Origin of the sequence: Moorena sp. SIO3E8, from assembly GCF_010692445.1 — a bacterium.
GTDB classification, from domain to species: domain Bacteria; phylum Cyanobacteriota; class Cyanobacteriia; order Cyanobacteriales; family Coleofasciculaceae; genus Moorena; species Moorena bouillonii.
Map to the genome: position 1 here is coordinate 1 of NZ_JAAHHM010000045.1, position 52,514 is coordinate 52,514.

The 52,514-nt window shown below is 43.3% G+C and carries 47 protein-coding genes and 1 pseudogene; 27 read left to right on the forward strand and 21 right to left on the reverse strand.

Annotated elements, in window-relative coordinates:
• Window positions 1–440 precede the first annotated feature (440 nt).
• The 7 genes from F6K46_RS19530 to F6K46_RS19560 all read left to right on the forward strand — a co-directional run bounded on the left by F6K46_RS19530 (window position 441) and on the right by F6K46_RS19560 (window position 9,646).
• Window positions 441–1,313, forward strand: a complete 873-nt coding sequence (locus F6K46_RS19530; protein ID WP_293059170.1) for an S-methyl-5'-thioadenosine phosphorylase — start codon at window positions 441–443, stop codon at window positions 1,311–1,313.
• A gap of 276 nt (window positions 1,314–1,589) precedes the next feature.
• Window positions 1,590–1,724: a hypothetical protein gene (locus tag F6K46_RS19535; RefSeq protein WP_293059167.1), complete on the forward strand. Its 135-nt coding sequence runs from the start codon at window positions 1,590–1,592 to the stop codon at window positions 1,722–1,724.
• A gap of 31 nt (window positions 1,725–1,755) precedes the next feature.
• Window positions 1,756–2,307: a chorismate pyruvate-lyase family protein gene (locus tag F6K46_RS19540; RefSeq protein ID WP_293059164.1), complete on the forward strand. Its 552-nt coding sequence runs from the start codon at window positions 1,756–1,758 to the stop codon at window positions 2,305–2,307.
• Window positions 2,308–2,804: 497 nt separating this feature from the next.
• On the forward strand, window positions 2,805–3,893 hold the full coding sequence (locus F6K46_RS19545) for an effector-associated domain EAD1-containing protein (RefSeq protein WP_293059161.1): 1,089 nt from the start codon (window positions 2,805–2,807) through the stop codon (window positions 3,891–3,893).
• A 150-nt stretch (window positions 3,894–4,043) separates the two neighbouring features.
• On the forward strand, window positions 4,044–5,534 hold the full coding sequence (locus F6K46_RS19550) for an effector-associated domain EAD1-containing protein (protein WP_293059159.1): 1,491 nt from the start codon (window positions 4,044–4,046) through the stop codon (window positions 5,532–5,534).
• Window positions 5,531–6,526, forward strand: coding sequence for an ATP-binding protein (locus tag F6K46_RS19555; protein WP_293059156.1), 996 nt, complete (start codon window positions 5,531–5,533; stop codon window positions 6,524–6,526). Before F6K46_RS19550 ends, F6K46_RS19555 begins: the two co-directional genes overlap by 4 nt.
• A gap of 132 nt (window positions 6,527–6,658) precedes the next feature.
• On the forward strand, window positions 6,659–9,646 hold the full coding sequence (locus tag F6K46_RS19560; RefSeq protein ID WP_293059153.1) for an SAV_2336 N-terminal domain-related protein: 2,988 nt from the start codon (window positions 6,659–6,661) through the stop codon (window positions 9,644–9,646).
• A 327-nt stretch (window positions 9,647–9,973) separates the two neighbouring features.
• Here F6K46_RS19560 and F6K46_RS19565 read toward each other — a convergent pair whose 3' ends face one another.
• Window positions 9,974–10,102 (reverse strand): hypothetical protein, encoded by a 129-nt coding sequence (locus tag F6K46_RS19565; protein ID WP_293059150.1) that lies wholly within the window; start codon window positions 10,100–10,102, stop codon window positions 9,974–9,976.
• 18 nt (window positions 10,103–10,120) lie between these two features.
• A complete protein-coding gene (locus F6K46_RS19570) occupies window positions 10,121–10,354 on the reverse strand; it encodes a hypothetical protein (RefSeq protein ID WP_293059147.1) in 234 nt (77 codons plus the stop codon).
• A 401-nt stretch (window positions 10,355–10,755) separates the two neighbouring features.
• Here F6K46_RS19570 and F6K46_RS19575 point away from each other — a divergent pair, with 401 nt between their 5' ends.
• The gene (locus F6K46_RS19575; protein WP_293059144.1) at window positions 10,756–11,307 is read left to right on the forward strand and encodes a Uma2 family endonuclease; all 552 of its coding nucleotides are present in this window, start codon (window positions 10,756–10,758) and stop codon (window positions 11,305–11,307) included.
• Here the strand turns inward: F6K46_RS19575 and F6K46_RS19580 are convergent.
• Complete coding sequence (locus F6K46_RS19580; protein ID WP_293059141.1) at window positions 11,273–11,461, reverse strand: hypothetical protein; 189 nt, start codon at window positions 11,459–11,461, stop codon at window positions 11,273–11,275. The genes F6K46_RS19575 and F6K46_RS19580 overlap by 35 nt on opposite strands.
• Window positions 11,462–11,535: 74 nt before the next feature.
• Between F6K46_RS19580 and F6K46_RS19585 the strand changes: the two genes are divergently transcribed.
• Window positions 11,536–12,414 carry an Rpn family recombination-promoting nuclease/putative transposase gene (locus F6K46_RS19585; protein WP_293059138.1) on the forward strand — a complete coding sequence of 293 codons (879 nt, stop codon included), beginning with the start codon at window positions 11,536–11,538 and terminating at the stop codon, window positions 12,412–12,414.
• A 149-nt stretch (window positions 12,415–12,563) separates the two neighbouring features.
• Here F6K46_RS19585 and F6K46_RS19590 read toward each other — a convergent pair whose 3' ends face one another.
• Together F6K46_RS19590 and F6K46_RS19595 are read right to left on the reverse strand one after the other, a co-directional pair.
• On the reverse strand, window positions 12,564–12,926 hold the full coding sequence (locus F6K46_RS19590; protein WP_293059135.1) for a XisI protein: 363 nt from the start codon (window positions 12,924–12,926) through the stop codon (window positions 12,564–12,566).
• Window positions 12,905–13,330: an element excision factor XisH family protein gene (locus tag F6K46_RS19595; protein ID WP_293059132.1), complete on the reverse strand. Its 426-nt coding sequence runs from the start codon at window positions 13,328–13,330 to the stop codon at window positions 12,905–12,907. The genes F6K46_RS19590 and F6K46_RS19595 overlap by 22 nt, the downstream gene beginning before the upstream one ends.
• Before the next feature lie 219 nt (window positions 13,331–13,549).
• Between F6K46_RS19595 and F6K46_RS19600 the strand changes: the two genes are divergently transcribed.
• Window positions 13,550–14,428 carry an Rpn family recombination-promoting nuclease/putative transposase gene (locus F6K46_RS19600; RefSeq protein ID WP_293059129.1) on the forward strand — a complete coding sequence of 293 codons (879 nt, stop codon included), beginning with the start codon at window positions 13,550–13,552 and terminating at the stop codon, window positions 14,426–14,428.
• A 164-nt stretch (window positions 14,429–14,592) separates the two neighbouring features.
• On the opposite strand, the gene rsmB is transcribed toward F6K46_RS19600, so the two are convergent.
• The gene (gene rsmB / locus F6K46_RS19605) at window positions 14,593–16,047 is read right to left on the reverse strand and encodes a 16S rRNA (cytosine(967)-C(5))-methyltransferase RsmB (RefSeq protein WP_293059126.1); all 1,455 of its coding nucleotides are present in this window, start codon (window positions 16,045–16,047) and stop codon (window positions 14,593–14,595) included.
• The gene (locus tag F6K46_RS19610) at window positions 16,044–16,184 is read right to left on the reverse strand and encodes a hypothetical protein (RefSeq protein WP_158069451.1); all 141 of its coding nucleotides are present in this window, start codon (window positions 16,182–16,184) and stop codon (window positions 16,044–16,046) included. Before F6K46_RS19610 ends, rsmB begins: the two co-directional genes overlap by 4 nt.
• A 196-nt stretch (window positions 16,185–16,380) precedes the next feature.
• On the opposite strand from F6K46_RS19610, the gene F6K46_RS19615 reads away from it, so the two are divergent.
• Window positions 16,381–16,833 (forward strand): SufE family protein, encoded by a 453-nt coding sequence (locus tag F6K46_RS19615; RefSeq protein ID WP_293059122.1) that lies wholly within the window; start codon window positions 16,381–16,383, stop codon window positions 16,831–16,833.
• A gap of 872 nt (window positions 16,834–17,705) precedes the next feature.
• Here F6K46_RS19615 and F6K46_RS19620 read toward each other — a convergent pair.
• Window positions 17,706–17,843, reverse strand: coding sequence for a hypothetical protein (locus F6K46_RS19620; protein WP_293059120.1), 138 nt, complete (start codon window positions 17,841–17,843; stop codon window positions 17,706–17,708).
• Window positions 17,844–17,895: 52 nt separating this feature from the next.
• Here F6K46_RS19620 and F6K46_RS19625 point away from each other — a divergent pair, with 52 nt between their 5' ends.
• Both F6K46_RS19625 and F6K46_RS19630 read left to right on the forward strand, forming a co-directional pair.
• A complete protein-coding gene (locus tag F6K46_RS19625; RefSeq protein ID WP_293059118.1) occupies window positions 17,896–18,171 on the forward strand; it encodes a hypothetical protein in 276 nt (91 codons plus the stop codon).
• Between the two features lie 92 nt (window positions 18,172–18,263).
• Window positions 18,264–19,163: a glycosyltransferase family 39 protein gene (locus F6K46_RS19630; RefSeq protein ID WP_293059116.1), complete on the forward strand. Its 900-nt coding sequence runs from the start codon at window positions 18,264–18,266 to the stop codon at window positions 19,161–19,163.
• A gap of 171 nt (window positions 19,164–19,334) precedes the next feature.
• Here the strand turns inward: F6K46_RS19630 and F6K46_RS19635 are convergent, their stop codons facing one another.
• A complete protein-coding gene (locus F6K46_RS19635) occupies window positions 19,335–20,072 on the reverse strand; it encodes a cation diffusion facilitator family transporter (protein WP_293059114.1) in 738 nt (245 codons plus the stop codon).
• A gap of 983 nt (window positions 20,073–21,055) precedes the next feature.
• Here F6K46_RS19635 and F6K46_RS19640 point away from each other — a divergent pair.
• From F6K46_RS19640 to F6K46_RS19650, 3 genes are all read left to right on the forward strand, one after another.
• On the forward strand, window positions 21,056–21,217 hold the full coding sequence (locus F6K46_RS19640; protein WP_158069452.1) for a hypothetical protein: 162 nt from the start codon (window positions 21,056–21,058) through the stop codon (window positions 21,215–21,217).
• A 447-nt stretch (window positions 21,218–21,664) separates the two neighbouring features.
• Window positions 21,665–23,173, forward strand: a complete 1,509-nt coding sequence (locus tag F6K46_RS19645) for a glycoside hydrolase family 9 protein (protein WP_293059112.1) — start codon at window positions 21,665–21,667, stop codon at window positions 23,171–23,173.
• A gap of 163 nt (window positions 23,174–23,336) precedes the next feature.
• On the forward strand, window positions 23,337–24,503 hold the full coding sequence (locus F6K46_RS19650) for a calcium-binding protein (RefSeq protein WP_293059110.1): 1,167 nt from the start codon (window positions 23,337–23,339) through the stop codon (window positions 24,501–24,503).
• 52 nt (window positions 24,504–24,555) lie between these two features.
• Here the strand turns inward: F6K46_RS19650 and F6K46_RS19655 are convergent.
• The 3 genes and pseudogenes from F6K46_RS19655 to F6K46_RS19665 form a co-directional block, all read right to left on the reverse strand.
• Window positions 24,556–25,783, reverse strand: a pseudogene (locus F6K46_RS19655) (ISAzo13 family transposase).
• Between the two features lie 313 nt (window positions 25,784–26,096).
• Window positions 26,097–27,461 (reverse strand): NB-ARC domain-containing protein, encoded by a 1,365-nt coding sequence (locus F6K46_RS19660; protein WP_293059108.1) that lies wholly within the window; start codon window positions 27,459–27,461, stop codon window positions 26,097–26,099.
• Between the two features lie 351 nt (window positions 27,462–27,812).
• Window positions 27,813–28,004 (reverse strand): hypothetical protein, encoded by a 192-nt coding sequence (locus tag F6K46_RS19665; protein WP_293117263.1) that lies wholly within the window; start codon window positions 28,002–28,004, stop codon window positions 27,813–27,815.
• A 352-nt stretch (window positions 28,005–28,356) separates the two neighbouring features.
• Between F6K46_RS19665 and F6K46_RS19670 the strand changes: the two genes are divergently transcribed.
• Window positions 28,357–29,721 (forward strand): hypothetical protein, encoded by a 1,365-nt coding sequence (locus F6K46_RS19670; protein ID WP_293059106.1) that lies wholly within the window; start codon window positions 28,357–28,359, stop codon window positions 29,719–29,721.
• A gap of 33 nt (window positions 29,722–29,754) precedes the next feature.
• Here the strand turns inward: F6K46_RS19670 and F6K46_RS19675 are convergent, their stop codons facing one another.
• The gene (locus tag F6K46_RS19675; protein WP_293059104.1) at window positions 29,755–29,952 is read right to left on the reverse strand and encodes a hypothetical protein; all 198 of its coding nucleotides are present in this window, start codon (window positions 29,950–29,952) and stop codon (window positions 29,755–29,757) included.
• A gap of 507 nt (window positions 29,953–30,459) precedes the next feature.
• On the opposite strand from F6K46_RS19675, the gene F6K46_RS19680 reads away from it, so the two are divergent.
• Window positions 30,460–31,794, forward strand: a complete 1,335-nt coding sequence (locus tag F6K46_RS19680; protein ID WP_293059102.1) for a calcium-binding protein — start codon at window positions 30,460–30,462, stop codon at window positions 31,792–31,794.
• Here F6K46_RS19680 and F6K46_RS19685 read toward each other — a convergent pair.
• The gene (locus tag F6K46_RS19685; protein ID WP_293059100.1) at window positions 31,791–31,934 is read right to left on the reverse strand and encodes a hypothetical protein; all 144 of its coding nucleotides are present in this window, start codon (window positions 31,932–31,934) and stop codon (window positions 31,791–31,793) included. The two genes, F6K46_RS19680 and F6K46_RS19685, sit on opposite strands and share 4 nt — an antisense overlap.
• Window positions 31,935–32,318: 384 nt before the next feature.
• Between F6K46_RS19685 and F6K46_RS19690 the strand changes: the two genes are divergently transcribed.
• Together F6K46_RS19690 and F6K46_RS19695 are read left to right on the forward strand one after the other, a co-directional pair.
• A complete protein-coding gene (locus tag F6K46_RS19690; protein WP_293059098.1) occupies window positions 32,319–33,299 on the forward strand; it encodes a calcium-binding protein in 981 nt (326 codons plus the stop codon).
• Window positions 33,300–33,344: 45 nt separating this feature from the next.
• Window positions 33,345–33,533, forward strand: coding sequence for a hypothetical protein (locus F6K46_RS19695; RefSeq protein ID WP_293059096.1), 189 nt, complete (start codon window positions 33,345–33,347; stop codon window positions 33,531–33,533).
• 288 nt (window positions 33,534–33,821) lie between these two features.
• Here F6K46_RS19695 and F6K46_RS19700 read toward each other — a convergent pair whose 3' ends face one another.
• Both F6K46_RS19700 and F6K46_RS19705 read right to left on the reverse strand, forming a co-directional pair.
• Window positions 33,822–35,543, reverse strand: coding sequence for a hypothetical protein (locus F6K46_RS19700; RefSeq protein WP_293059094.1), 1,722 nt, complete (start codon window positions 35,541–35,543; stop codon window positions 33,822–33,824).
• Window positions 35,544–35,655: 112 nt separating this feature from the next.
• Window positions 35,656–36,021, reverse strand: coding sequence for a hypothetical protein (locus tag F6K46_RS19705; protein WP_075897291.1), 366 nt, complete (start codon window positions 36,019–36,021; stop codon window positions 35,656–35,658).
• Window positions 36,022–36,678: 657 nt separating this feature from the next.
• Between F6K46_RS19705 and F6K46_RS19710 the strand changes: the two genes are divergently transcribed.
• Window positions 36,679–36,891, forward strand: coding sequence for a helix-turn-helix transcriptional regulator (locus F6K46_RS19710; protein WP_075897293.1), 213 nt, complete (start codon window positions 36,679–36,681; stop codon window positions 36,889–36,891).
• A gap of 197 nt (window positions 36,892–37,088) precedes the next feature.
• On the opposite strand, the gene F6K46_RS19715 is transcribed toward F6K46_RS19710, so the two are convergent.
• A complete protein-coding gene (locus F6K46_RS19715) occupies window positions 37,089–37,226 on the reverse strand; it encodes a hypothetical protein (protein ID WP_293059091.1) in 138 nt (45 codons plus the stop codon).
• Window positions 37,227–37,554: 328 nt separating this feature from the next.
• Window positions 37,555–38,208, reverse strand: coding sequence for a helix-turn-helix transcriptional regulator (locus F6K46_RS19720; protein ID WP_293117266.1), 654 nt, complete (start codon window positions 38,206–38,208; stop codon window positions 37,555–37,557).
• Between the two features lie 441 nt (window positions 38,209–38,649).
• On the opposite strand from F6K46_RS19720, the gene F6K46_RS19725 reads away from it, so the two are divergent.
• From F6K46_RS19725 to F6K46_RS19740, 4 genes are all read left to right on the forward strand, one after another.
• Window positions 38,650–39,351, forward strand: coding sequence for a sigma-70 family RNA polymerase sigma factor (locus tag F6K46_RS19725; protein WP_293059087.1), 702 nt, complete (start codon window positions 38,650–38,652; stop codon window positions 39,349–39,351).
• Window positions 39,348–40,262: a DUF1822 family protein gene (locus F6K46_RS19730; RefSeq protein ID WP_293059086.1), complete on the forward strand. Its 915-nt coding sequence runs from the start codon at window positions 39,348–39,350 to the stop codon at window positions 40,260–40,262. The genes F6K46_RS19725 and F6K46_RS19730 overlap by 4 nt, the downstream gene beginning before the upstream one ends.
• Before the next feature lie 137 nt (window positions 40,263–40,399).
• A complete protein-coding gene (locus F6K46_RS19735; protein WP_293059084.1) occupies window positions 40,400–42,682 on the forward strand; it encodes a CHASE2 domain-containing protein in 2,283 nt (760 codons plus the stop codon).
• 472 nt (window positions 42,683–43,154) lie between these two features.
• Window positions 43,155–43,862 carry a hypothetical protein gene (locus F6K46_RS19740; RefSeq protein WP_293059082.1) on the forward strand — a complete coding sequence of 236 codons (708 nt, stop codon included), beginning with the start codon at window positions 43,155–43,157 and terminating at the stop codon, window positions 43,860–43,862.
• A gap of 109 nt (window positions 43,863–43,971) precedes the next feature.
• On the opposite strand, the gene F6K46_RS19745 is transcribed toward F6K46_RS19740, so the two are convergent.
• Entirely contained in the window at window positions 43,972–44,340 is a 369-nt protein-coding gene (locus F6K46_RS19745) for a DUF29 domain-containing protein (RefSeq protein ID WP_293059176.1), read from the reverse strand.
• An 817-nt stretch (window positions 44,341–45,157) separates the two neighbouring features.
• Here F6K46_RS19745 and F6K46_RS19750 point away from each other — a divergent pair.
• Window positions 45,158–45,355, forward strand: coding sequence for a helix-turn-helix transcriptional regulator (locus tag F6K46_RS19750; protein WP_070391622.1), 198 nt, complete (start codon window positions 45,158–45,160; stop codon window positions 45,353–45,355).
• Between the two features lie 456 nt (window positions 45,356–45,811).
• Here F6K46_RS19750 and recQ read toward each other — a convergent pair whose 3' ends face one another.
• Together recQ and F6K46_RS19760 are read right to left on the reverse strand one after the other, a co-directional pair.
• Complete coding sequence (recQ, locus tag F6K46_RS19755; RefSeq protein ID WP_293059080.1) at window positions 45,812–47,941, reverse strand: DNA helicase RecQ; 2,130 nt, start codon at window positions 47,939–47,941, stop codon at window positions 45,812–45,814.
• Window positions 47,942–48,155: 214 nt separating this feature from the next.
• On the reverse strand, window positions 48,156–51,278 hold the full coding sequence (locus tag F6K46_RS19760) for a HEAT repeat domain-containing protein (protein ID WP_293059078.1): 3,123 nt from the start codon (window positions 51,276–51,278) through the stop codon (window positions 48,156–48,158).
• An 819-nt stretch (window positions 51,279–52,097) separates the two neighbouring features.
• Here F6K46_RS19760 and F6K46_RS19765 point away from each other — a divergent pair.
• Complete coding sequence (locus tag F6K46_RS19765; RefSeq protein ID WP_293059076.1) at window positions 52,098–52,355, forward strand: hypothetical protein; 258 nt, start codon at window positions 52,098–52,100, stop codon at window positions 52,353–52,355.
• Window positions 52,356–52,514 lie beyond the last annotated feature (159 nt).

The following is a 52,514-nucleotide window of genomic DNA, read 5'->3' on the forward strand; positions in this document are numbered from 1 at the left end:
GGTGGTCGGGTGGCGGGAGTTGGGAGTCGGGAGTAGGGAGTTGGGAGTCGGGAGTCGGGAGTCGGGAGTCGGGAGTCGGGAGTCGGGAGTCGGGAGTCGTGACTTAACTCTATGCCAGGCTTTTGCATTGCTCAAGGCTAGTTTCGATTGCGAAAATGCGTTCGCGTAGCGGCTCTTTCAGAGCATCGCTCTTTTGGTTTTGCTCAGAAGTCTTGAATCGAGTAATAAATGATTACCAACATGGCTGATCAACAAAAATAGTCTTAAAATACCAACTTCATCGAAAACTACGTCTCCCCTCTCCCCTATCTCCTCACACTCCCCTATCTCCCCACACTCCCCTATCTCCCCACACTCTTCCCCTAAAATCCCTTAACAAAAATTAATACAATTGGTAAAATAACAAAGCGTTGGACTGAGGCACAGCAAGCACAAACACCATGGTAAAAGCACAAATTGGGATTATTGGCGGTAGCGGACTTTACAAAATGGCTGCTCTCAAGGATGTGCAGGAGGTACCCATTGAAACCCCCTTTGGTTCTCCGTCCGATGCCTTGATGGTGGGAACCTTAGAAGGAACTACTGTGGCTTTCTTATCTCGTCATGGTCGCAATCATCATTTGATGCCTTCGGAGTTACCCTTCCGAGCCAATATCTATGCCATGAAGCAGTTAGGCGTGGAGTATATCATCTCTGCCTCAGCAGTAGGTTCTCTCCAGGAAGAGGTCAAACCCTTAGATATGCTGGTACCGGATCAGTTTATTGACCGCACGAAGAATCGGGTTTCCACCTTTTTCGGGGACGGGATTGTGGCTCATATTGGGTTTGGACACCCGGTGTGCAACCAACTGGCGGGAATTTTAGTGGATGCGATCGCAAGTTTGGAGTTACCAGAGGTGACCGTACATAACGGTGGGACTTATCTGTGCATGGAAGGTCCAGCATTTTCCACGATGGCGGAATCTAATCTCTACCGGAGTTGGGGCGCAAAAGTAATTGGCATGACCAATTTGCCAGAGGCCAAGTTAGCACGGGAGGCGGAAATTGCCTATGCTACCCTCGCCCTAGTCACGGATTATGATTGCTGGCATGAGGATCATGACCATGTCACCGTGAATATGATACTTGATAATCTACAGCGCAATGCGATTAATGCTCAGAAGGTGATTCAAGAGACAGTGCGCCGGTTAGTTGATAATCCACCCGTTTCTAAAGCCCATTCCGCCTTGAAGCATGCTATTTTCACTCCCTTAGATCAGGCTCCAGAAGCAACTAAGGAGAAGTTGGAGTTGATATTGCGGAAGTATTTGTAAAATCGCAAATATCGAAAGGTGGCGCAGGATATATATAGCAATTTTCTTTCCCATGAGGTACAAAGGGATCCCCCTAAATCCCCCTTAAAAAGGGGGACTTTGAGGTTGATACTTGTACCTCATACATGCAATAAACGCTATATATAGCGTTTTTATCAAGGGAGCAGGGAGTAGGGACTTCGGAGCAGTAGGAAAGACCTTGGAAAATTTTTTGGTGTTATAGGTACAAGGGAATAGGGAACAGGGAATAGGGAACAGGGAAAAGTAGGAAAGAGCTTGGATAATTTTTTCCCACTCCCCACACTCCCCACACTCGCGACTCCCGACTCCCGATTCCCGACTCCCGATTCCCGATTCCCGATTCCCTACTCCCTACTCCCTGCTCCCTACTCCCTCAAACCAAAAAATTAATACCTCACCCCAATAATAATTGCTATTAAAAATGAGAAATGATCTACAGCAATCCCTAAATCGAAGTTATATAGACCCCTCGACTCTGAGTATTTTCCAAAGAATTCTCTTAACGACAGATGGCACAGTAACAGATATGTTGGAAGCCTATCTGTTTGAACAGATTCGTCTAGTTAAGTTGTCGGAAGAATTGGTGACAACAACTGATGATATAGACCCAATGCAATTAAATAAAGGAAGCTCAGTACTTGATAGAAAAATACTATTACAGGGGAAAATAAGTCGTAAAAATTATATCTATGCTGAGTCAATTATTGTTATTGATCGCCTAGATGATTACTTTCAAAAAGATTTACTTAAAACTAAAACCCCCATTGGCAAAATCTGGCGAGAGCAGAGATTCGAGACCTTTAAAGAAATTGTGGATACTGGAAAAAAGCCAGCTAAGGAATTAGCTGATTATTTCGATATTGAACCGGAAGCAAATTTGCTTTTTCGTACCTATTGCGTCTTTTCTAATCACCAATCGGTGATGATGATTAGTGAATATTTTCCTGAAAGCTATTTTTTGAATAGAGTATAGGGAGTAGGGAGTAGGGAGTAGGGAGTAGGGAGTAGGGAGTAGGGAGCATGTCAACTTTGTAATTAGGTACATAGATCCCCCCTAACCCCCCTTAAAAAAGGGGGGAATTAGATTGAAAAGTCCCCCTTATTAAGGGGGATAATGGGGGATCTGAATCAGGGATTAACAAAACTGACATGCACCCGTAGGGAGTCGGAACCCACCCCTAACCCCGACCAGGAGGGGAACGGGAGTCGGGAGTAGGGAGCATGTCAACTTTGTAATTAGGTACATAGATCCCCCCTAACCCCCCTTAAAAAAGGGGGGAATTAGATTGAAAAGTCCCCCTTATTAAGGGGGATAATGGGGGATCTGAATCAGGGATTAACAAAACTGACATGCACCCGTAGGGAGTCGGGAGTCGGGAGTCGGGAGTCGGGAGTCGGGAGTCGGGAGTCGGGATTAGGTATAATAAACACTATATTTATTTTTTTATTGATTAATAAATAAACTGAAATATGAAACTAACAGGACCGCAATATCAACAATTAAGAGATGCTTTAATTGCCGCATTTCCTAAACCGCAAAGATTGGCTGAAGTAGTAAGATTCCGGCTTGATAAAAACCTGAATGCAATAGCAATGGGTGATGATTTAAAAGCAATAGTGTTTAGGTTAATTGAAGCCGCAGAAGCAGAAGGATGGGTTGATAAATTAATTGCAGGTGCCCGTGAATCAAATCCAGGTAACCCAAAGTTAGTCGCCATTGCCCTGGAGTTGAATCTTGCTATTACTCTACCTCAACCCCTATCCGCAAGAGGTGGATATGAAAAACTTATTAAGAAAACCAATCCTTTTTTAGACGTAAATCGGTGGCGGGAAAGGTTAGGTGAAATTGAAGGGCAAGTCTGTCGTGTCGAAGTTACTAAGAAGGATAATATTCTGGAATTTGGTACAGGTTTTCTGATTGCGCCCAATGTAGTTATTACTAATTACCATGTGGTGGAATCGGTAATTTTAGAACAAGCAACGTCTAGTAATGTTATCCTGCGTTTTGACTACAAGCAGTTAGGGGATGGTAAAGTTATCAACCCAGGTACAGAGTATCGCTTAGTAGAGGATGACTGGCTAATTGATCAAAGTCGTTATACCAACAATCCGTTACCAACCCCTGACGAATTGGATTATGCCTTGCTGAGAGTAGATGGAGTTCCTGGGGAAGAACCGATTGGGAAAAATCCCGATCCCGATTCTCCCAAGCGCCAGTGGATTGAGTTACCACAAGAGCCTTATCAGTTTGTGCCCGATACTCCACTGTTTATAGTGCAGCATCCCAAGGGGGAACCCTTAAAATTGGCCTTTGACACCGAGGCTATTATTACTATTGAAGATAATGGTACCATGGTTAAGTATAAAACCAATACCGAACCCGGTTCCTCTGGTTCTCCATGTTTTGATATTAACTGGAATTTAGTAGCGCTGCATCATAGTGGTGACCCAAGCTGGAAACCTAGTTATAACGCTGGCAGTCCTTTCAGTGCTATTTGTGCGCGATTAGAGAAGCAAGGGTTATTGACAGATTTACGTAAGGGTGAAGCAATGTGGTAAATGGTTGTCTGAAGCGGTAAGCCACCACTAGGTTGCCAAATACCAGCAAATAAAGCAAAATTTACGGAACTCGGTATAATCAGAGTGTAGATACTTAATTAGAGTCAGAATATCAAGTTCTATTTTTCACAGATATTGAAGTAACCATCAATGAATGCTGGAAATACCCCTGGTTATCTCCTCAAAAAGATAAACAAAGCACTGTGTAGTGCTTTTCCTGGTAAAGATGACTTAAAAATGATGCTGCGGTATCAATTCAATATAAATCTTGAAGAGGTTGCTGGCGATAAAAACTTGAAGACAATTGTTCAGGAATTAGTTGACGATTTTGAACATAAAAATAAGTTACCAAAATTACTTAATAAAGCCCTGAAAGAAAATCCAGGTAATCCTGAATTAAAGGCAATTAAAGAAAAATTTGAAATTACAACTAGTTTATTAAACTTATTGCTTCCTTTAGAAAACAATTTGATGAAGCAAATGCAAAAAGCTTATCAAGCTTGTTGTACCGATGACTACTTGAATTATTTAGAAGAAGATGAAATGCCTGAAAGTTTATATGAAATTCTAGATATTTTGGAGGATATCCCTCAACAAAATGATGATGAAAAACTTATTGTCAAATTTGTCGCTCGTTTATTAGAAACTGAATCTATTACAAATCCACATGCTGAGAAACTAAAGCAATGGTTAACAAAAACTAATAATAACGTTCCTGATTTATCCAATAACGTTTCTGATTCTGATACTGATTTATTAGATGAGCTGATAAGTTACTCTCCAAATCATCAGCAACCAAATTTAGATTCACAACCTTATCTGCTTGTTAAGGTAGATTCGAGTAAGCAATACTACCAACAACGCCAACCTAATTACTTAGTCTCAGCTTGGTTCATTCCTGACATAAATAATTATGATTACGAACGAAATAATAAACGCTGTAAATTTTTAGAGACTCCACCAGCTGATGGAGAATCTGAACAAGATGTCTTTTCTCTTGAAGACTTGCCAAAGTTAATAGAGTTTTTTCTAGATCAGTTAATTCAATATTCTAGGGAATATTACCGTCAACCAATACTTGTATTTTTTTTGCCTTATAAACTTCTGAACCATGAACTTGAAAAAATTCAAATTCAAGATGATGATGATTTACAAATTCCACTTGGTAGCGAGTATTGCGTTATTTTTCGCTCTGTTAAACGTTTGAAAAAATATCGTCATCAAGGCAAATGGTTAAATAAATGGACACAAATCCAAGATAATTGTGAAACATGCTTAAGTAACTTTGCTTTTATTAATTTTGAGTATTGGGAGGAATTATATACTGATTTGGAAGAAAGAAAGGCGATAGCTGTAAAATTAAATCAACCCCCATGTGAGCAGATATTGAAAGTGATTGATCGGACGGCAATACCAGTTGCTTTATGGCTGAGAAAGAATAATTTTGAAACTATAAATTGTCAAAATGAACTCGAACAATTACTCAATTGTAAAATAACTGAACTTCTCGAAAAGGTAAAACAACAACGTTTACAAGCTTTTGGCAAAGGGAATAAACAAGAACATATCGGAAACCATCTTGCTCTTTTGTGGGAAGACCCCTATCTACTACCACCCCAGATTGAATATACAACCCTATGACTAATAATTCTTGGAAAATCTTTCGCGGAACTCCCGAACAACCCCACAATGGCATTGAACGCCTGCCTGAGCCTCCTAGCTGGCGGAATTTTGAGAAAAAAGAACCGGGTAAAACCTATCAGACCAGGCCAGAAGAAATAGAGTTAGTGAATGCAGCGTTGTATCTGCGTCGTCCTTTATTAGTAACGGGAAAACCAGGCAGAGGAAAAACATCGTTGGCCTATGCAGTCGCTCAAGAGTTACAATTAGGAGAAGTGTTACGTTGGAATATTACCACTCGCTCCCATCTACAGCAAGGACTTTATAGTTATGATGCTATTGGTAGATTACAAGATGCTCAAGGCAGCGGCAAGGATAATTTAATGGAAATTGGTAAGTATATTCAATTGGGTCCCTTGGGAACAGCGTTACTATCCTCAACTAAGCCCAGGGTATTATTAATTGATGAAATGGATAAAAGCGATATTGATTTACCCAATGATTTATTGACGATTTTTGAAGAAGGCGAATTTGAAATCCCGGAATTAACACGACTAGGTGAGCAGTTTCCAGACTCAGACTCAGACTCAGGCATTCTTGTCAAAACCTGGGATAATCAAAAGACAACCATCCATAGCGGAAAAGTGACCTGTAAAGCCTTTCCCTTTGTAATCCTTACTAGTAACGGAGAGAAGGCATTTCCTCCGGCTTTTTTACGGCGCTGTTTACGATTAGATTTACGGGAACCAAGTCCCAAGGAATTAGAAGCGATTGTAAAAGCTCATTTAGAGGTAGAGGATATTATTGAAAAAGCAGAACCAATTATTGAAACGTTTATCGAGCGACGGAAGAAAGGAGACTTAGCTACAGACCAATTGCTCAATGCCATTTATATGTTAACTAAAACAGTTAATACAGAGGATGCTCCCATGGGTAACTCTCAAGACGAAGACAAAGACCAGAAAAAAGCAAAGTTAATTGACCAATTGCTACGGTACCTCAGTAGTATATAGTGTTTATAATAGCTATGAGGTAAACAGGATTTTTTGACTCTTGTCTCTTGCCTGCTCCCTGCTCCCTGCTCCCTGCTCCCTAAAACCCAGAGATTTGTAGGTCATGATTAGAATAATTGCTATATAAGGGATATGCTTGAAGAAGCGATCGCTATTCTACAACAAGCAGGATTTGATTTAACTGCTCGGGAAATAGCAGAAATTTTCTGGTTGGCTGTTCATCTAGACGAGTCAATAGACGAGTCAGAACCATCAACTCTATCCAAAGACCAATCACAGCAACCCCCAAATAAAAATCCAGATATCCAACCAGATCCCAAAAAATCATCATCACCTGGAGTCAAAAAACCTGGTGCTGATGTTTCTCTACGCTCTTCCAAACCTAAAAAGACTAAAGAAAGTCGAGAAGCAATTCCGATTAAAGTGCCAGCAGCGGTAGCATTGAGAAATACTCTGGCGTTGGGACGGGCACTTCGTCCGTTAATGGGGAAAGTCCCATCTGCTACAGAAACGATATTGGATGTAGAAGCTACTGTTTACCAAATTGCCGAATCAAAGATTTGGCTTCCAGTTCTGAAACCTGCTTCTGAACGATGGTTAGAGTTAGCGTTGGTAGTTGAAAAAACTAGTTCAACTGCGGTTTGGAAACAGACAATTACTGAACTGCAACATTTAGTCAAGCATCATGGTGCATTTCGGGATGTACGCACGTGGGAATTAAGGATTACTGACACCAAGGTAAACTTATTTTCTCAAACTAGCACGGGTCGGTATGATTCCACTCCCTATCCTCCCGAGGTATTAATTGACCCGAAGAAACAACGTTTAATTTTATTGGTGAGTGATTGTATTTCTGTGGCTTGGCGCATACAATTAATTCATCGAGTGCTAGAGTTGTGGGGACGCAATGGTTTACTTACTATCCTTCAGCTACTTCCTGAACGGCTTTGGGAACGCACGGCTTTAGCTTCAGAAATACCAGTGCAACTGCATTCTTTTAGTCCTGGAGTTGTCAATTCTCAGTTTATTGTTAAACCTTGGGATGAAGATGACATTGGACTTCTTTCAGAAGTCGGGAACAGTACTCAGAATAAATCTTCCTCTGTTAGTGTTCCCGTTGTTACCTTAGAACCCTACCCGCTACTGGCGTGGTCACAGGTAATAGCTGGTCAGGGGAATGTTACTACAGTGGGGTTTAACTTTGATGTATCCCAAGACCCCCAACCACAGAAAAGAGCAGTAGATGGTGAAGCCAGTCAACCCCAACTCGAAGCACCAGCATTAGTTAGTCGATTTCGTGCTACGGCTTCTCCGATGGCGCGTCGGTTAGCTGGATTAATGGCAGCGTCTCCGGTTATTAGTTTACCTGTAGTGCAACTAATTCAGCAAACCCTGCTACCAAAATCCGCACAAATTCATGTAGCGGAGGTGTTTATGAGTGGACTGCTCCAGTCTATAACCCCTGTAGACCAAAATTCAAATCCGGATTATATTGAGTACGAATTTAAGCCAGGGGTAAGGGAGTTATTAGTAGATTCTGTACCGATTAGTAAAACCCTTTCAGTTAATGAAAAAGTATCTGAGTTTCTTGCTGATCAATTAGGGTTATCAGTAAAGGACTTTGAAGCCCGTTTACTGACACCGGCAACTGCAAGTAATGATGGGTTAGAAGAAAAAATTCGTCCCTTTGCACGCCTAAAAGCTCAAGTTTTAGGGCGATTAGGAGGGGAGTATGCTCGTTTGGCTGAACAACTCCTAATCTCAGAAACCCCTAGATCAGCTAATCCTTCATCTCAATTTATTAAACTAGCTGGACAGCAATATCAACAATTAACCGATGCTTTAGTTGATGCTTTCCCATCAAAATCAAGACTTGCTGAATTGGTTGAATATAAATTCAGTAAAAATCTAGATTCTATTGCGATGGGAGATGACTTAAAAGAAATTGTATTTAAGTTAATTAAAGCTGCCCAAGCAGAAGGATGGGTTGATAAATTAATTGCAGGTGCCCGTGAATCGAGTCCAGATAACTCAGCGTTATTGGCCTTTGCCCAGGAGTTGAATCTTGCTATTGCTATGCCGCAACCGGATTCGGGCGCTGAGACGGGCAGCAGTACACATATCCTCCACCTCTCGGACCTCCATATAATCACCCCTGAGCAAGCTACCCTTTGGTCAAACCAACTCGCCCAAGACCTCAGCTACGAACTTCAAATCCCTCACCTTGATGCTTTGATCCTATCGGGTGATATCGCTAATTATTCCACCGCAGAAGAATACCAGGCTGCACAACAGTTTCTCGACCACCTCCGCGAAGACTTCCCCCTAGACCCCAAGCAAATTGTTCTAGTTCCCGGTAACCATGACCTCAACTGGAAACTAGCAAAGCAGGCTTATCAGTTCTGGGATCTCGAAGACTACGATGGTGAACTCAAAGAGGGTCACTACATCAAAATCAATGATGAGGTGATTAAAGTCCGAGATGAAGCCAAATACCAACAACGCTTTGCCAACTTTAGCAAATTCTATCAAGCTATCAAAGCTCAACCCTATCCCCTAGAGTATGACCAGCAAGGGATTATCGACTATCTGCCAGAGCAAAACTTGCTGATCCTAGGACTAAACTCCGCTTGGGAACTGGATCATCACTTCAAAACCCGTGCTAGCATCCACTCAGGTGCTCTGACCAATGCCCTGACCCAGATTCGCCGTAACCCAGACTACGATAAGTGCATGAAAATAGCGGTTTGGCACCATCCCCTCAATAGTGACGGAAGCGATCGCATTACTGACAAAGGCTTCATCTATCAATTGGCCGTTGCTGGATTCCGCTTCTTCCTCCACGGACATATCCATAAAGCCGAAAGCCACCTTTTCCGTTACGACTTCAGCCCAGGTGGGCGCAAACTTGATGGAATTTGTGCTGGTACCTTTGGCGCACCGACTTTTGAACTACGATCCGCTTATCCCTGGCAATATAATCTACTGAAAATTAACGATAAACAGCTCACTGTCCACAGTCGCCGTCGCGAAGAAGAAAATGGTGCTTGGAAACCTGATTCACGGTGGAGTCAGGGTCCAGGACAAAGTGCTTTGGATTATTATTGTATTGAGTTGTAATCAGTTGCCACTTTTCCTGTCATGGCTATTTCAATCCTTCCAAGACGCCTTATACTGGGCAGCATTCTTTGGCAAAAAAAGGCAATAGGGTAAAGAGTGTAACAAGCTCCCTACTCCCTACCAAATTAGAACTCCTCTAACTATACCAATAAAAAAAATCGGTCAAGTTCTGGTTAACCCCAATCTTTGACCGAATTCTATTGTGTAAGCCACCACAAATACAGCGGAGCTCAAATCTAGATACTGTTGATCAACGAATAAATTCCTCAGTGGTCAGTAGTCAGTAGTCAGTGGTCAGCTTTGTGGCACAGGCTTCCAGCCTGTGACCTAACCCATAAGCTGATAGCTGATAGCTGATAGCTTCAAAATAACCTCCACAATTCCTAGTCGCCAGGGCGTCAAAACCCTGTCTTGATGCAGTCGCTCATGGGGGAAACCCCCAAGACCGCGCTGCATCGCTGGCAAAACCCTATCCTAGTCTACATAGAAATATCGAATCAAAAAGGTCATCACCTCACCAGGCTTTTCAGTAGGTTCTGGAGTGCTCCACTCGTCGGGATAGGCGTATTTCAGGGCATAGATGGCATTAATCGTATTCCGAACTTGTTCAGGAGAACCGATCAAAACGTACTTGACTTTCTTAGGTTTACGACCAGGGTTTTGAGGGTTTTGATTGTCATCGGAGTTAGGCGGAATGTTTTTTGTCATGATCAACAGTATCCTTAAATGGTGTACATTATTAATATATACATAAATTAATCAAATGTCAAGGGGTTTAGGAATTTTTTTTTATTACGAAATAAAGAGTTGCTATAATAGTAAATAGGGCATAAGTAAGAGGGGAGTGTGGGGAGTGTGGGGAGTGTGGGAAGTGTGGGAAGTGTGGGAAGTATAAGGAATAAAAAATAGTTTGTATTTGTCTACATTTTTGGTAAAATTAATCCTAGATAGTGTGGGCAGGTGGCGCGGAAAGTGTGGAAATTTTATTAGATTTTTTGCCTAATTAAAAAAGCGATAATCCCTGCTCCCTGCTCCCTGCTCCCGACTCCCTACTCCCGACTCCCTACTCCCTACTCCCTAAAATAAAACTGTAGATGGAGGATTTAATAATGCCTAGTTTAACGGTCAAAGATTTAGAAACGCTGCAAGCACAGCATCCTGATTATCGGATGGAATTAATAGAGGGAGAAATTATTTTTATGAGTCCTTCAGGGTTAGAATCCGATGAAGTAGCACTAGAAATCGCTGCTCAACTTCGTAACTGGGTAAGACCGCGCAAATTAGGAAGAGTTTCTGGTTCTAGTGGTGGTTTTCGCTTACCGAATAAAGATGGGGACGTTCGCGCCCCGGATGCGTCTTTTATCCTAGCTGAACGTCTACCTCGCACTACGGAAGATTACGCCGAATTAGTCCCTGATTTGACATTTGAGGTAAAATCTAAAAGCGATAGCCTACCAAAATTGCGCCAGAAGATACAGCAATTTCTGGAATTGGGAACTAAAGTTGGGGTGTTAGTGGATCCGAGAACTCGCACCATGGAAGTTTATCGCCTCAATCAGGATAAAGTTGTGCTGGGGGATGGGGATGTGCTGCAAGTACCAGAATTGCTTCCTGGTTGGGAATTACCTATTGTTGAGGTGTGGGCACCGGAGTTTGATTGAGTATATACAAGGGAACAGGGAATAGGGAATAGGGAAGAGGCAATAGGCAATAGGCAATAGGCAATAGGCAATAGGCAAGAGTGAGATTATAAAGTAGGGTGGGCAAAGTAATATAATCATTAATACTCAACAAAACCAAACTGTTTTTGCCCACCCTACAAGCTACCTGTTCTCTATTCCCTATTCCCTGCTCCCTGTTCCCTGCTCCCTATATAAAGCTGTAAAACCATGAGATTCATCAGCCCGAAAACTGACTTTGCTTTCAAGAAAATCTTTGGCTCAGATCAGAGTAAGGATATTCTGATTTCCTTCCTCAATGCCATGATATACTCTGGTAATTCCGTCATCCAGGATTTAGAAATTATTGATTCCTATAGTGACGATTATTTGGTAAATTTCAAAGATACTTATCTGGATGTTAAGGCAGTATTAGAGGATGAAACGACTGTCCTGATTGAAGTGCAAATCTGGAATGTAAAGGATTTCGAGAAGCGAGTGGTTTATAACTTGTGCAAAACCTATGGTAATCAACTTAAATCGGGACAGGGATATTTCGATCTAAATCCGGTCATTGCTTTAACAATCACGGATTTTAAGTTATTCCCCTCAACCGAAAAAGTCATTAGCTGTTTTTACTTTCAAGAGGAAGAAGACCACTTGCCTTATCAGGAGAACGAATTAAAGTTGGTGTTTGTGGAACTCCCCAAATTTACTAAGCAACTGGAAGAGTTGGAAAGTGTGATAGATAAGTGGATCTTTTTTCTCAAAGAAGCGCCCAACTTAGAAATTATTCCTGACAAACTCAGGGAAATCCCACAGCTAGAACAAGCCTTAACAATAGCGAATCAAGCGGGGTTGAGTGTCTCAGAAGTGGAAAAACTCCGCAAACAGGAGATGGCCTTGGAGGACGCGCGACGTGCATGGAGTTTCGCGAAAAGGGAAGGACGAGAAGAAGGACGAGAAGAAATAAGGCTAGAAGGACGAGAACAAGGTAGACTTGAAGGAAAATACCAGATTGCTAAACAGATGAAGGCCGCTGGGTTACCCCTGAGTGATATTGCTCAATATACGGGGTTGACTATCGATGAAATTAATCAGTTGTCCTAAGAGAGTAATAAAAAGTTAAAAAAAAATACCAATTAACGTAGGGTGGGCAAAATAGTATAATCATTAATAATCAAAAAAACCAAACTGTTTTTGCCCACCCTACTACAAGTTCTCCCCGCGCCCCCGCCCCGCGCCCCCGCCCCTTTTTTTTACAAAATAGCATAGCCAGTGTGTTGTCGGATATGGGGAGGATGAAAGGCTAAAACAATTTGTTCTTTGGGTATTCCCGCCGCCAGTAGCTCTTCTGTAATGCCGTGATCTAGACCATCATGGTGTAGCCAAATTTTATTGTTACGTATCTCAGCATCAAAAATGAGTGAATGAATTCGTTGTGTATCGTTCCAACCTTCCCTAATAACTAGATAGCGAGTTTTATCATCGCTAACAATAATTTTACTGATCACGGTATTATTGATAGAATTATTTTTGTGACGATTCAGGATATTACAATAGTTTTTCAGTATCTGAAGAAGAGCTGTAGCACAATTGGTTACTCCAGTGAAGGTTTCCATAGCGTAATTGTCTCCTGGTTTTCATCAAAGATTAGTAATTTAAGATGACGACTTTCTATAACAATTTGGACAAGCTCCTCTTTGAAAAAACTGTTGTATATGCTGTGACGCACTGCCAGATAAAGTTCCCGTTCTGGGTAAAGTTTTTCAATCAGGTCTTCGTAGAGGAAATACTGTCCTAATGCTTGCTCAAAATCCCTGACAGGTGAGGCACTGATAAAGCTTTTAACTTCTACGGCGATTTTTTGGTTTTTACGCTGGGCAATGAGTAGCTTTTCTGCACCAAGGTCTACAAAGAGATCACGACCACCAACCTCTAAAGTGAAGGGCTCGTCTGTAATACTCCAACCGTCTTTTATTAAGGCGGCTTTGACAATATCGTGGTAAAAATCCTTGGCAGGCATGTAGAACGTGGATTAGAGGGATATTGCTATTATAGTAAAGATTATAAAGTAGGGTGGGCAAAGTAATATAATCATTAATACTCAAAAAAAACAAACTGTTTTTGCCCACCCTACAAGCTCCCTACTTACAAGCTCTGTTCCCTACTCCCTACTCCCTACTCCCTATTCCCTATTCCCTACTCCCTACTCCCTATATAAACCTCATAAACCTGTAAAACCATGAGATTCATCAGCCCGAAAACTGACTTTGCTTTCAAGAAAATCTTTGGCTCATATCAGAGTAAAGATATTCTGATTTCCTTTCTAAATGCCATGATATACTCCGGTAATTCAGTCATCCAGGATTTAGAAATTATTGATCCCTATAGCGCAGGGGATGTAGTAGATTTAAAAGACACTTATCTAGATGTTAAGGCAGTATTAGAGGATGAAACGACTGTCCTGATTGAAGTGCAAATCTGGAATGTAAAGGATTTCGAGAAGCGAGTGGTTTATAACTTGTGCCAAACCTATGGAAATCAACTTAAATCGGGAAAGATATATTTCGATATCAATCCAGTCATTGCTTTAACCATCACGGATTTTAAGTTATTCCCCTCAACCGAAAAAGTCATTAGCTGTTTTTACTTTCAAGAAGAAGAAGACCACTTGCCTTATCAGGAAAATGAATTAAAGTTGGTGTTTGTGGAACTCCCTAAATTTACTAAGCAACTGGAAGACTTGGAAAGTGTGATCGATAAGTGGATCTTTTTTATCAAAGAAGCACCCAACTTAGAAATCATTCCTGACCAGCTCAAAGAAATCCCACAGCTAGAAAAAGCTTTAACTATAGCGAATCAAGCGGGGTTTAGTGAGTCAGAATTGGAAAAGATTTGGAAACAGGAAATGGCCTTGTGGGACTGGCGAGGTGCATTGAATTTTGCGAAAAGGGAAGGACGAGAAGAAGGACGAGAAGAAATAAGGCTAGAAGGACGAGAACAAGGTAGACTTGAAGGAAAATACCAGATTGCTAAACAGATGAAGGCCGCTGGGTTACCCCTGAATGATATTGCTCAATATACGGGGTTGACTATCGATGAAATTAATCAGTTGTCCTAAGAGAGAAAGAAAAAGTTCAAAAAAATACCAATTAACGTAGGGTGGGCAAAGTAATATAATCATTAATACTCAACAAAACCAAACTGTTTTTGCCCACCCTACTACTCTCCCCGATTCCCGATTCCCGATTCCCGATTCCCGATTCCCCTTCCTATATCCCTTAACTAATCCATTCGTTTCAACCGCACCATAAAGAAACCATCCATCTGGTCTCGATAGGGCACAACTTTCAGCCAACCTTCCGGTGTTGAAAACCCCTTAAGAAACGAAAGAGTAGGGGGTTCAATTTCCCACTGAGAATGACCTTCCAGAAACCATTGTATTACCGCCTCATTTTCTTGAGGATTTAAGGTACAGGTAGCATAGACTAACACACCTCCGGACTTGACCCAAGTTGCGGTATGCTCTAACAATTCTTTTTGCAAAACAGTAAGTTCTTGAACTTTTTCTGGAGTCATGCGCCAACGAATATCAGGACGTCGGTGAAGGGTACCATTACCGGAACAGGGAGCATCTAATAACACAGCATTAGCGATGTTAGTAAATTCAGGGCAATCGCGACTATCACCAGTACTGATCTGAATCGATTGTAATTGTAACCGTTCGGCATTCTGTTGGACTTTTTTGAGGCGGGAAGCCGAGCGATCGCATGCCCAAATCTTGCCCTGATCTGCCATTAATTCCGCAATATGAGTTGTCTTGCCCCCCGGTGCAGCACAGGCATCAATCACCACATCACCAGGTTGAGGGTCTAGCAGATAACTGACCAGCTGGGCACTACAATCTTGAACAGTCCACCAACCCTCCTTAAACCCCGGTAGCTCTTGAATCGCACCAACACCACCCACAACCCGCAGTGCTTGGGGGACCTGAGCTGCATTGCTGAAAATAGGGATAATCTCACCATTCCCCTCGTCCTCGTGAGACACCAAGGTCGGTAACCGCTGAATAGCCACTTCAGCAGATTGCATCCCTGCCTCCACCTCCTCCATGGACACCTTGAGGGGATTTACCCGTAAGTCAATAGTAGGAGATTGGTTAAACCATTGACACAGCTGTTCTGTTTCCTCTGCTCCCAGCTGTTCTAACCACAGCTCGATCATCCAATCGGGAAAACTGTGTAAAATGCCCAAACCCTCGATATCCCCTTCTGGCAACTGCAAAGGGTCAGGGGAATTGGCAGCTAAACGGGCATAGTTTCGTAGTAAACCATTAACCACCCCTGCCAGTCCTTTGAAGCCATTGTTCTTAGCTAGGTCAACGGTGGTATTGACCGCTGCTGAAGCAGGAATTCGGCCTTGATAGCGCAGCTGATATAGTCCAAGGTGAAGTATAGTGCGCAAATCTGGAGGTTGTTGATTCGCTTTCTTTTTGCCCAACTGGTCAAGTAGAGCATCCAAAGTGCGCTGTCGTCGGACACTACCATAAACTAATTCTGTCACTAAGCCCCGATCAGCACCAGTTAACTGAGCAGTGTGTAGCACTCGATTCAGGGCAATATCAGCAAAAGCACCCCGCCGATGAATATCCCGGAGAGCTAGGAATGCTAACTGGCGAGGATTTTGTTTATCAAAGGTTGACGGTTGACCCTTGACCGTTGACGATTTATATTGGCTCACAAACTCTGTACTCCTCTGGATGTCAACTGATCAGCTAATATGCAGTTATAACAGTTATTAATTCGGTTCGGAACAAAGTCCTGGGTTTTAGGGAGTAGGGAGTAGGGAGTAGGGAGTAGGGAGGAAAAGGAAGACAAGTCCAATCACCCCACACCCCACACCCCAAAGTTGATACTCACGTCTTTGTTAAAAACCTACCCTGATCAGCTCCTCCCTGTTCCCAGATCCGCTGTTCCCTATTCCCTGTTCCCGACTTCTGCAAGAAGTCTAGTTATCAATTCGGTATTGAGAACTGCTATAAATAAAATGGTTAATCCTTTTTAAACATTGGGTATGTCAGCCACCTCAAGCCCTTTACCAGAAGCTCTTGCTCGGATTGTAGAACGCTTTCAGCGCCGCAAAGACCCCAAGCAACGGTATCAGCAGTTGCTGTGGTACGCCAAGAAGCTTCAGACAATGCCAGAAACTGATAAAGTGCCAGAAAACAAGGTTCCTGGCTGCGTGTCCCAGGTTTATATCACTGCTAACTTGGATGATGGCAAAGTCTTGTATCAGGGAGACTCAGATGCCCAATTGGTTAAAGGATTAGTAGCGTTGTTGATTGAAGGCTTGAATGGACTGACGCCGACAGAGATTGTCAACCTATCTCCTGACTTTATTCAAGACATAGGATTGAACGCTAGTTTAACCCCTTCTCGCGCTAATGGATTTTACAACATTTTCCAGACCATGAAGAAAAAGGCCCTGGGATATCAGTTGGGAATGTCTTCGAAAGAATTGAATTGAGACTATCCCAGATAGAACTGATAGATTGGTTAAGACAAAATTAAACAAAAAAAAATCCCTAGCCGGTAGCTGAGGGATTAGTCAGGGTGCATCTACTATTTCTTAATCCTTCATTACTCTGTCTAAATCCGGAAGAAATTAGAAACCCTTAGGCCAAGGAGACAGCCAAGATGGCTATCCCAATAACTGATAGATAACTTGAGACAAAATTAAACAAAAAAAAATCCCCAGCCGGTAGCTGAGGGATTAGTCAGGGTGCATCTACTATTTCTTAATCCTTCATTACTCTGTCTCGATCCGGAAGAATTTAGAAACCCTTATGCCAAGGAGACAGCCAAGATGGCTATCCCAATAACTAATAGATAACTTGAGACAAAATTAAACAAAAAAAATCCCCAGCGGGTAGCTGAGGAATGAGTCAGGGTGCATCTACTATTTCTTAATCCTTCATGACTCTGTCTCGATCCGGAAGAATTTAGAAACCCTGTAAGCATTCAGCGGTCAGCGGTCAGCCGTGAGCTAAAAGCTCACGCTACGCGAACAGCTTTCCATAACTCAGCATTATTCGAATGCTTACTTGGTTTTATTCAAAAGTTCCGTAGCTTCCTAATAGCCCATAAGCACATCAAGTAGTACGATCTGTAGCGCTAATCGCTGACCGCTGATAGCTGATAGCTGAATGCTTACGAAACCCTTATGCCAAGGAGACAGCCAAGATGGCTATCCCAATAACTAATAGATAACTTGAGACAAAATTAAACAAAAAAAATCCCCAGCGGGTAGCTGAGGAATGAGTCAGGGTGCATCTACTATTTCTTAATCCTTCATGGCCCTGTCTCGATCCGGAAGAAATTAGAAATGGGTAGGCCAAATCAGAAGCCAAGTTGTGAAACCGTTTGACCCTGAGGTAAAAAACCTAGCCCTTTCAGCCACACTTCCCTTTCTATCCTCTCCCCCCACACATCCCAAACCTTCCACAAGACCCACACTTCCCGGACGAAGTACCTCACCCAATTGAGAACTGCTATAAACTTGGATAAGTTCTATAAACCAGAAAGCACAATGGAAAGTATTAAATTAATCTCCCATGTGGGGTCTGATGGCATTCTACATCTGGACGTTCCAGTAGGGATAACGAACAAAGAATTAGAAGTTATGGTAATTTTTAACCCATTAAAATCATCGTTAAAAGTAGAAACACCCCAAGGTTGGATGCCTGGTTTTTTTGAGGAAGTAATTGGGGGTTGGGCTGGAGAACCGTTAGAATTATATAGCAATTATCAGCGACGTTTGAGGTACAAATTACTCCCTAAACCCCCCGAAAAAGTACCTCACTGAATTGATAAATACTAGATAAATACTACTGGAGCAAGTTGATAAATATTGGTATTAGCGTGTATAATACCAACCCATAATTTATCTTAACCATTGTGTTGAAGCATCAAGCATTAGCCCGGATCAGCTCTGCTACTACTGGCTGGAGTGATGTGATGGTATTACTATTGGGGTTGCTGGTGTTAATCCATGGCTTGGGTGGATATGGATTGTATGAACCCCACGAGGGTCACTTCGGCGGCGTTGCCCGTGAAATGCTGTTGCGTGGGGATTGGATTACGCCTCATCTCAACGGTTCACCCTACCTGAATAAACCCCCATTACTCTATTGGCTGATAGCCACCAGTACAGCCCTATGGGGTGCCACAGAGTACGCAGCACGGCTCCCCCTAGCCATTATCGGTTGGCTTGGTGCGATAGTTGCCTGGAAATGGGCGCGAGAACTCTGGAATCCTAACGCTGGTCGTCTAGCGGCTTTAATGCTTTGCTCGACTACTGGCTGGTTTGTGTTTACCCACCAGATTCTGATCGATGTACTCTTGGCTACCTTGCTCTTAGCTACCTATTATTGCTTGTGGCGGTTACAGAGGGAACCTCACTGTTGGATGTACTGGTTATGTCTGTATAGTCTGTTAGGATTGTGTGTCTTAGGCAAAGGGCCAGTATTCCTAGGATTTCCCCTGATTGGTTGTTTAGCGATCGCATTTACACAACGGAGCTTACGACTATTCCAGCAATTGCGAATTCGGCTAGGAATAATCGTGACCTCTGTAGTAACCTTGCCATGGTTTATCGCAGTCGAACAGGCTAACCCAGGCTTTTTCCACTACTTTCTGTTCAACGAAAATCTCCAGCGGATAGCGGATACCCGATGGCCACCAGATTATGAAGTATCTAAAGTCAGTGCCATAGGCTATTTAGTTGTAACAGCAATCTGGTGCCTACCGTGGATAGTGGTACTACCCCAAGCACTCCCCATTGGATCAGGAATTTAGCAGGATTATCCAACTATCGGGACTTCGATGGCATAATTTATGCGATCGCACTCTGGTTTAGTAGTGGTTGTATCATTAGCTGACCGCTGACCGCTGACCGCTGACCACTAAATGGTTACCTAAAAATTACCGAAAACTATCATTTCAAAATCAATAGCTCTCCAGTAATTTTCAATCCTCTTTGAGTTTTATCAAAGACACTAAATCGGTCTTTCCTAACTCTAGCCAGCCTAACTCATGAGGGGGTTTTTCTATCGCCCTCGTCCTAGTTAGTTGCAGGGTTTGCCCCAGCAGCGGAAGATTACTTAAGCCAATTAAAATAGCTACACTAAAGCTGATGATCGCATCCGCCTGAGGCCAGTTGAAAATTCCAACCGCCAAAGCAGCTATTATAGTGCCGATTGAGCCAACTACGTCTGCCAGTACATGCAAAAATGCACCACGCAGATTGAGGTCTTGCTCAGTATTTTCCCCTAGCCAATAGAGGTTAATGCTGTTGATCACTACGCCAATTAACGCAGTGACTAGCATCGGCAAACTGAGGATTTCCTCAGGTGTCCCTTGCAGATGGGCGATCGCTTCTCGCCCAATCCATACAGACATAGCCACTAGACCGATACTATTGATCAGACCAGCCAAAACCTCAATCGGTTGATTGCTCATTTGCTTTCGAGACTTCGAGGAGCCTTGAGCCAGCCATGCAGCAAGCAAAGCAATACTCATTGCTACAATATCTGCCAGCATGTGAGCCGAATCAGCTTTGAGAGTTAAACTGTGGCTAACAAAGCCGACAACCATTTCGAGTAAAGCAAAGATTGTGATTAATACAATCACCCTCTTCAACCGCTGAACCTTACCCAGAGATACGCTGGTCTGGCACAAACAACCTAATCTGTTGCAATTGAGCATAGTTTAAATTACTTTGGTTAGTCAACTGGGAAAATAGTCTTGCCTCGGAAAATAGTTTCCTGCACCTTGATATCAATGATATCCATTGGCTCAACGTCCAGAGGATTGTCAGAAATACTCACAAAATATATTGTTTTTTAATAGAAATTTCCATGATTAAATTTTCTTTATATAGAGAAATTTTTTCCCTAATACAACATAAGTAAATCTGAGTAAAAACTTGTTATCACAAGTTTAATTAATGTCTATAACACTAATCTTATACTGTTGTCAAGCCAATGATAATTTTAAACAATATGAGCCTTAAATACCATATAGCCAAACCTATTTTATTGTCAAAATTTAGTTTTCTTGAAAAATTTAATTTTAAGGAATTATATTTGAGATAGTACCAAAGTCTATCAACGCTTCTTGATGCAGTCGCTCATGGGGGAAACCCCCGCATGAAGGCGCTGCATCGCTTTACTATGCTTAACGTACCGCCGTTTAAGTGACCTCAACAAGTTGATAAGATCACAACTTTATTGATTAAATTTTCACAACTTTATTGTATTACACACATATTACAAACTAGGCGACTCAGTAGGTAAGACACCGTCATATGAACAACTAAGGGACTTGCGTGTAAAAAAAAATACCAATTCAAGTAGGGTGGGCAAAGTAATATTATCTAGAAGACTCATTTGAACCAAACTGTGTCTTGATGCAAAGCGCGAGTGGGGGAAACCCCCGCATGAAGGCGCTGCATCGCTTTTTGCCCACCCTACAAACTCCCAAATTAGTTTTTTAAGTTTTTTAAGGTTTTCATCCTATTTATACTTTTTGTATTATTACAAAAGGAAGGAGCCAGAAGCCAGCGCGAAGATTCGACAACTGGCGCTGGCTTCTGGCTCCTTCCCTTAGACTTCCTTCTAGAGAATTTTGAGGAAATGCCGGAAAAACTCCAAAATTTCCTCTGTCCCCCAGATTAACCAGATGGGGAGATGGGGAGATGGGGAGATGGGGAGATACCGAAAAGTAGGGCAAGAGCCAAGAGGCAAGAGTTAATAAAGTATAGCGCTGCATCACTGCTCCCTGTTCCGGTGATCCGCTGTTCCCTGTTCCCTGTTCCCTGTTCCCTGTTCCCTGTTCCCTATTCTCTATAAAAATGTATCTCACCTAATTTAAAACCGTTTATTCTAAGATACTGTGTGTTAGGCATTTTAATTCTTTACTAAAAATTAACAATATCTTCTAATTTTCTTTAACACTAATATCTTGACAGTTGTAAACTAGTATTAGCTATCGTTACAAAAGAAAACTATTTCGGTGTCGCCATTGAGAGTAATACTACTCAAATTTAAAGTGCCTTTGTCAATCAAATAGGATGACCTATTATCTCCTTTATTAACGGAGACTTAGAGACTAGTTCGTTTTCCCTTTATTACACAGGGATGATTTACCCTGTTTCGTTATTTTTATAGTCATAAACAACAGAATAAACCACAAAAAATGGTAATGTGACCTGTTTTATTTTTCCAGTATTAAACAGGGGTGATTTGACTTGATTGGTTCTCAAAAATTACTAAAAATTTACTAAATTTTAATTACTAATGAATGCATCTACTCCTGTTCAAATCAACCCATCCAATGGAAATGGTGAGACTGTACCTAGTATCATCAGCAGCAATTTCTCAACCAATTTATCAACACAGTTTAACTATGGTGATGCTGTCGAAAAGTCCTTCTTATTTTATGAAGCTCAGCGCTCTGGTAAACTTCCAGAGGACAATCGCATCCCATGGCGCGGGGATTCTGGCCTCAACGATGGTGCTGATGTAGGAGTTGACCTCACTGGCGGTTATTACGATGCTGGGGACCACGTCAAGTTCGGCTTCCCCATGGCTGCTGCCATGACTATGCTAGCTTGGGGGGCAATCGAATATCAAGATGCCTACCAGCAAATGGGTCAATGGGATGAGGCGTTGGATGCCATTAAATGGGGTACCGATTACATACTCAAAGCCCACATCACAGACAGTAACGGTCAAACCCAAGAGTTCTGGGCACAGGTTGGATCCGGTGAAATCGACCACAGCGTCTGGGCACCGCCGGAAACCATGACCATGGCGCGACCAGCCTACAAAATTGATCCGTTAAATCCAGGTTCTGACCTAGCTGGTGAATCCGCTGCTGCCTTAGCTGCTGCCTCAATTGCCTTCCAATCCACAAACAACAGCTACGCTAATGAACTACTCACAAACGCCAAAGCCCTATTTGACTTTGCCGAGACCTATCAGGGTAACTACTCTGACTCTATCGCCGATGCTGCTATTTTCTACAATTCTTGGAGTGGCTACGAAGACGAACTAGCCTGGTCTGCAAGTTGGCTGTACAAAGCAACCGGTGACCAGACCTACTTGGATAAAGCCGAAAGTTACTATCTAGGTATTGATCCGACTCAGACTCAATCTTGGGATCAAAAAGTCTATGGTACTGGCATCCTCCTTGCTCAGGAAACTGACGAAGATAGGTACCGTATCGAAGTAGAACGCTGGCTGGACTACTGGAGTGACGACAGTGGTGAAGGGATCGAATATACTGAGGGTGGACTAGCTTGGTTCAATGACTGGGGTTCCCTACGATATGCTGCCAATACCGCTTTCCTTGCTGGTATTTATAGTGATACCGTTAATGATGCTAATGGTCGTTACTCCGATTTCGCAGCTGATCAAATTGACTACATTCTTGGGGATAATCCCAATAATTTCAGTTATGTTGTCGGTTTTGGCCACAATTCTCCCAAGAATCCCCACCATCGTGGAGCCCATGGTTCCACCACCAATGACATCGAATCACCAACGGACAACCTCAACATTCTCTATGGTGCATTGGTAGGTGGTCCCTCTGAACCAGACGATAATGCCTATGTCGATGATCGAACTAACTATGCCATTAATGAAGTCGCTCTTGACTACAACGCTGGCTTCACTGGTGCTCTGGCCCGTATGTACCGTGAACAGAATCAACTCAGTCTGGGTTCTAACCTTGAACCAATACTGTCTACAGTAGATCCAATCACTGACTCCATCATGGAACTGTCCCCCGCCGGGGAATTCTAAACCGTTTATTACCAGGTTTTTCGATTATTTTAGTACATATATACACAAAGTTAACTTCTAGGGAAAAAAAAATATTAGGCTTCTTGCATAATTATCCAAACAGAGGTGGATAGCTCTTATAGATACCTAATTACAATCTAGACAAAATTCAGGAGCAACTTTCATGAATACATTAATCGGCGGTTCAGGTAATGACATTCTAGTAGGAGACAACAATAACGATAACCTGATCGGGGGTGCTGGCAATGACCTCTTACTAGGTGTGGGTGGCAATGACCTTCTTGATGGGGGTGCTGGCAATGACACCCTGGCAGGGGCTGCTGGGGAAGATTTACTTGATGGCAGAGCTGGCAATGATTTATTAAGCGGTGGTGATGGTATTGATCTTCTAGATGGTGGTCAAGGCAATGATACCCTGATTGGCGATCGCGGTGATGACAATATCAATGGCGCAAATGGTAATGACCTACTGATTTGGAATAACGGTGATGGCAGCGATATCATGGAAGGGGGTGCTGGCTTTGATGTAGTACAAGTCAATGGTGCAGATGGTGCCGGAGATAACTTTGCCCTCAACCCCTTTGGCCCCAGGGTACGCTTTGAGCGGTTGAATCTCGGTCTGTTCAACCTGAATGTCAATGATGTAGAACAGTTTGAGATCAATGGTCTTGGGGGTGATGACACCTTAACTGTTAATGACTTGTCCGGTACTGATGTACAGCAGGTAGTCTTTAATGGCGGTGATGGTAATGACTTTCTCGACGGAACCAATGCTGTCTTACCTTTGGTTGGTATTGGTGGAAATGGCAATGACACCCTGATTGGCGGGGCTGGGAATGACACCCTCAGAGGTAATGCTGGCAATGATAGCTTAGTTGGCGGAGCTGGTGATGATAACCTGATTGGAGATGCCGGGAATGATACTCTGATTGGAGGTGATGGCGATGACAATCTGGTTGGTGGAGATGGTAATGATGTCCTAATCAGTGGTAACGGTATTACTAGCTTTACTTTTGGTGGAGTTTCCAATTTCAGCGATTTGGGTCTCGATAGCATTATTAACCTCGGAGGCCAAGACAAAATTCGTCTGGATCTAAGCATCTTCACTACGCTCAGTTCGAGTGGCGGCTTAGCTAGCAGTGAATGGGCGGTTGTATCCAGTAATAGCCAGGTCGCAAGTAGTAGTGCTTGGATTGTCTACAACAGCAACACCGGGGATCTATTCTACAACCAGAATGGCAGTGCAGCTGGTCTGGGAAGCGGAGCTCAGTTTGCTCAATTCGACCCCAACACCAATCTCGGTGTCGGAGACTTTGAGGTATTTATATAGTAGTTTTTTGTTGAAGGTTTTTTGTTTAAGGAACTGCGCAAAAATAACTTTCCTATTTAAGGTTAGGAATAATTTGGGAATTCCATTCTCCCTGAAAATCGGCTGGTTGTAGATTCACTTGAGACAGTTGAGAGTCACTAATACGTTGACCAATTTGATATTTGCCCTGATCAAGTTCCCCATGAATAGTCAATCCCGTTTGAGTGGTTGTATTGGCAATTAAATTTACCACTACTTCTCGACTAATTAAGGGTCTACCTCTCCAATTTTCGGTAATTTGACAAAACATACGATGTTCTATTTTGTTCCACTTGCTTGTTCCGGGAGGAAAGTGAACTACCTTAATCTTAAGTCCCGTTTCATCAGCTAATTTTTGCAACTCAGTTTTCCTTTGGCGTTGCCGATAACCATTGCTTCGGACAGCATCTGCTGTGATTAACAGTTCTTGAGCTCCTGGGTAGAGCTCTATGCCCATTTTTTGCCACCAAGTACGAATTGATTGAACCGCTTGCCTCAGCGGTATCATGGTCAATACCAACATTAACCCATCCTTGATTATTACTTACATCATAAATTCCCTAAGGGTACACTTTGCCTAAATTCGGGTCAGCAAAGTCATGCATCTTTACTTTGACTGGCTCTTTTTTCCTTTCCCATTCCTTCCCTTCATTTTTGTAGTTTCCAATTATTTCTTTTTTCTTTGTATCTACTGAAATAACGGGTTGCTCTCGACCTTGATACTCTTTGATTTCTTGATTAATATATTGAAATTGTTCGTCTCGATCTGGGTGACCTTTTCCCTCTGAACTTTTTCGATTACTCTGTAAACTATATCCTAGTTGATGCAGTAACTTCGCTACTGTTCTTGGACTAATTTGATGTCCGATTTTTCTTAATGCCTCAGCAATTTTTGATGTGCTTTTTGATGTCCATCGCAGTGGCGATTCCGGGTCTCCACGTGTGATTGGGTCAATCAACTCTTCTAAATCTTTGAGCAGTTTTGGCTTACTCTGCTCATAGCTCTTTCTGCCTCCTCCAGGTTTTCTGATCCTAGTTGATGGAGCAACAGTCGCTACACTACTCAACGGTTGCTGTAGCTCTTTGATACCTTCTGAGACTGTTTTGGCACCAATGCCTGTGGCAAAGACTACCAGCTCTATCCCATTTTCACCTAGTGCTACTGCTTCCGATGCTGCCCACAATCGTCTCAGCTTTTCATTCATGTAAGGCACTAATGCCTCAAACTTGATTCTGAGGGACTCGATGATTGACATATCCATGATTTGACCAAATGAGCGCACTAATACTATAGATGGTGCTTGAACTAAGTGATATCCCATCCCCCATCAGACACCCCAACTATTCTTAAATCTCTTCATAATCTAATTTACCACCAATGGAATTATTTATAACTTCTCTATTGGTAAGTTATTTTTGCGCGTGTCCTAAAGTCAACTTTCAACAAAAAACATTAAACCTTCAACATCAAACCTTCAACATCAAACCTTCAACATCAAACCTTTAACATCAAACCTTCAACATCAAACCTTCAACTTTCAACCTTAAACCTTCAACCTACCCTACACCGAACCCCTACAGCAAACAACCTTCATGCTCATTAATAACCGTCCTAATTATAGGAGTTATGGTAAACAATGTGCGATTACTGTGGGACACTTTTTCCATTAGTGAGCGCCTTTCCAAAGACTGTAAAACTGAAATAAGTTGTGAATTATAGTCTAAAGTAATACTATGGCGCAATTGTTTAATATAAATGGGGGTAGGATTCCTAGCTAGATAGGCAATCACCTTTTTCTCTGACTGATCTAACCGATTCAATTGCTCGATTAAAATTGTTTTCATTGGCTCAGGAACAATCACGTCATCCCAATTTAAAAATTCTGATACACTACCAAAAAAAAAGTCTTTAATTGTTTTTACAGCCAGCTTTAAGCCTAAGGGATTGCCTCGATAACGTTTAATGAGTTCTATGTCTTGCTCTTGTTCAGACAAACCATTAGCTACTAATAGTTTCCGAGCATCTTCTGTTGGTAAACCGTTTAGGGTTAATGAACGAGTGGAATAGTTTTTTTTCTCCAGTAACTCCATTTGTAGCGGTGGTTCCCAACTGATTAGGAGCAAACAACTTTGGTGTCTTTCTTGTCCTACTCGTCTAAAAAGTTTACCATAATCCTCATATCCCGCTTTATACTGTCCAACTAAAGTGCCACGGCTTAAAATCTGCTCAGCATCATCGAGTATTACCAGACAGCGATGCTCTCGTAAACACTCTAGAAAATCAGACATCAGCAGGTTAATATCTTCTGGTAACTCCGATGACTGCTGGTGAGACAGGAATGGTATCAGCTGTGTCAGCAGTTGCTTCAGGGGTTGGCCAGAGGATAGCGATCGCCAAATAATATAATCAAACTCCCCCTGAATCTCTCGTGCTAGCTTGGCAGCTAAGGATGTTTTGCCAACGCCTACTATCCCAAGTATTGCTACCAATTGGCTTCGTTTGAGACTAATCCATTGCTTAAGGGTGTTCAGTTCCCTAGTGCGTCCATAGAATGCAGAAATCTGTGGTGCTTCACCCCAATCTTGGCACTGCTGCGGAGTTTTGTATCCAGCGGCTTCCAGCCATATCGAGATATCTCTCCAACTTTTTAGGGTGTTCGATTTCCGATTAGTTAAGGTTTCTACATACCGATACAAACCTTTAGTTAGTTGAACGCTAAGTGAGCCACAACTCCAATGGAGAGCACCAGCAATTTTTTTGGGAGCATAGCCGCACAGCAAACCTCTTAAGCATGCTTTTTCCACTGGGGTCAATTTGATTTCCCTATTTGTAGCAATGGTTTTTTTCTGAGCCAGTTCTGTATACAACTTTTCTAAATTCCACAGTTTGGCTGCTTTGATAAACAGTTCATCTTCAAATCGATTGGTGTTATAGTTCATAGTAGGTAATTCTAATCAATAGCACCGACTAGCTACCTATAAACTAATCAATAAACTAGTAAATAATGTAGCTATTGGGAGCGTTTACTAGATAGATTTGCAAAACGTATATGTCCCCGATGATGATAACTATGCTGTTTTGATTTTTTTGAAAAAATCAGTTTTTTTGACATCTATACGTAAGCAAATTACCCGGATTAATGTCCCTAAATTGGTAAGAGTTTTAAAAAAAAAGCTAAGGAAATATTAGAATTTTAAATCGGAAATTATCAGGTAAATTCGGCTGAATTTAGGTTTAATTTAATTCCTAAACTAAACACCCCCGATAACCGATTGACTGACAAATCTAGTTTACTTTATTTGAGAAAATTTGACAGTACCCGTTATGGGTACCATAGCAGTTCTCAATTGGGTGAGGTACCTCGCCCTTGGGGTTTTAGGGAGTCGGGAGTCGGGAGTCGGGAGTCGGGAGTCGGGAGTCGGGAGTCGGGAGTCGGGAGTCGGGAGTCGGGAGTCGGGATAAGAAAATTGAATGTACTTCATAAGTAGGATTAACACTATATATCTTTTTTGGATCGAGCTGGTGCTGCCAAGTAACAAGTCACAATTAACAAATGTTAATTGTTTATTAATAATTAATTAATAACTATAGCGATTCTCATAGTAATTAGCTACACACACCTATTTTTTCCCTGTTACCAGATTCGCTCTTACCTATTCCCTATTCCCTATTCCCTATTCCCTGTTCCCTGTTCCCTATTCCCTGTTCCCTTTGCTAAGGCTATACTCCTTGACCTAATCCTAAAACCTAATCAACTGCTAATCACCATTAGGTATGTTATAGCTGCTGCGATCGCTAAGGTGGATTCATACCAAAAAAAAGAGAAAATTAACCATGGCTACGTTAGTAACTGAACTTGATAAGCTATCCAACCTAATTCCGGAATCAGAACTAAATTTAATCAAGTCACTGCCACAATCTATTCAGAACCAGGTAGTTCCTAGCCCCGATTTATCTAAGTCTGCTGGTACACCGATTCAGTTAAATTTGACCCAGATACAACAGTTAGTTCCCAATGATTCAGGCTTAAAAAGCTTATCATCGAAATCTATAATATCAGGGCCTTTTAACTTTATTATTGGTACTCCCAATCCTGACTTTTTAATAGGTAGTAACAAGAACGATTTAATTTTAGGACGTGGCGGAAATGACGTCATTGTAGCACTCGGTGGCAATGACCTTGTGTTTGGTGAAGAGGGAAATGACATTATTATCGCTGGCTCAGGTAATGATTTTGTATCTGGCGGCTCAGGTAATGACTTTGTGTTTGGCAGTTCTGGTAATGATATCTTGGATGGTGGCTCTGGTAATGACTCCCTATTTGGCGGAACTGGCACAAACAATTTTATTGGCAGTAGTGGTAATGATGTCCTGGATGGAGAGGAAGGTAAGGATACCGTCGATTACACTGGTCTCGGTCGAGCCATTACTCTTTTACCCACGGGAATCGTTAACAAAAGTGGTCTTGGTAAGGATGAGCTGATCCGAGTGGAGACGATTATTGGGGATGCAGGTCAAGCTAATACTATTGATGCCTCTTCTGCTGGTACTGGTGCCTCTGTGAACGTAAATCTGCAAAAGAACAGTTTACAGATTAATGTTGTTAATGGTCCAGTTCTGAATCGCACTGTCCAAAACTTTGTGAATGTCAAGGGTGCTGGTGGCAACGATACCATTATTGGTGATAACAACAGTAATCAACTTACTGGTGGTGCCGGAAGTGACGAGATTACTGGTGCCGGTGGTAATGATACCATTGTAGGTGTCGATCCCAACAGTATAAAGCCAGGTATTAAGGAAATTGATGTCTTAACCGGAGGAGCTGGTGCTGATAAATTTGTGATTGGAGATAGCAAAAATCCTTACTATGTCGGTGGAGGAGGATTTTTGGGTCTGAATGATTACGCTCTACTTAAGGATTTCCAATCCGGTACGGATAAAATCCAACTCAAAAAAGCCAACTATATCTTTGGATCAAACTTTATCGCTCTTAATAACGGCTTATCTTCTTCTGAGAAAAGTCTTGCTTCAGCTGAACAGATTGCTCAGGATATTGCTGGAGGTAAGAGTAATGGTGTTCAATCTCAGCTGACCACAGGGGATAGTTTGGACTCTGTTAAGATCGCGCCTAGTTTCGGCTTTGACATTGTTGCGATTGTGTCTGGTGGCTATAACCAAGGGGATCTGATCTTTGTCTAACTCAGATCTTGCACCAAGTTGAAAATTTACCTGTCAAGGTAGGGAACAGGGAACAGGGAACAGGGAACAGGGAACAGTTGCGTAGGGTGCTTTAGGGACGGGTGAGCCCTCATTTTCTCGGTAGCCAGTGTTAGGAGAGTCCGTCCCGTAACGCACCACCGGGTCAAACAGATTTAATGAGATGCACCCGATGCGCTTGAGGTGCGTTCCCGTAGCGTGACCTACGGTCAATCGCTTTTAGCGGCTCCTAGGTCGCATCGCGTAGCGTGACCTACGGTCAATCGCGTTTTCACCAATTGTCTGATTCACTTACCTGATTCACTCCTAACCCCAAGTTATGACTTTTGTCAATCACTTGGGGTAATTTTTGTTTGTATTCATAAAAATCTGCCCCATCTCCCTTGGCCAGATCCCCAGAACAATTGATCTGTAGCCATCTCAGCCCCAATAAATCTTGTAAATACCCAGGATCCGAGAATTCGTTACAAAACTTTATATACAACTGTAGAAAAATCGGATTTTTGGAGTGATTAAAAGAGTGATGGCAGCCAAGACCCCTTAATGGTCTTCATGGGACTTTGAGATTTTTGGGCTCCTTCCACGGCCCTGTCCCGATCTCGCTGATCGGTGATTGGAGTCTAAGATTTTGTCAAAGTCCGAGTAATCAACTGCTCATGACCATTAGCTATTTTCTTGGTGCTGCGATCGAAACGTTAGATGCATTCAACAAAAGAGTAAATGGTAACTAAAACTCAGAAATTATCCGACCTAATTCCCAAATCAGAACTAGATTCAATCAAGTCACTGCCAAAATCTATCCAGAATACAGTAGTTAGTATCCCCCAACCTACGTCTGCTGGTCAACTGACTCCGTTAAGTTTGACCCAGTTACAACAGTTAGTTCCCAATGAGTTAAGCTTACGAGCATTATCGCCGAAAACTAAAATCCCACGAATTGTTAACAGGATTTTTGGTACTCCCGGAAATGATCTTCTACCGGGTACTGACAAAAACGATTTAATCCTGGGACTTGGCGGAAATGACACCATTTTCGGATTCGGTGGCCATGACGTTCTTATCGGTGGCTCAGGTAACGACTTTCTTATCGGTGGCTCAGGTAACGACGTTCTGTTTGGGGGCTCAGGTAACGACTTTCTTCTCGGTGGCTCAGGTAACGATTGTCTGTATGGTGGCTCAGGTAACGACTTTATGTTTGGGGGCTCAGGTAACGACTTTCTATCTGGCGGCTTAGGTAACGACATTCTTATCGGCGGCTCAGGTAACGATTGTCTGTTTGGGAACTCAGGTAACGATCGTTTGTTTGGTGGCTCAGGTAAGGACACTCTGTCTGGGGGCTCAGGTAAGGACACTCTGTCTGGGGGCTCAGGTAACGACTCTCTGTCTGGTGGCTCTGGTAATGATACCCTCAGGGGTGATGCTGGTGATGATACTCTCAGGGGTGATGCTGGTAATGACAGGCTCGGGGGTGATGCTGGTGATGACAGGCTCAGGGGTAATGCTGGTGATGATACCCTCAGGGGTGATGCTGGTGATGATACCCTCAGGGGTGATGCTGGTGATGACAGGCTCGGGGGTGATGCTGGTGATGACAGGCTCGGGGGTGATGCTGGTGATGATACCCTCAGGGGTGATGCTGGTGATGACACTTTGTCTGGGGGCTCAGGTAAAGACTCCCTTCTCGGTGGCTCAGGTAACGACTCTCTGTCTGGTGGCTTAGGTCAGGATACCATCGTAGGTGTCGATCCCACCAGTAGCAATCCAGGTATTAATGAAAAGGATACCTTAATCGGAGGAGCTGGTGCTGATACATTTGTGCTTGGAGATAGCAACAATCCTTACTATGTCGGTGGAGGAGCGGCTGACTACGCTGAAATTACGGATTTCGTATCTGGTACAGATACAATTCAACTCCATGGGAATGTAGCAGACTATAATTTCACTCCAGTTGCTGCGCTTGGAATTACCTTTATCGATTATATCAATAATCCTGCCCCGGATCGTATTGCTATAGTTTCTGGTATCATTGCCCCAGCGGATCTGATCTTTGTCTAACCACTAGTACAGGGTGGCGGAAACAACTGACCAGTTAAAATCTCTTTGATCTGGTTTGTTTCCTGTTTTTCCTCTGTTTTAATCTGTTGGTGGGCAGTGCTTAGCCATGGGCTTTGGCTTGGTGAATCGGTTTGGTTCACTGCCCACCCTACATGAACTCAGTGGGAGAGGGGATGCGTGAGAATGCGATCGCTTTTAGCGGCTCCTAGGTCGCATCGCGTAGCGTGACCTACAGTCAATCGCGTTTTCACCAATTGCCTGATGCACTGATCTGATTCACTCTATACCCCAAGTTATGACTTTTGTCAATCACTTGGGGGCATTTTTATGTCTCAAATAAAATTTTTAAATTTGCTGAAATCCTGGCTTATAGGCTATTTCGACGTTTTTATAGTACATAAGTCCCATAAAATTCACTTCTAGAAAAAAAAATATTAGGCTTTTTGCATAATTATCTAAATCCAGGTGGATAGCTTTTATAGATACCTAATTAAAATCTAGACAAAAACAGGAGTAAATCTACCATGGCTACGTTAATAGATGCAATTAATAGCTTACCCAACATTCTAGCATCAGAACGACAGTTATTCAACTCACTGCCACAATCTATCCAGAATCAGGAAGTTCCTAGCCCCCGGTTACCTGATTCTTCTGCTGCACGGTTTTCGTTCAGTACAAACGTGATACAACCGTTTGTTTCCAATGAGTCAGACTTAGAAATTTTATCATCCAACACTAAAATCTCAGGGCTTTTTGATTTGATTATTGGTACTCCCAATCCTGACTTTTTACTGGGTAATGCCAACAACAATTTAATCCTGGGACTTGAGGGAGATGACATCATTGCAGGACTTGAGGGCAATGACATTCTCTTTGGTCAAGAGGGAAATGACATTCTTATCGGCGGCTCAGGTAACGATTTTCTGTTTGGCGGCTCAGGTAATGATGTTCTCTCTGGCGACTCAGGTCACGATTGTCTGTTTGGGGGCTCAGGTGAAGACACTTTGTTTGGGGGCTCAGGTAATGACTCCCTTCTCGGTGGCGATGGTAACGACTCCCTTCTCGGTGGCTCAGATAATGACACTCTATCTGGGGACTCAGGTAATGACTCCCTGTCTGGGGACTCAGGTAACGACTCTCTGCTTGGGGGCTTAGGTAATGACTCTCTGTCTGGTGGCGATGGTGATGATACTATCGTAGGTGTCGATCCCAGCAGTAACAATCCAGGTGTTAATGAAATTGATATCTTAACCGGAGGAGCTGGTGCTGATACATTTGTGATTGGAGATCAGAACAATGCTTACTATGTCGGGGCAGGATTGTTTGGTTTCAATGATTACGCTGTAATTACGGATTTCCAATCTGGTACGGATGAAATTCAACTCAAGTCAGGCATCAACTATACCTTTGAAGACAACTTTATTGCTATCAATTCTGATTCGGGCCTTGATGTTATTGCTATAGTTGCTGACGCCTATAACCAAGGGGATCTGATCTTTGTATAACGATTAGTACACGGTGGCGGAAACAACTGACTAGTTAAAGTCTCCTTGATCTGGTTTGTTTCCTGTTTTTCCTCTGTCTTAATCCGTTGGTGGGCAGTGTCAAGTAATGCGATGTTCCTTCGGAACCGCTTCGCGAACGCGCTTCTTGGTGAATCGGTTTGGTTCACTGCCCACCCTACATCTACTGTGATTAATCGATTGGTGGGCAGTGCCGAGCAATGGGCTTTGGCTTAGTGAATCGGTCTGGTTCACTGCCCACCCTACATCTACTGTGATTAATCCGTTGGTGGGCAGTGGCGAAAAATGCTATGACTTGGTGAATCAGTTTGGTTCACTGCCCACCCTACATCAATTGTGATTAATCCGTTGGTGGGCAGTGGCGAAAAATGCTATGACTTAGCGAATCGGTCTGGTTCACTGCCCACCCTACATCTACTGTGATTAATCGATTGGTGGGCAGTGTCAAGTAATTTTATCGCCAGGTTGATGAATCGGTCTGGTTCACTGCCCACTCTACATCAACTATCCCAGGATTTTCTTAAGAAATTTCATAGTGATTAAATAGGTGGGCTTAACACCTGTTGTTCCCAATCCCCCGGAAGCTAAGGTGCTGCCAGTCAACAAGGGGTTATCAGAAGCATAGTAAGCATAACGCAGCTTTACCTTCTCATCGATACTTTTTCGGATCATAGAAGCAGCTTGAATTGCCTTTTGTAAGTGTGCCCCTTCCATCTCCAAGCCAATCACATTCCACGATGAACTTTTGAAATAAGCTAAAATATCAGAATTTTGCAAAGAGGTTCCCATTACTGTTACCAACGCTCCTTCATAAATGGGGATACCATCATCTTGAAAATCCTCACTAGTAAGCTCATTAACAAAAGGATAATTATCGGCTGTTCCCTCAAAGATGTGTGCCGTTGGTAGCATTAAGTCGCCCTTGTGTCCCACCAATATTCCTGCTTTTCCCATTACCGAAATCGATTTGACATTAAGTTTTTGGGATTGCCCACCGGTTTTATAAGGTTTGAGTAATTCATCCATAATCTCAAACGCTTGTTCCCCAAAAGCATAATCCATTACCAAGAGAACTGGCTTTTCTTGTTCAATTATGTTATGATTAATGGGTAACTCAGGAGATAGCAAAGCTAGGGGTAACATAGCCGTATCAAAAATCTGCACGTGGATATTTGTCCCAGCTCTATCGGCCAGATAAAACATCCCATTTTGTAAGGCAAACTCCCTAACCTCTTGGTTGAGGTGGGCGTTTTCTGGTAGACTTAACTCACGGGCAATGTCCTCAATTTTTTTGTCTTCTCCCAAGGTGTGTTTCAGTGCTGATGGCGCAAATAAGCAATTCATCACGCTATGCAAATTCGCACTAATAATATGGAGTGGGCGCTCCCATAAGTTGTTTTCTAACACAAAGCTTTTAATATCAGTTGCCCACTGCGCCCCGTGGATATGATGTCCAATCCGCTCCCGCAGTGTGGAACTGAAAGTAATTTTGCGATCGCGTTGGGATTGGACTTCTTCCATCGCCACTCGACCCAGCCAATAAATAATATCAAATAGACCATTATTATCAGAGCTGCCCTGAGCCAGGCGATGGTAAGCGTGTTTGGTTTCTTCAAAGGTGCGTCCTAAAAGAGTACTTAAATAAGAAAAAGCTCGATGCTGGACTTCCAGGTCTTCTGACACCAACGACTTAGGATTATCTGGGGATTGTTGACCAGTAACCATTTCTTCGAGCTTGATCCACTCTCGTGTTGGTTGACCTTCCTCCAGAGCATGGTCTCTAATTTTATTAGCTTCGATATAAATAAACGTCAGATGGGTAAGAATGTCATAAATCTCGCTACGCCCTCGGGTAATTTCGATCAGCATCGTTTCTTGATCAATGCGGTAGCAATTACGGCGACGTTTAGCAGGAACAATCGTCTCAAATCCTGATTGACTATACCCTTCTGCCGCCACCAGTTTGACAAAACGACACATTTCAATGCCGCAGGGTAAGCGATCGATAACATACACTAGACCATTCAATTCCACTTTCTGTGGGTCAGCAATGGAGCCATAAATTTCTGGTTGCAAAGTTAGCAATGCTTGCCTCAAGGCTGCACCAGAAGCACCCCCAGGCTTGTAGTATCCTCGGATAAATAGATGTCGCATGATCACATAAATCCGTTCGATAGCAGCCCGAGATTCTTGAGCGCGAGTTCTTGGCGGAACCGGAATAGTCATAGAGAGGCTCTGTTACGATTGCTAGGAATGATATCAAGTATAGTTGGGTCAATTACCCATTACCCATTACCCATTACCCATTACCCAGGGCTATTTCATTCTAAAAAGTTGCTTAAGCGTGTCTAGACCAAAAGAACAGAGTCGTTGTCTTGATGCAGTCGCTCATGGGGGAAACCCCCAAGACCGCGCTGCATCGCTGAGCTTGTGCCATGTTGTTAAACATCTGGTCACGGTATAAATTGAGTGTAAAATTGCGAGCTACGGTAAAAATCTTAGGCAGAGGGTTAGTGCGAATTCTGGATTTATCTTCACCTTGAGTACCAGTGCGAACATAGTGGACTTTATTCTCAACACCCCAATATCCACGGATACGTTCAGCAAATTCTTGGGCTGTTAAACGTAAATGTTGAAATAAGTAGTCGGACAAAAGTAAAATTAACTGTTGAAATAGGGAGCAGGGACTGAGGCCGTAGGCCACGCTACGCGAACGGAGCTGGGAGTAGAGGGGCTTTTGGCAACTTTACAGAAGTTAATACAGCGATGCAGCTTCGGAACAGGGGGTTTCCCCCACTCGCGCTTTGCATCAAGAAGTGAGGTTTATTTTTGTCCAGGTACTTACCTATTACCTATTACCTATTACCTATTACCTATTACCTATTACCTATTACCTATCTCCAATGTAAAAAACCTACCCCTGTGAGCCCCACACTCCCCGTTTGACCTGTCATGTAAAAAACCTACCCCTGTGAGGGGCTTCTGACCCGGTTGCGCCAAGGCCAAAGGCCACGCTACGCGAACGGTTTTTCAACCTGTACTCTGCTTTTAGTATAGGCGCTATACAATCGTCAACTCCAATGCAAGATTTCTTTCTAGGCATTAAGCGCGCTAGTCACTTTCATCTGGGCTCGCTTTGTGGCGGAGTTTTCAGTGATTGGATTTCTAATAATCTCTATAGGGCTTACGCATTTGCCCCCGTGGGTCCCCCAATTCTGGGGGACTTTGACATGATTACCCCCCAAAATTGGGGGGCTAGGGGGGCGAAATCTACTTAACTGCGTAAGTCCTACTCTAGTGAGATTAGCGGTAACATATAACTCAGTAAACTTAATTATGTTAACTTTTAAATAGGACAGTAATGACTACTTTAGGGGACAACCTTAAAAAAAGACGAGAATCCCTAAATATCACCCAGCGGGAAATCGCTCATGAATTGGGCGTAACCGTTACCACGGTGCAAAATTGGGAAGCGGGCAGGCATATCCCCAAACTCTACCCAAATCAGCTCAAGGTATTGTGTGACCTGCTGAAAGTTACCCTAGATCAATTGGCAAAGTGGGTAACTGATTGAACTGTTGGGATCCAGCTAAAAAAAAACGCCCCATATGGGGCGTAACCGTTTCCTATTAACCTGGGACAGTGTCCCAACAGTTAATCAAAAAACTAAAACAGGAGAGGATTATCGCCATTTTCTTGGCTACTTGTTACAGCGCCTGTGAACTAAACTTTTCGCAACAAAATCAGAAAAAATTTTTTGGGGCAAAATCTTTAGGGAATAGGGAGTAGGGAGTAGGGAATCGGGAGTAGGGAGTAGGGAGTAGGGAGTAGGGAGTAGGGAATCGGGAGTAGGGAGTAGGGAGTAGGGAGTAGGGAGTAGGGAGTAGGGAATCGGGAATCGGGAAACAATTTTGTTTAACCGATTACTATGACAACCGGAATCACCGTGTTTTTATATGATTTGTAAACATATGTATGGCAGTAATTGGCTTGCACACAAGAGGCAAAAGGCAAGATGGTAAAGAGATTTGGAGTGTTATTTGACAATGAAAAAATACCTCATTAGGTTTACATCTCATTTGGAAACCCTATAGCGCGATTGGCCGTTGGCCACGCTACGCGATGAAGCTTCGCTTCCGCTAAGAGCGAACGCACTAATAAAAAAAAATGCCCATGGGCAGGGCATTTTGTCACTTGTCACCAAGAATGTCTGTCTTCCAAATTGCTAATTATGCCCCTAAGCAGCCATTTCTTCCATCATCATTGCCATTTGCTGCTTGGCACGAATGTTTTTCATGTGCTTCTTCACCGTATTGAGAGTAACAAACAGTTCCGTAGCAATCTCTTTGTAGGAGTAATTGACTCGACGCAGTAACCAGACTTCTGCCTCACGGGCAGTTAAGCCATATTTATGAACTTCAGCTAGGGCTATACTATGAATGGATTGACGTTGGTCTTCGAGGGTAACTAAAATATAAGGCTGCTCAGATATTCTCAGGTTGAGCCATCTAGCCCGAATCCGAAACGTTGTGGAGTTACTTGTAGTAATCTCTGAATCTATAATTACAGATTGATGGGGATAGAATTCATCACTGTCTTTCAAGGCTTGGCAGACACGCCAGATTTCTTGAGGCACCACCTTAAGATGTTTGCTGTTCGGTGTAAGTTGCTCACAAAAAACACGAGCGGTTTGATTGCTATGAACCAACTCTCCTTGTGTATTCAGAATTAAAACACCGTCAATAAAACCTTCTAGTACTCCTTGCAGTAGACCATTGTCTAACTGTTGCACCTGAGGAGCGGATTTTTCTAGAGTGTTGGTGAGAGTATACATGGTCTGTTGACCCACTAACTGGATTTGATTTGAAATGTAATGGTGCTTTTGACCCATTAAGAATTAAATTCGCGTGATTGTCGCACCTGTTGAATCACACTTGGCTTAGTCATTTGTTACAGCACCTCTCAACCAGGGTTTTCGCAAAAAATCGGACAAAAAATTTTTTTTGGGGTTTTTTGCGAAAAACCCCCCAATCACTCGTGTAAATACATACTGGGTGACTTTTGCCATTCCCCAACATTGATGCCTAAGATGTCTAGGGATGGTCAATACTGAGTCCAGTCTTCGGGCTGCCCTTTGTAGCGCTTTTCATGGGGAGTAGAGGTTAGTGGTTAGTGTAAGCATCTACCAAAAACAAACAAACTACTAACAACTAACGTGATCAGCGCTATCGATAGACTAATGCGTACTAAACGCGATTGACCGTAGGTCACGCTAAGCGATGCTCCGTAGGAGCCGCTAAAAGCGATCGCATTTACAACAGGGACATTACCGATGAAAAATCTAGATCGAATACTCCGTCAGCTGATTGCTGAAGCATGTAATCATCCACCATTAAGTCTGGAACGTCGGCAAAAACTGAGCGAGATACATTTACTAGTGATGAAATCCGGCAAGCTCTGGAAAGAATATACCTCATATTATAATGATGCTCTCCAAGAGATGTGGGAATATTGCTGTGGGCATCCTGAAGAGTATGACCCGACTATCAAAGGTGTGATTACTTGGCTCGACGATGAACTAAAAAAGCGACTGAGACGATTTCGAGATGCTGGCTATAGGCAACAGAAGCGGCAAATTACTGGCCTAAGCACAGAGGAAGGTAAAACTATTGACCCTGTAGATAGGGTACCAGCTGCTCCTGATCTACAGCCAGTTATGAAAATATGGCAAAAAACCTTGGATTGGGTTAAAAAAGACCCAGACGGAGTATTACGTCAGACTTGCTTTAGGAAACGCCCTGAGATTAATGCCCAAGTCCTAATCGAGCGGCGACTCCCTCCGGATCAGCCTTGGAAAACCATTGCAGCAGAATTTAAACTAACCCCACCAGAAGCTAAAGATTTGCCCAAATTCTATAACCGTAAATGCTTACCCCTGTTGCGAAAATTCGGTGTATGCGAGGGATATATAGAAGATTCAAAGACTGGTAGCTCGAAAAGCACCACAAAACCCCAACCTAGGAAAAAATCATGATACACAACGCCAACATGCTAGCAGATTGGTCAATCCCAATGCCGATTACCCTGTCGGCGCTAGAGATAGCTGAGCAATTCGCTCACTACCAACCCAACCAGCAAAAGGCTGAACAAGTCTATCTCAACACCCTGGCGGTGTGTGCTGTGAATAACTATTTACGGATCCTGGGTATTCCGACTGACCTAACTGCAGGGGATAGCTGGAATTCAGTAGTGCGCTTGGCTGAAAATGTGGCTGACCTGAGGGTAACCGGTTTGGGGCGCTTGGAATGTCGGCCTGTCAAACCCGGTGATTTGACTTGTCCCATTCCCCAAGAGGTTAGATTTAACCGGATTGGCTATGTAGTCGTTGAGATTGATCAAGACCATACTGAAGCGACGCTGTTGGGATTTTCCCCAACCTCGGAAACTAGTCAATTAGTCATCCACCAATTGCGATCGCTAAAAGATTTACCAGCCTACCTCGATCAATTCCAACCTATGACACAACTCAGTCAATGGTTGGAGCATATGTTTGAAGCAGGTTGGCAGAGTGTGGAAACCCTTTTAGGTAACCAAGGTGCTGAGCCAGCTTTCGCCTTTAGAACCAAGTCTGATCAGACCATTAGGCGATGTAAACAGATTGAATGGGGAGCTAATCAAGGGGTAGCTCTGGTGGTGGCGCTCACCCCAGAATCCGAAACAAAGCTGAATGTTTTCCTACAACTCAATCCCATCAATGGTCAAACCTATCTACCCCCCAATCTGCAGTTGCTCTTGCTAGATGAGGAGCAAGAAATGCTGATCAATGCCCAAGCCAGAAACCAGGATCAAGCCATTCAATTGGATTTTAGTTGCGAACCCGGAGACCGTTTCAGTGTCAAGGTTGCTCTGGATAATGCCAGTGTGATCGAAGAGTTTGTGATCTGAATTCCCAAATTCGCTGTTCCCAAATCCGCTGTTCCCTATTCAGTACGCGCTATAACTAGGAATAACATCAGACAAAATACTGATTTTTGACGGTTGACAGTCAACCGTCAACCGTCAACTGTTAAAAAACTAAGCCAATGGCAAAGCTAGTAACTCTTAAGCTGGATGGGGATTTTGAGGAAGGTTTTCGAGTCACTCTGGAAATTGGCTCAGAAGGCGAACGTCCCGAAACAGAACTTACTGGCAGATTGCCTGCAGCCCCTAACATCGTCACCCACTATCACGAATGGCGGTCAAGCTATCGCAGTCTGGGGAGCTCTTTGCGAGAAATTAAAATTAAACGAGTGGCAATCGGTGGTTCCATCAACAACCACAGTCAGGGATTATGCGATCGCTTAAATCGCTGGCTCAAGTCAGAGTTATTTAGTCCGCTGCGGGAAAAGTGGCTAGAGAAAGTGGGCATTACCGAAGAAGTCCGGGTGCTGATTCGTACTAAAAATCCCCAGCTCAGGCAGCTTCCTTGGCATCAGTGGGAATTTTTAGAGCGTTACCACCAAGCAGAAATTGCCCTAAGTACTCCAGAGTATCAACAACCAAGCAAATCGCACCACAGCCGTGATCGACACAACGTTAGAATTCTAGCAATTCTGGGCAATAGCGAAGGGATTAATATCCAACAAGACCGACAATTATTAGAGAATTTACCCTTTGCAGACATTACCTTTCTAGTAGAACCACCACGGCAGAAGCTCAACGAAACCCTGTGGGAGCAACCTTGGGATATTTTGTTTTTTGCAGGTCATAGTGAAACCGAGGCAGGAAGAGGTCGGATTCATATCAATCAGACCGATAGCTTAACCATTGACGAACTCAGAGAAGCCCTCAAAAAAGCCATAGAAAGGGGGTTGTCCCTAGCAATTTTTAATTCCTGTGATGGCTTAGGATTAGCCAATGAGCTAGAACAGCTGCACATTCCCCACATGATTATTATGCGGGAGCCCGTACCGGATCTCGTAGCACAGCAGTTTTTGCAATATTTTATCAAAGCTTTTGCTAGTGGTAAATCCTTGTATCTAGCAGTGCAAGAAGCCCGGAAAAAACTGCAAGGTTTGGAAGATCAATGTCCCTGTGCCAGTTGGTTGCCAGTGATTTGTCAAAATCCTGCGACCATACCCCCAACCTGGCAACAGTTGCGTGGCAATCACCAGCACCACCTGCTCCAATCGGCTCTGATCCTCAGTGTAGTTGTTACCATTTTAGTCATGGTGATCCGGCAGCTGGGAATACTTCAGCTTTGGGAACTAAAGGCATTTGACCAGCTGATGCGGCTGCGACCTAATCCAGGGGTAGACTCCCGTTTGCTGGTGGTTGAAGCCACAGATGCCGAGATCAACCGCTATGGCTATCCCCTCCCAGATCAAACCCTAGCCGAAGTCCTAGACAAGCTAGAGTCTAATCAACCCCGAGTGATTGGCTTAGATATCTTTCGCGAACGTCCTAGAGAACCTGGTCACCAGGCATTGAGCCGTCAGTTACAGCAAAATCAGAAATTCATTGCCCTTTGTAGCGCTAGGGTAGCTAACAACCCCGAAAACTCAGGCATCAAACCTCCCTCTGGGGTACCAGAATCCCGCCTTGGTTTTAGCAATATCATGGCTGACCCTGATGGCATTATCCGTAGGCATCTTGTATTTATGCATCCCTACCACGATGACCCCTGTGCCACCGACCACTCCTTCAGTGCTAGGGTCGCATTGCATTACTTAGCCCAAGAGGGAATCAAGGCAAAAACCATTGCTATCAATAAAATAGGCTTGGGTAAGACTGTATTAAGAGATTTGTCAGCTAATGCTGGGGGTTATCACAATCGTGATTATCGGGGGTTCCAGGTGTTACTCAATTACCGGGAAACTGTCGCCCGACGAGTCACTGTCACAGAGCTGCTAGAGGGTAAGGTCAAACCAGAGTGGGTCAAAGACAAAATAGTTCTGATCGGAATAACTGCAAAGATTCACAAGGATTACCATCCTACCCCCTACAGTGCCCTCCAGTGGCCATACCAAGAAATGCCAGGGGTAATTATTCACGCCCAGATGGTCAGTCAGATGATCAGTGCTGCTCTTGGTGAGCGTCCATTATTATCGGTGTGGTCGCCCTGGGGAGACCTGTTCTGGGTTTGGGGTTGGTCAATCATTGGTGGTACCATTGCCTGGCGCTGTGGTCGAATACTGTATTGGGGACTCGCTACCATCACAGCGACAGGGGGTTTATATCTCCTATGCTTTGGTCTATTTACTCTAGGAGTATGGGTACCTCTGCTGCCATCAGCCTTAGCATTGGTAGGCACTAGTGTAATTGTGGTGGTTTATAGGACAACACTTGGAGCCATCACTCCGTCAGCTCTCGGACGAATTCTCTAGCATTTCCATTTGAGTTGGAAACAATAATTACAGTTTTTGACCTTAGCAAAAATCCCTATATACCTGATTATCTCTTGCTTCTTGCTTCTTGCCTCTTGCCTTTTCCTTAGGCGTTGCTGATTCTAGGTATGGTTTTGCCCCCCTAACCCCCCAATTTTGGGGGGAATAAGACGTTCAAAGTCCCCCAAAGTTGGGGGACCAACGGGGGCTTTAACATGCACCAGATGATTGCGCATTCATTCCTTAATTCAGCAACGCCTTTCCTTAAGGGTAATCGTTCACAACTCAAATGGATCCGGATCTGATCTCAAACACCAAGGAAACTAGAATAGCTAAGCAAATTTTGCTTCAAAAAAAAAATTTTTCTGATCATCTGCGAAAAGTTGGCTTGAGAGGCGCTGTAACAAGTATCAATGAAAAAACGCCGCCTGGGTCGGTGTTTGGTGAATTTCTATAAAAGGTGTATTATCAAATGAATAATTGGCTAAAGCAGCTTTGGACAACACTAGTTTCCTTCACTATCAACATAAGACAGCGCTTGCAACAATTAGCAGCAACAATAGTGAAGGTATTCAAGCAAGCAAATCATAGTAATTCTGAGCCGATTGACCAGCAATCATCATCTCAAGACTCCCAACAACTATCAGAATCATCACAAATACAGATAGTAATGAATTACACACCACCGAATGATGGCAAGGGGCCTGTTGGTGACAGCAAAAATGGCGGATCACTCTGGAAATTGTACCAGCTAATCCATGAAAATCCTGAGTTTAGTAACCCACAACTGTTACCAATATCAGCATCAAAACAACTACAACTATCACAACTACCGATGGTAAATGCTTTCACACCACCGAATGATGGCAAGGGACCGGTAGGTGATAGCAAAAATGGAGGCACTTCCTTCATGAGTATGAATACATTAAACAATTACAATCCACCCAAAGATGGCAAGGGACCGGTAGGTGACAGCAAAGATGGAGGCGCTTCCTTCATGAATGTGAATACATTAAACAATTACAATCCACCGAATGATGGCAAGGGACCGGTAGGTGACAGCAAAGATGGAGGCACTTCCTTCATGAGTATGAATACATTAAACAATTACAATCCACCGAATGATGGCAAGGGACCGGTAGGTGACAGCAAAGATGGAGGCAGTTCCTTCCGCAGATAGTAGTTACTGAGTTGAAGTATACCAGTTTTAAATTCCTTAAAGTACTTTTTTCCTGGGTTTTAGAGAATAGGGAGTAGCGACTACATGGCTGCTTCCTATTCCCTATTAACTATTGTCTATTGCCTATTCCCGATTCCCGATTCCCGATTCCCGATTCCCGATTCCCGATTCCCGATTCCCGATTCAACACTTCTGGAAAAAAACCAGCCTCCAAAACCTCCTCCTGAGCAAAAGAACACTGAGAAGGAAAAGTACTCAACTTAATCCCAGTTTCCTGAGCTGCCTTAATTCGAGCTTTTTGATAACATTGCTCAAAGACCTCTGGCAAAAACGCTACGGTGCGCTTTCCAATGGGCGAGTAAATCGCCCTTGGGTCGCACCGCAAACTAGGACTATCTTCTAGCAGTTCTTCCAAAGCGATACGCTGTTCAGTGATAGTATTGATGCAACTATCGCTCCTTTTCCCTGGTTGATACATCCACTTGATTGACACTCCCCGCCCTGGAAGGACGGGGATTCTTGCTTCTACGAGGTGACTTGTTTAACCAGGCCGGAGCCAGAAAAAATAGAGGTCTCCTCTTCACAAGCGTACTTGGTCTATGACCCAGGTTTCGGTGTGCCGGAAACGAAACCTTAGAATAGTGGAGCCTTAATCAAAAAGGTTAAAACTTTTTACTCATAGCCGACTAACTATAAAGGCTCCACTATTCTTACGGTAACTTCTAACCCCACCGTACCTAAACTAATTAACAAATTAAGATAAACATTTTTTTTAGGGATCTTAGACTTTCATAGACTTCCAAATCGTTAGACTTGATTGTGCAACCTGCTTATCTCAAAACAGGTTTTTTACACTGTCTACTTATTCTGTGATCATGTTCATCTAGGATACTATTTTTTTGGTTATGTCTTTATATTAACACAAAGCCATCCTGGAAGGACGGGGCTAATGACCCAGATTTTTTGGAATGACCCAGATTTTTTGGTAAGAGCGGGGATTTTGATTTTTTGGTAATCCCAATTCTTAAGCCACTAAACAATAATATCATCTCCCTATCTCCCTATCTCCCTATCTCCCTATCTCCCTATCTCCCTATCTCCCTATCTCCCCACACTTCCCACATTTTCCACACTTCCCACACTTCCCACACTTCCCACCTACATTGATGATCCTAATTTAAACCATTGGGATTAATTTAGTTGGCGTGTTGCACAAAAGTATATTATATAATATAAACTATAAATAGTCAAATAAATTTAGGTAAACTACTGCTACAAGACAACCGGAGAAGGTAATGTCCCTAGGAAAAAAACTACGAGAACGCCGTGAAAGTCTAGGTTTAACCCGCATACAAGTTGCCAGAGCCTGTGATGTGGTAGAGTCTACAGTGATTAACTGGGAGGCGGATCGGCACAAGCCTAAGCTCTATCCAGAACAGACCAAAGCCTTGTGTGATATTCTAGACTTCAAAATTGAGGATCTGATCCAGTAACTTTTAGGGTATACCCAAAGCACAGGATGGCATTGTGCGATCATTTCATAATCATCTCTAGTGCTGCGGATAGCAATAACTATAGCAATTATTATTTTGGTGAGCTACAAAGCTTATCCTTTTAAGGCAATAGCCATGCATGCAATATTTAAGATCGTTTTAACGGAATCAGATCCCCCCCTTGATCAGGGGCTCACAGGGGTAGGTTTTTTACATTTGGGTCCTGCCCCACCCCCAATCCCCGACCGGTCGGGGGCGGATCACAGGGAGAGGAAAAGGAAAACAACGAAGAAGCGATGCATCGCTTTCTTATCCCCTACACCCTACACCCGGTCCCCCTACACCCCACACCTCACGTCTTTGTTAAAAACCTACCCTTATGAGTTGATCAGGGGGGTTAGGAGGGATCACTAATCACAGAAGACTGTACCTCGTAAGTGGGAGAAATGCTATATATCAATTACCCTGCCGTCGCCACCAAGCACGGACTAGTTTAATGTCGTCATAGGAGTAACGTTCTCCTAAGTATTCCCGTAATTGTTTCAGATACTGATCACCCACTTTTTCAATTGCTTTGATAATAGGCTCATGGTGTTCCAATGGTACCAGTCGTTTTAAATCCACTGGCTGATTCATTTCAATTAATTGGCTCAAATGATCTATTATAGTCCTGGTAGTATACCCTCTTTGTTTAGCAATTTCCTCTACACTTAACCCTTGTTGATAGAATTGCAGGGTTTTCATATAGGTACTGGAGGGCAGAGGTTCTGGTAGTTTTTGCTCTTGACAAAATGCCCTAATTTCTGAAACAAATTGCTCGCCATACTGAGTAACTTTATACTGAGTGACACCAGAAAGTTTAGCAAAATGCTCTAAGGTTTTGGGTTTCAGCTGTGCCATTAGTTTCAGTGTAGAATCAGCAAACACTACATAGGGCGGAATCGATTGACGGTCAGCTAGCTGTTTCCTTAGTTTTCGCAGTTTATCTAGCAGCAGCTCCGCTTCAGCTGCTCTGGGGTTAATTTCCCCTAAGGCTTTTTCTACAGATGATTGGGGAATAGAAACATAAACAGAACGTTGTTTGCGCAGGATTTCCCAACTTAGTTTATTGAGCTTCAGCACAGAGTAGCCATCGGTGGTTTGGTCTACTAATCCCTGGTGCAAAAGCGATCGCACTAGAATTTTCCAAGCCTCTGCAGTTTTATCTTTACCAATACCATAAGTAGAGAGTAAGTGATGGCCATATTGCTCAATTTTTTTACTTTTTGAGCCCCGCAACACTTGAATAATGTGGTTCATGCCAAACCGTTCCCGACACCGGGCTACACAAGAGAGGAATTTTTGAGCTTCAATCGTCCAATCTTCTACTGGCTTAGGATAGCAACAGTTATCACATTTGTCACAATTCCCTGGAAACCGCTCACCAAAGTACCCCAGCAAAATCCGGCGGCGACAATCTGTGCCTTCTGCGTAGTCAACAATCTGATTTAACTGTTGATAGGCAATCCGTTGTTCCTTGGGATCGGGCTTTTGATCAATCAGATAATGAAGTTTGGAGATATCACTAGCGCTGAATAAAACCGTACATGTGGCTGGTTCCCCATCCCGTCCTGCTCGTCCCGATTCCTGGTAATAACTTTCCAGGTTACGAGGTAAATCGTAGTGAATCACAAACCGTACATCGGGCTTATTAATTCCCATGCCAAAGGCTACGGTAGCTACGATTACCCGCACATCATCCCGGATAAACCGATTTTGATTGGTTGCCCTAGCCTTATCCGTCATTCCGCCATGGTAAGGTAGGGCAGAAATGCCATCATTCTCTAACCGGAAAGCTACTTCCTCTACAGAACGGCGGCTCGTACAGTAGACAATACCGGAACCTTGGTGAGAACGGATGTGTTGTAATAACTGTTTATAGCTTTGCCGTTGTTTTGGTTGAACGTCGTAGTAAAGGTTAGGACGGTTGAAACTAGCGATGTGAACCTTGGGCTGTCGCAATGCTAGTTGTTGGATAATGTCCTGTTGGACTCGATTGGTAGCAGTAGCGGTCAGGGCCAGCACTGAGCTATGGGGATAGCGGTGACGTAATAGTTTTAGTTGCCGGTATTCTGGGCGGAAATCATGCCCCCATTGTGAGACACAGTGCGCTTCATCAATGGCAAAGGTGGGAATACCGATTTGCGATCGCACTCTATCCAAAAATGGGATAAACTGTTCTGCTAGTAACCGTTCCGGTGATACGTAGAGTAATTTTATCTGACCCTGAAGGATAGCAGCTTCGCGCGATCGCATTTGTTGGAAGCTCAACGTACTATTGATAAAGGTAGCCCCAATCCCATTATCTTCCAAAGACGTCACTTGGTCTTGCATCAAGGCAATCAGAGGAGATACCACAACCGTTAAGCCCGGTTTCAGTAGCGCTGGCAGTTGATAACACAAGGATTTACCACCCCCAGTGGGCATTATTATCAGTAAATCCTGATTTTGCAGCGCCTCTTCAATAATCTGTCGCTGTCCTGGACGGAAACAGTCGTGACCAAAGAAATGTTTAAGGGCATGTTCCAGGGATGGCGACTGTTCCATGGTCGTGAGGGGATTGCGATCGCTTCAGTGTTTGTGACAGGACTTACGTATTGCCCCCTAAATCCCCCGAGCGAGGGATTGCTCGCTCGGGGGACTTTCGTGAATCTGTTCCCCCCAGTATTGGGGGGTTAGGGGGGCAAAACCAACTAAACTTCGTAAGTTTTATCTGATTAGATTCATAGCCTTAAAAACTATAACATAGACGTGCTATTCCCTACTCCTCACCTACAACTAAATCCCACAGGGCATCAATACCTCTGCCCACATACTCGGAATCCTGGTGTTGTTCAATCCATTTAATCACAACAGGGAGAACATGATTCGATGGTTTGCCCAATTGGCCCAAGGCATAAGCTGTTTCCCTACGCACAAAAAGATGTTCATCCTGAAGCCTTGGTAAGAGGGCGTTGACTACCGTTTCTGAGCTGTTGCCCAAATTACCCAAGGCTATGGCTGCCCAGCGACGTACACTAGAATCATCATCTTGAAGCTGTGCTATAAGGGCGTTGACTACGGTTTCTGAGCTATTGCCCAAATTGCCCAAGGCTATGGCTGCCCACCCACGTACATGATAATTGTGATCCTGAAGCTGTGCTAGAAGGGCGTTGACTAAAGTTTCTGAACTGTTGCCCAAACTACACAAGGCTATGGCTGCCCCCGAACGCACACGAGAATTATCATCCTGAAGCTGTGCTAGGAGGGCATTTACTACGGTTTCTGAACTGTTGCCCAATTTGCCTAAACCATAGCCTGCCCCCGAACGCACACCAGCATCGGGATCCTGAAGCTTTGCTAAAAGGGCGCTGACTACAGTTTCTGAGCTGTTGTCCGAATTGCCCAAGGCCACGGCTGCTCTGCCACGCACACCAGCATCGGGATCCTGAAGCTTTGCTAGGAGGGACTTGACTACGGTTTTTGAGCTATTGCCCAATTTGCCCAAAGCTATGGCTGCCCTCCAACGCACATCAGAATTCTGATCCTGAAACCTTGCTAAGAGGGCGTTGATTACAGTTTCTGAGCTATTGCCCAATTCGCCCAAGGCATCGGCTGCATTCCTACGCACATCAGAATTATCATCCTTTAGTCGTGCCAGCAATGTTGTAATTACCTGATCCTTTTCCCCTAACTCAGCCCGATAGTTAAGCAATCGCCACTCATCAATTCGATGGGATTGCTGTTCTAACAATTCCAATACCTGTGATTTAAAATCTGTTTCATAGAAACTACAAATTATCTGAAAAATCTGCTCGCGAATCTTCTCACCAACCCGATCCTCACCACTGACTTCTAACTCAACCAACCGCTCCAAAATCTCTTGCACTAAGCTCCTATCAGCACCACGCAAATTCTTCGGGTCTTCTGCTAAACAACTACCAGCAAACAACAAATCCCGATGCAACCACTGCTCGTAGTTACTCTTATTAGTCAAAACTGTCCGAATCGCCCTCGCCGCCTTTTTCGGTTTTTGTTGCGCTATCAGCAATAGTAACACCTCGCGCCAGTGGGAGTCATGCAAATGCTCCCGAATCTGACTTAAAACAATCTCAAAATCTCCCTCATTATCCGCCTGATAGTCAATTTCTTCAGCACACAAATATTCCTGAAACGTCTTATGAACAAACCCATAACAATTTTGCCCTTGCTCATTCAACAAACCAGTGCGATCGCGAATCAAGGTTACAAATGCTTCTGCTTCTTCTTCAGCTTGATACAACTCCACCTGCTTCAAGGTTTTAATCTGCTGACTCAACTGATCAATCAAATCATCCCGGTCTATCAAAGTACCACTGTCGTTATCTTCAACATTTCCCTGGGTATGAATCCAATAAGCCAATAATTCCATCAATCGGCGCAAATCATATAAATCTAGATACTTAAATAGTCCCTGATTGCTGATTTCTTTGTTAGCATCCCAAGACGTTAACAAGGTTTTGACTGCGCAATTATAAAGCTCAAACCGTTCTTTGGGCAAAACCGCTTGATACCGATGAATTAAAGCAATGATTGTCAACAATAACGGATTTCGTGCCAATAGCTTAATCCGGTCATTATCATCTAGTGCCTTTCGTAAACTATGCTTGCGCCTTTCAGCTTCTGCTTGGTCTTGAAACCGACTGTTATACCAGTTATCAATAAATGCTGAAATCTTGATATCATCAAAGGGTTCAATTTGATAGTGGGGAAATTCCTCAGTGCGGAAAAAGTCGCGCCGATAACCAGCAGGGCGAGATGTAATAATCGCGCAATTTCTGTCAAACTGTTCCAAAAAATTCTCGATGCGCCTGACTACATCATTCCGTTTAGCGTCTTCTGGGACTTCATCCAAACCATCGAGCAATATCAACGCTCTACCATCAGATAACCAATGCTCAAAAAATCCCACTGGTAACGGTTTCACTGACATCGTGTTTTCAGCAAATACCCGAGCATAGTCGATCAGGCTTTTATCGAGATTTATCGCAAAATCTCGCATCCTAATTAAAATCGGTAGCCAGTCCGTATCACCATCTAATCCTAAAATCTCAGGATTTTGCTGAGCCAACATTACTGCAAAATAACTCATCAAGGTAGTTTTTCCCGAGCCTGGCGCACCCAATATCACTACTCGTCTCGACTGACTTTGGCTCAATAACTGCTCCGCCAAGAATATGCGGCCAGTTGTCTTTGCCAATAGTGCTGTTTCTGACATTTCCCCACTACCGGCTGCTAACCAATCCCTTTCCCAAGCGCCAGCAGTTGATAGGTCTTCCACCACATCTGGCATTACAAAAATTTGCGCTAACTTCTCGGATTTTTCTACTTCTTGCCCAGGCACAGCTATGCCAGCAAATTTAACATCATCAAACCAGTTAGCTAACTGGTCACAATAATCCTGTTTAGCTACCTGAAATTTTAGATAAGTATCGGTCTGCTCAAAATAAGCATTAATAAATGTCTCCACCCAAAGCTTGAGACTGTCGTGATTCAGTTTAATGGTATGGGCTTCAGCTTGCTGTTGAAATACTGTGCTTAAAATCTCTCGATCAGGCTTCCCTTGATTAAGTAACGGTTTTTGTAATTCCGCCAAAACTGCTGAATGAGTAAAATAGTCGCGCAAAAAATTATTAACTCCATTCCAGCCATCCGGTCTAGCGTGAAAAAATAAGCGCTGGCTCGGATCCCGTTGTTTTTCCCATTCCTTAACTGCCGCTTCTCCCGCTTTGATTGCCTTCTCTACATCGCTTTTACTCAGAGCTTGACTTAAGCTATCCCATCCTTGTCCCGAAACAATCTCTAACAACGATTCCCCTATTTTCGGGATTGCCCAACCTGCTAATACTGACAAGGGTTCTATCATTGGTTTATAGTTATCGTTAATTATATTAATTATAGCAATTTAGGGAATCGGGAATCGGGAATCGGGAATCGGGAATCGGTTTTTTTGCGTGGGTTTGGATCCCCCGTTTCCCTTAATAAGGGGGAGTTTCCAGATAGTTTTATGGGCTCCCCTTAGGAAGCATTGAGTAGGGATTAGGGAGCAGGTAGTCGGGTTTTTTGCGTGGGTTTGGATCCCCCATTATCCCCCTTAATAAGGGGGACTTTCCAGATAGATTTCCAGGCTCCCCTTAGGAAGCATTGAGTAGGGATTAGGGAGCAGGTAGTCGGGTTTTTTGCGTGGATTTGGATCCCCCATTATCCCCCTTAATAAGGGGGACTTTCCAGATAGATTTCCGGGCTCCCCCCTTAGCTAAGGGGGGCTGGGGGGGATCAATCTAGTAAATGCGAGAGAAAGTTCGATACTCTGAAATATCTCCTACTCGAACACATAATTATTCTATCAAATTAAATGCTATCCCAGAATTAAACTCTAACTCAAATACTATACCATAATTACCGTATTAATTAAAAAAAATATGATGTTGACTAAGTAATAAATGATGCTTAAACAGCTTATTATAAGTTTAAAACTAATAAATTAATCGAATATGACGCTACGCGATTGGCCGTAGGCCACGCTAAAAGCGATTGACCTTTGGTCACGCTACGCGATCGCTTTTTTTTTTAATAATCCTAAAAATATCAAAAACTAATTACAAAAAAACTTAAAAAATACTTGACAAAATAAAGAATAAAATCTTAACATAAAACTGTTCGCTAATACAACAACAAAAAACTTATGGACATCGAAAACTTTCTCCCAACTTTTGAGTATAATCCCAACAATCCTAATCTCCCTGAATTATCTGGCCAAGCCCAGCCAGGACGGAAGCAAATCAAACATATATTGATCGGTTCTCCCAAAACTGTGCGGGTCACAATCTATAACCTTTATAGCCGTGGCTACGCACAAGTTCATGAGTGGAGCACTCCTCAACCTATCGGAAATTCTGGTGAGGTGATCAGTATATTGATTCGACATCTGTTAGTAGATTAAGATAGCAACTTGCCAGGGATTAGGATCCCTGTCTTGATGCAGTCGCTCATGGGGGAAACCCCCAAGACCGCGCTGCATCGCTGGCGACAGGTCAAAACTCAGGAGAAAGTACGACGTCCAAAGTCTAAAACCTAAGTTGGTATGTTGTTGATTTGGTGA

What these genes read in the sequence shown, in the direction of transcription:
- F6K46_RS19530 (WP_293059170.1), top strand. Translation starts at nt 441, where the DNA reads ATGGTAAAAGCACAAATTGGGATTATTGGCGGTAGCGGACTTTACAAA.
- F6K46_RS19540 (WP_293059164.1), top strand. Translation starts at nt 1,756, where the DNA reads ATGAGAAATGATCTACAGCAATCCCTAAATCGAAGTTATATAGACCCC.
- F6K46_RS19545 (WP_293059161.1), top strand. Translation starts at nt 2,805, where the DNA reads ATGAAACTAACAGGACCGCAATATCAACAATTAAGAGATGCTTTAATT.
- F6K46_RS19550 (WP_293059159.1), top strand. Translation starts at nt 4,044, where the DNA reads ATGAATGCTGGAAATACCCCTGGTTATCTCCTCAAAAAGATAAACAAA.
- F6K46_RS19555 (WP_293059156.1), top strand. Translation starts at nt 5,531, where the DNA reads ATGACTAATAATTCTTGGAAAATCTTTCGCGGAACTCCCGAACAACCC.
- F6K46_RS19560 (WP_293059153.1), top strand. Translation starts at nt 6,659, where the DNA reads ATGCTTGAAGAAGCGATCGCTATTCTACAACAAGCAGGATTTGATTTA.
- F6K46_RS19565 (WP_293059150.1), bottom strand. Translation starts at nt 10,102, where the DNA reads ATGCAGCGCGGTCTTGGGGGTTTCCCCCATGAGCGACTGCATCAAGAC.
- F6K46_RS19570 (WP_293059147.1), bottom strand. Translation starts at nt 10,354, where the DNA reads ATGACAAAAAACATTCCGCCTAACTCCGATGACAATCAAAACCCTCAA.
- F6K46_RS19575 (WP_293059144.1), top strand. Translation starts at nt 10,756, where the DNA reads ATGCCTAGTTTAACGGTCAAAGATTTAGAAACGCTGCAAGCACAGCAT.
- F6K46_RS19585 (WP_293059138.1), top strand. Translation starts at nt 11,536, where the DNA reads ATGAGATTCATCAGCCCGAAAACTGACTTTGCTTTCAAGAAAATCTTT.
- F6K46_RS19590 (WP_293059135.1), bottom strand. Translation starts at nt 12,926, where the DNA reads ATGGAAACCTTCACTGGAGTAACCAATTGTGCTACAGCTCTTCTTCAG.
- F6K46_RS19595 (WP_293059132.1), bottom strand. Translation starts at nt 13,330, where the DNA reads ATGCCTGCCAAGGATTTTTACCACGATATTGTCAAAGCCGCCTTAATA.
- F6K46_RS19600 (WP_293059129.1), top strand. Translation starts at nt 13,550, where the DNA reads ATGAGATTCATCAGCCCGAAAACTGACTTTGCTTTCAAGAAAATCTTT.
- F6K46_RS19615 (WP_293059122.1), top strand. Translation starts at nt 16,381, where the DNA reads ATGTCAGCCACCTCAAGCCCTTTACCAGAAGCTCTTGCTCGGATTGTA.
- F6K46_RS19625 (WP_293059118.1), top strand. Translation starts at nt 17,896, where the DNA reads ATGGAAAGTATTAAATTAATCTCCCATGTGGGGTCTGATGGCATTCTA.
- F6K46_RS19635 (WP_293059114.1), bottom strand. Translation starts at nt 20,072, where the DNA reads ATGCTCAATTGCAACAGATTAGGTTGTTTGTGCCAGACCAGCGTATCT.
- F6K46_RS19640 (WP_158069452.1), top strand. Translation starts at nt 21,056, where the DNA reads ATGGGGAGATGGGGAGATGGGGAGATACCGAAAAGTAGGGCAAGAGCC.
- F6K46_RS19645 (WP_293059112.1), top strand. Translation starts at nt 21,665, where the DNA reads ATGAATGCATCTACTCCTGTTCAAATCAACCCATCCAATGGAAATGGT.
- F6K46_RS19650 (WP_293059110.1), top strand. Translation starts at nt 23,337, where the DNA reads ATGAATACATTAATCGGCGGTTCAGGTAATGACATTCTAGTAGGAGAC.
- F6K46_RS19660 (WP_293059108.1), bottom strand. Translation starts at nt 27,461, where the DNA reads ATGAACTATAACACCAATCGATTTGAAGATGAACTGTTTATCAAAGCA.
- F6K46_RS19665 (WP_293117263.1), bottom strand. Translation starts at nt 28,004, where the DNA reads ATGAAGTACATTCAATTTTCTTATCCCGACTCCCGACTCCCGACTCCC.
- F6K46_RS19670 (WP_293059106.1), top strand. Translation starts at nt 28,357, where the DNA reads ATGGCTACGTTAGTAACTGAACTTGATAAGCTATCCAACCTAATTCCG.
- F6K46_RS19680 (WP_293059102.1), top strand. Translation starts at nt 30,460, where the DNA reads ATGGTAACTAAAACTCAGAAATTATCCGACCTAATTCCCAAATCAGAA.
- F6K46_RS19690 (WP_293059098.1), top strand. Translation starts at nt 32,319, where the DNA reads ATGGCTACGTTAATAGATGCAATTAATAGCTTACCCAACATTCTAGCA.
- F6K46_RS19700 (WP_293059094.1), bottom strand. Translation starts at nt 35,543, where the DNA reads ATGACTATTCCGGTTCCGCCAAGAACTCGCGCTCAAGAATCTCGGGCT.
- F6K46_RS19710 (WP_075897293.1), top strand. Translation starts at nt 36,679, where the DNA reads ATGACTACTTTAGGGGACAACCTTAAAAAAAGACGAGAATCCCTAAAT.
- F6K46_RS19720 (WP_293117266.1), bottom strand. Translation starts at nt 38,208, where the DNA reads ATGGGTCAAAAGCACCATTACATTTCAAATCAAATCCAGTTAGTGGGT.
- F6K46_RS19725 (WP_293059087.1), top strand. Translation starts at nt 38,650, where the DNA reads ATGAAAAATCTAGATCGAATACTCCGTCAGCTGATTGCTGAAGCATGT.
- F6K46_RS19730 (WP_293059086.1), top strand. Translation starts at nt 39,348, where the DNA reads ATGATACACAACGCCAACATGCTAGCAGATTGGTCAATCCCAATGCCG.
- F6K46_RS19735 (WP_293059084.1), top strand. Translation starts at nt 40,400, where the DNA reads ATGGCAAAGCTAGTAACTCTTAAGCTGGATGGGGATTTTGAGGAAGGT.
- F6K46_RS19740 (WP_293059082.1), top strand. Translation starts at nt 43,155, where the DNA reads ATGAATAATTGGCTAAAGCAGCTTTGGACAACACTAGTTTCCTTCACT.
- F6K46_RS19745 (WP_293059176.1), bottom strand. Translation starts at nt 44,340, where the DNA reads ATGTATCAACCAGGGAAAAGGAGCGATAGTTGCATCAATACTATCACT.
- F6K46_RS19750 (WP_070391622.1), top strand. Translation starts at nt 45,158, where the DNA reads ATGTCCCTAGGAAAAAAACTACGAGAACGCCGTGAAAGTCTAGGTTTA.
- recQ (WP_293059080.1), bottom strand. Translation starts at nt 47,941, where the DNA reads ATGGAACAGTCGCCATCCCTGGAACATGCCCTTAAACATTTCTTTGGT.
- F6K46_RS19760 (WP_293059078.1), bottom strand. Translation starts at nt 51,278, where the DNA reads ATGATAGAACCCTTGTCAGTATTAGCAGGTTGGGCAATCCCGAAAATA.
- F6K46_RS19765 (WP_293059076.1), top strand. Translation starts at nt 52,098, where the DNA reads ATGGACATCGAAAACTTTCTCCCAACTTTTGAGTATAATCCCAACAAT.